Source organism: Nonomuraea sp. NPDC049714 (assembly GCF_044465295.1).
GTDB lineage: Bacteria > Actinomycetota > Actinomycetes > Streptosporangiales > Streptosporangiaceae > Nonomuraea.
Genome location: NZ_JBITLM010000013.1, coordinates 56104 through 111880, shown reverse-complemented (window position 1 = coordinate 111880; position 55777 = coordinate 56104). Strand labels below are relative to the sequence as shown.

Here is a 55777-nt window from a genome sequence, read left to right as displayed (position 1 = left end):
CAGCCGTGGATGGCGTGCAGGGCCGCGACCAGATCACCGCGCAACGATCCGGTGTCCGGCATCTCGGCCAGCGGCACGCTGAATTCCGCCAGCACCGCCATCACCATGTCCTGCTTGGACGGCCAGCGGCGGTAGAGCGCGCTCTTGCCCACGCCCGCCCGCCTGGCCACCGCCTCCATCGACAGCCTGGCGTAGCCGTGCTCGGCCAGCTCGTCCAGCACGGCTTCGATGATCGCTGAGGTGATCTTCGGCTGGAGGATCGCGGCCCCGGTGGGGGTACGACGGGTGCGTTCGGTCATGACCGCGAGCATATCAAGTGGACGAGACGGTCCCGTCCTGTCCTATAGTCAAGGTGCCACCCCTTCCCCGATCAGGAGTCGCACCATGACCACACCACGTCGTACCGCACGCGAACTGTTCGCCGAATCGCTCCGGCTCCTGCTGGCCAAGGACATGGCCGGCTACGCCGGGCTCTGGGCCGTCGATGGAGCCTTCGAGTTCCCGTTCGCCCCGCCGAACTACCCGGCGCGGCTGGACGGCCGGGCCGCCGTCGAGGAGTACCTGCGCGGCTATCCGGACCTGCTGGACGTCCAGGCGATTGCCGAGCAGACCGTGCACGAGACGGCCGACCCGGACGTCGTCGTGGCCGAGTTCGAGGCAGCGGGCGTGGTGGTGAGCACCGGCCGGCCGTACCGTATGCGCTACGTCGCGGTCGTCACGGCACGCGACGGCGAGATCATGCACTACCGCGACTACTGGAACCCCCTGGCCGCCGCCGAGGCGATGGGCGGACCGGACGAGCTGACGGCCGCCTTCGCCGACGGGCGGACCGCATGAACGTGCTGGTCACCGGCGGCACCGGCACCACCGGCAGCCGGGTCGCCGCCATGCTGCGCGAGCAGGACGCCGCCGTACGGATCGCCACCAGGAAACCGGTCACCGGCGACCACGTCCGGTTCGACTGGGACGAGCCGGACACCTACCGCACGGCCGTGGCCGGCGTCGACCGGATCTACCTCATCGCCCCGGGCAGCGCCGTCGAGCCGGCGCCGCTGGTCGAAGCCTTCCTGGCCGGCGCAGTCCACGCCGGGGTGCGGCGGGTGGTCCTGCTGAGCTCGTCCGCGCTGCCCGAGGACGCGCCCGGCATCGGGATGCTGCCCCGGGTGGTGCGGTCGACGGTGCCGGAATGGGCGATCCTCAGGCCGTCGTGGTTCATGCAGAACTTCCTCGGTGAGCATCCCGTCGCGCACGGCATCCGTACCCGTGGTGAGATCGTCACCGCGACCGGGGCAGGGCGCGTGGGGTTCGTGGACGCGGCCGACATCGCCGCGGTGGCCGTACGAGCACTGCTCGACACGGTGCCGCACAACGCCGACCACCTGATCACCGGGCCCGAGGCGCTCAGCTACGCCGACACCGCCGCCGTCATCGCCTCGGTCACCGGCCGGTCCGTACGGCACCGGCCGGTGGACACCGCCACGATGGCCGAGGCGTTCGTCGCCATCGGCCTGCCGCCGGCGTACGCCGCCATGCTCGCCGGGCTTGACGAGGACATCCGGCGCGGGTCTGAGGACCGGGTGACCACCACGGTTCCGGACCTCACCGGCCGCCCGGCCCGGTCCTTCACCGACTTCGTCACCGCCAACCGGGACGGGTTCACCGCCTGATGTAACGATCGCCCGGCTCGAAGCGGGCACTGACTCACTCCACCCACCACCAGCCGTCGCCGAGATCATGGGCAGGGGCGCCGAGGTCGCCCGCCGCCGTTCTGAACAGCTGGTGAGGGTGCGCCAGGCCCGGTATGTAGGCGAAGCCGGCACCGGTTTCCGCGCGCCACTGATCGACGAAGACCGGGAAGTACAGTCCGTTCTCCTGGGCCTGTATCTCACCGCTGACGGTCAGGGACCTCATCCACGCGGGCACCACGAGGGGCCGGCCCCTCTCGTAGGCGGAGGCGACCTCGGCGAACGCCTCGCCGCGTAGCCAAAGCATGCTCTTCACGCTGGTGATGGGCCAGTCGGTGGTCCATAACACCGCCCCGACGGTCACCGCGAGCGTCAACGTCACCCAGGCCCGGACGTACGCCCTGATCGACACGTACGAGATCACGGCGGTGAACGTCCACACACCGGCCGACAGCCACCCGAGGCCGATCAGCAGCCAGGCGAACAGCCAGATGGTGTGAAAAATCGGGATGTAGAAGTAGTAGGCGGCGCCCAGGAACAGCCAGCCGAGGAACGCCATGAGCGCGGGCACCCTCCACCAGCGAGGGGCCCTCGCGTCGCCCAGTGCCATGCCCCGCAGTGTGACGCTCCACCGAGCGATGACACCACACCTTGATCCATAGTTTCACGGTATCTGCACCGTATCCGGACACTTCAGGCCATGGGGCGGCATTCCGCTTTCAGGCCGGCCAGCAGGACGCGCAGGCCGAATTCGAAGCGGGCGTCGAAGTCGAGGAATCCCTCGACGGAGCCGGTCGTGAGACCGGGGTAGCGTCCGACGCCCACGGCGGCGGTGAGCGTTTCGTACTCGTCGCCGGCCGCGCCCTGCTGTTCGAGCACCTCGCCCAGGACGTAGCAGAAGACCGTGGTGCCGCTCCACATCGCCGTCTTCTCGGCGAAGCCCGCCTTGGCCATCACCGTCATCCACATCTCGGCGAGCGTCAGCGTCGGCTGCTTCGCCGCGTAGTTGCCACCGACGATGCGGGCCCCGTCGCGCTGGGCCAGCAACTTCTCCCGTAGCACCCGCGCGAAGCCCGCGATGAGGTCGGCCCAGTCCGCGCCGCCGGGACGGACATGGTCGAGCACCTCGGTGAGGATCATCTCCGACATCTCATCCAGCAGCGCCTGCTTGCCGTCGAAGAGCCGGTAGATCGTCGGAAGCTGCACACCCAGGCTCGCGGCCAGCCGGCGCATGGTCAGCGAGTCCAGGCCCCCGGCGTCGACCAGCGCGAGCGCTGCGCGCGCCACCTCGTCCGGCCGTGGCGGACCTTTTCTGGCCTGTTTTCCTTCGGTCCCGGTTGACACGTTAACGATGTTAACACTACCGTGAGGCTCGCCTTTGATAACGCTGTTAACATTCGGGGGGATCATGCTCGCTGTCCAACAGGCGGAGCTCACGATGGTGGTTCGCCAGCTCCGCTGGGAGGCCGCCGGAGTGGTGTCCGTCGAGCTCACCGCCGCAGACGGGCAGGACCTGCCGCCCTGGCGGCCCGGCGCCCACGTCGAGCTCATCCTGCCCACCGGCATCGCGCGGCACTACTCCCTGTGCGGCTCGCCGGAGGACCGCTCCGCCTACCGCGTCACCGTCCTGCGCGAGCGGATCAGCCGCGGCGGCTCGGAGTACGTGCACACGTTCCTGCGCCCGGGGCAGCCGGTGCGGCTGCGCGGCCCACGGGACAACTTCGGGTTCACGCCTGCGGAGTCGTACCTGTTCATCGCGGGTGGGATCGGCATCACACCGATCCTGCCGATGGCGCGCGAGGCCGCCGACCGGGGTGCGGCCTGGCAGCTCGTGTACGGCGGCCGCCGCGCCTCGTCCATGGCCTTCCTCGACGAGCTCCGGCGCTACCCGGAGCAGGTCCACCTGTATCCGGAGGACGAGGTGGGCCGGATACCGCTGGGTGAGTGGCTGGACAGGCCGCGCGAGGCCACCGACATCTACGCGTGCGGCCCGGAAGCCCTGCTCACGGCCGTCGAGGCCGCCGGCGCGCACTGGCGGCCAGGTGCCCTGAACCTGGAGCGGTTCAGGCCGCGCCCCAAGCCGGCCCGGGAGGACAGCGCGGTGGAGGTGGTGTGCGCCCGATCCGATCGCACCGTCACCGTGCCGCCCGGCCGCAGCATCCTCGGCGCGCTCCAGGACGAGGGCCTGCCGGTGACCGGCTCGTGCCGGGAGGGCGTGTGCGGCACCTGCGAGACGCGCGTGCTCGACGGCCAGCCCGACCACCGGGACGACATCCTGTCCGACCAGGATCGCGCCACCGGCGACCGCATGTACATCTGCGTTTCCCGGGCCCTGAGCTCCCGGCTCGTGCTCGACCTGTAGGCCTCGGAGGAGATTCCATGAGCATCGAGACGGCGGCCGACCGCTATCGGCCCATCGACCTCGCGCGTGTACGTGAGGTCATCGGCCACCCCATGCCGTTCATCGCGGCCAAGAAGGAGCCCGCGATCGGCGAGTTCGCGATGAGGTTCATCGCGCACAGCACGTTCTTCTGCGTCTCCACCGCCGACGAGAACGGGCAACTGGACAACAGCCCCAGGGGCGACCCGCCCGGGTCGGTGCGGGTGCTGGACCCATGGACACTGGCCGTTCCCGACCGTCCGGGCAACAAGATCGCCGACTCCTTCACGAACATCACCCGCAACCCGGCCGTGGGCCTGGTCTTCTTCGTGCCGGGCGTACGCGAGGTCATACGGGTCAACGGGGACGCGTTCGTCACCGACGATCCGGAGTTGCTGGACATGCTCGGCGCCGAGGGCAAACCGGCCCTGCTCGCCACGGTCGTGCGCGTACGGGAGGTCTACTCGCAGTGTGGCAAGGCGGTCATCCGCGGCAAGCTGTGGGACGGCGACCAGCGTCATCTCGCCGAGGCCTGCGCGGCGGGCGGCGACATCGGCAACCTGATGGTGGCCGAGAGCGCCGGCAAGATGGCCGCCGCCCTCGGCTCCCACCTGACCCGACTCGGCTCCATGCTCGAGCACGACTACCAGCACGGCCTGTATTAGGCCGCCGAAGGAGCCTGACGATGTTCAAGGTGCGCCGGCCGGGCACACGGCGGATGATCAACTTGGAGGTTCTCGACAACACCCGCGTCAGCCCCGGCTTCACCCGCCTCACCTTCGGCGGACCCGAGCTGAAGCATCTGGAGAACTCGGGCCACGACCAGGTGGTCCGCCTGTTCTTCGCCCGTGAAGGGCAGCCGGAGCTGCGGATGCCGACCGTGTCGAACGACGTGTGGCTCGCGCAGCTGCTGCTCCTGCCGAAGACGCGCCGGCCATGGGTGCGCAGCTTCACCGTCCGCCGGTTCCGGCCCGAGGAGTGCGAGCTGGAGATCGAGGTCGCGATGCACGGCGACACCGGTCCCGCCTCGGCCTGGGCGGCACGGGCCAAGCCCGGCGACCAGGCCGGCGTCTTCGACGAGGGCATCGCGTACCTGCCCCCGGAGCATGCCGCCTGGCAACTGCTGGTCGGCGACGAGAGCGCCCTGCCGGCGATCCTCTCCATCCTGGAGCACGCCCCCGCGTCGCTGGTGGCGGAGGTCTTCCTGGAAGTGCCCGAGAGCGCGGACATCCGGGAGGACGTCATCCGCCCGGAAGGGGTCCGGATCCACTGGATCGCCCGGGACGGCGCCCGGACGGTGCCGGGGATGCTCGCCCTTGAGGCGGTCAGGAACGCGACCCTGCCACCGGGGCCGTTCTACACCTGGGCCGCCGGCGAGGCCAAGCTGCCCACCGGCGTGCGGCGGCATCTGGTGACCGACCGCGGGGTGCCCAAGTCGGACATCGCGTTCATCGGCTACTGGCGTCACGGCCGCTCCAGCCCCGGCTGACCGCTATCCGACATGGTGCTGACCGTCTTCACAGAGTGACCGGTCCGTCGAACCGGCAGGGGTAACCGCCCGGCCAGCAGCGCCAGCGGGCCTTCCTGATCGTGGTCATGGCCGACGGGTCAGGACCTCGCTGACCCGGCTGTGCCGCTCCACCATCGCGGCCAACCCCGGGTCGATGAAGCGCAGGCACTCCAGGATCGCGTCGTGGTCGGCGGTCAGGTGACGATGGTGGATCGGCCCGTGGTGGGCGATCTTGTTACGGAAGATACGCAGGTAGTCCACCTTGCGGTGCAGGTTTTGGCGAGGACCTCGATAGCCCGGGAAGGCTCGGTACAGAGCGGGGCGCCACAGCCGTTGGTCGTAGCCGTCGCCGCGGCCGAGCAGGGACACGTAGAAGCCGAACGGCAGCTCTTCGCTGATGAGGCGCGGGGTGATAGGCAGACCGATGGTCCGTAGCTTTTGCTCGGCCACGCTGATGCGCTGGCGGCCACTGTAGACGAGCTGCGTCCCGGGAGCGTTCCACCAGTCGTCCTGGACGAAGTGGGCGACCAGCTCACGCGTCATGACACTGCGCATGGCCAGCTCCAAATATTGCAGCGGCCCGTAGAACGCCCCGCTGATCTCGGTGTTCCACCAGTGCAGCCGCAGCGCGGCGACCGGGTCGTCGGCGCAGCGCATTGCGTAGTCGGCCATGCGCAGAGGTGACATGAGGTCACTGAGCCGTCTGGCCTCGGCTTCCTGCATCAGGGCTGCCTTTCGGTTTCCTGCAGTTCCCTATCAGGACGAGGGGTGGTACGGTCGAGCCATAAGCCCCGGTTATGCCTCTGCTTCGCACGCAGCCGGGGCACAGCTCTGTCTAGGAGCAGAACGTTCAGCTCGCGCTGCGCTCGCGGCGCAGTTCTCGGGCGGCTTGGGCGCGTGCGCAGTTCGTCCAGCAGTATTTCACTCCCTGGCTACAGTGCTGCCCGTGCGGCAGCGAGAGACATCACCGAATAACAGCTCACCCGCGCCGCCGCCCTCGTACCCACCCCCGCCATGAAGAACGACCTGAACCCAGCTCGCTGTGCCCTCAGCCCGGAATCTGCGACCTGACCTCCCCCATGAGAGCTACCCGGATCGCCCACCTGCTGGTGATTCGCCGGTCCGGGGCGAGCTCATAGCGTTCTCGATGGGTCGCCGACCGCGGCGCCCGACGCCGATGGAGGTCACCGTGAGCACGACACCCACCCCACAGAACGCCCAGCCACGCGACGGCCGGATGCGCAGGATCGCCCGGTTACCGCTCGTCTGGATGCTGATCGGGGTGGTCGGCGTCGGCGTGGTGTCGGCCCTGACCGCGAGCGGTCCCCCGGTGGTCATCATCGTGGGCGCGGCCGCCGCGATCGCCGTCTACTGGGCGGTCATGCGCTTCGTCGCAGGACGGCCCACGCCGGAGATCGCCAGAGCCGGGGCCAGGCGGGAGGCGCTGTTCGGGGCCGGGATCGGGCTGGGGTTCGTGCTCGTGTCCGCGCTCCTGATCGCGATCCTCGGCGGTTACTCCTTCTCCTGGTCCGGGAACGGACTGTCGGTCGTGCTCACGGTGGCCGCGGTGTCCATCGGCGCGGCGGTCACCGAGGAGCTGATGTTCCGTGGCCTGGCGTTGCAGGCCCTGGAACAGCTGTGGGGCGGCCGGGTGGCCGTGGCCTGCACCGCATTGCTGTTCGGCGCTCTGCACCTGGGAAATCCGGGAGCCACGCTATGGACCTCCCTGGCCATCGCCGTCGAAGCGGGCGTCCTGCTCGGGGCGGCGTACCTCTGGCGGCGCAACATCTGGTTCGTGATGGGACTGCACTTCGCCTGGAACACCACCGAAGGGCTGCTCGGCATCCCCGTCTCCGGCCACGTCTCTCCGGGGCTGCTGACCACCGAGGTCACCGGCCCGGCGCTGCTGTCCGGCGGCGGGTTCGGGCTTGAGGCGTCGATCGTGCCCGTCGTCATAAGCTTGCTGCTCGCCGTCCCGATGCTCGTCCTCGCCCAACGCCGCGGTGGCCCGGTGCCAGGCCGCCGCTAGGCTGGCCCGGTGATCTCGAACGCGGCCCGGCCAGGCTGGTGGCGAGACGGCGCCCTCGCGGCGGTGTTCACCCTGCTGGCGTTCGTACCGACGCTGTCGACCATCGGAGCGCAGGTCGGCGATCTACCGGTGCGCCCGCTGGACGCGCCGGCCGTGGCGCTGACCCTGGCGCAGACCGTCCCGCTGGTGATCGCCGGCCGCTGGCCCGCCGCCTGCCTCGCGATCATCGGCGCCGCCTTCATGGCTCATCAGGCGCTGAGCTATCCGCCAACGTTCGGCAGCATCGGGCTCTATCTGGCCCTGTACGCCGTCGGCGCCCATCAGGTCAGGTTCCGGCGCGGCCTCGCGGCGGTGTCGACCGGGGCCTATGTCGTCATGGCGGTCGTCCTGCACAACCTGGGGTCGCCGAACCGGGTCCAGGACTTCATCGCGTTCTATCTCATCTTGGGGGTGATCTGGATGGCCGGAGCCGGGATGCGCCGGTGGCGGGCCGAAGAGGCCGAGCGCCGGCGGCTGAGCGCGAGCGTCGCCGCGGCCGCCGAGCGGGCCCGGATCGCCCGTGAGCTGCACGACGTGGTCACGCATCATGTGACCGCGATGGTGATCCAGGCGGACGCGGCACAGTTCCTGGTCGGCAACGCGCCGGACCGGGCCGGCGACGGGCTCTCCGCCATCAGCGACACGGGCCGGCGGGCGCTGACAGAGCTACGGCACCTGCTCGACGTGCTGGAGGCGACCGGCGACTCCGCGGTGGCGGACCGTACCCCCGCCCTGGGCAAGATCGGCGACTTGGTCGAACAGGCCCGGTTGTCGGGCCAGCCCGTCGAGCTCGCCGAGCACGGCGAGCAGCGACAGCGGTCCGTCGACGTGGAGCTGGCCGCGTACCGGGTGGTCCAGGAGGCGCTCACCAACGCGATCAAACACGCGACGGGACAGCCCACCACGGTCATGGTCCGCCACCACGACGATCGCCTCGACATCGAGGTGACCACCGACGGCCACGCCCCGGCCGGTCTGCCGTCGAGCGGACGCGGCCTGAACGGGCTGCGCGCACGGCTGCGCATGCTCGGCGGCGACCTCCAGGCCGCGCCCCGGCCCGAAGGCGGCTTCAGCGTCCGCGCCACCATCCCGTCCAGGAGCGACTCATGACAGACGCGCCCATCCGCGTGCTCATCTGCGAGGACCAGGAGCTGGTACGCGCCGGATATATCACCATTTTCTCCTCCCAGCCCGACATGGACGTCGTCGGAGAGGCCGCGGACGGCCGCGCGGCGGTCGAAATCGCCCGGCGCCTGCGCCCGGACGTCATCGTGATGGACATCCGGATGCCCATCGTCGACGGCATCGAAGCCACCCGGCAGCTGGCCGGCCCCGGCACCGCCACCCCGGCGAAGATCCTGGTCGTCACCACCTTCAACGTCGACGCGTACGTCTACGAAGCGCTCAAGGCCGGAGCCAGCGGCTTCCTGCTCAAGGACGCGCCCCCGGCCGAGCTGATCAAGGGCGTCCGGACCATCGCCCGCGGCGAGTCCCTCCTCGCCCCCGCCGTCACCCGCACCCTCATCGGCCACCACGCCGAACGCCTCCGCCCCGCCACCCTGCAGGCCAGGGAGGAGGTCGTACGCGCGCTGACCCCGCGTGAGCTGGAGGTGCTCGAACAGATCGCCGCCGGCCTGTCGAACGCGGAGATCGCCGCGGCGTTGTTCATCACCACCGAGACCGTGAAGACCTACGTGTCCCGGATCCTGACGAAACTCGAACTACGCGACCGCGTACAGGCGGTCATCCTGGCCTACCGGGTGGGCCTGGCGTCCAGCATGGACTGACCCGGCTCCCGTACCGCCGGACGACCGGCTCCAGATAGTCGACCCGGTCTCCGCCCAGGCCCGCCAGCTCGGCCGGGGAGCGGATGAAGGCGATGCGCTCCGGCTCCGGGTCACGACCCAGCGCCGTCTCCGCCGCCACCAGCGCCGCGAACCGCTCGCGCAGCAGCGACGCGGGCCGGCGGTTCGACACACCCGCCGGGCGACTGCCAGCGTCCTGGGGACGCCGTTGACGACGACATCCGCTATCAGCAGTCGCCCGTCGTCGGTCGGCTGCAGGACGGTGACGTACAGGGATGGCAGCCACGAGGTGGCGCTCGGGATCTTACGCAGGACGTACTGCCGGTAGGTCGTCCGCGCCCAGGAGATGGCGCATGTGCGGGCCCGCTCGCCCATGCCGGCCACTACCGCAGGGCGGCTTCAGTCGTCGCGCCCGGCACCACGACCGGGTGCGCTCATGTCCCCCGTCCCGGGCGTGCCATCGGCGAGCCCGTAGCGCAGGTACACGGTGCCCTTCGGACCGGCTACCGGCGGTTCCAGGAGGGTGACGTTCGTGGGCACCGCGCCACCGTCGAACACCTTCTTCCCGACGCCGAGCATGATCGGGTGCACCCAGAGGTCGAGACGGTCGAAGAGCTTCTCGCGCAGAAGGGTCTGCACCAGGTTCAGGCTGCCGACGACCTTCACGTGCTCGTGCCGGTCACGGATCTCGCGTACTGCCCCGGCCAGATCCGGGCCCAGCCGCGTGGACCCGGCCCACGAGAGGTCGGGCCTGCCGCGGGAGGCCACGTACTTGGGGACGCTGTTGAAGAGCGTGGCGATCTCGCTGTCCTCGCCGCCCTCCTGGTACGGCCAGTAAGCGGCGAAGATGTCATACGTCCGCCGGCCGAGCAGGAGGGCGTCCGTGCCCTCGTACGCGGCACCGACCTGCGCCCCGGCGACCTCGTCCATCAGGGGCGCCTGCCAGCCGCCGAACGGGAACCCCACCGGGTCCTCGTCGGGGCCGCCGGGCGCCTGCCCGACGAGGTCGAGGGTGGCGAACAGCTCGATGTGAATGAGGCCCATGCCTTACTCCTGATGAGTCGGTTGCCGTCGAGAGGTAGACCTGCGGGCACCGCCGGACTCATCGCCGCGACAGCACCCGGCTTGCCTCCCCCGGCGCATCGGTCACCACCCCGTCCCCCGGTCAGCGTCGTCGGAGCCGGGGCAGTAGACGGGCAGGGTCAGGACCTCGGGTACGGTCCTTGGGTGCCGACGGCCTCTGATGCGCTCTCCATCGCGGCGATCTGTTTCCTTGTGGTCTACGGGCTATGGATGTTGATCGCGAACCTGCCTCGCCGAGGCTTTGCCCGATCGTTCCAGGAGGCCGATCACGGAGGTGTGGTCCTCTACTGGCGGCCCGGCTGCCGCTTCTGCATGCGACTCCGTTTCCGGCTGCGCTTCACCGATGTGCGTTACCACGAGGTGAACATCTGGAAGGACCGGGAAGCGGCGCAGTTCGTGCGCTCTGTCGCCGACGGGAACGAAACGGTCCCTACGGTGACCGTGGGCGGAAAGGCCCTGGTGAACCCCTCGCTCCAGCAGTTGATCGACACCGTCGGATCCCCCGGCGAGGGCGGCGGGAAGCCGTGACGACCGCGACCGAGATCCCACCTTGTTGGGCGCGCCCTCGATGGACGACCCCGGCACCTTTCCGGAGTCAGTGGCCGAGGTTGACCTGGGCCCTGTGGTGTTCGCCTTTCTCGATCAGGTCGACGAACCCGAGGGCGTAGTCCGCGGCGGAGATCCCGCCGCCGTCCTCGGGCTGAACCGCGACGTCGTCGCCGAGCCGATAACGGCCGAGTCGTTCGCGGGGCATCCGTGCGCCGAACCTGAGCGCCGGGCTCACAAAGACCCAGTCGAGTGTCGCGGGCGTGGCCGGGAGGTCCTCGATGATGAGCGCCGCCCCGGCGCGGATCTCGTCGTGGAACTCTGCGGGGATGTGGCTGAGGTCGGTGACGAAGCGATCCGCCCCGGGCGCAGGACGCAGGGAGGAGTAACCGCCGACGACGAACAGGGGTACGCCTGCGGCATCGGCCAGACGCGCGATGGTGCCGTAGACGTCGCGGAAGGTGCCGGCCAGCGGGCCGCGTGGGGCGAGCGCGCCCACCACGACGTCCGCGCCCTCGATGGGTGCCGAAAGCGTTGCTTCGTCGGCGGCGTCGCCTTGGACATAGGTCACGTTCGGGATCGGCGCGTCGGGAAACGAGCGGCTCAGCGCGGTGACCTGGTGACCGCGAGCAGCGGCCTCCGCGACGATGGCCGAACCGGCGTAACCGGTGCCGCCGATGACGGTGATGCGAGACACGAGGTGCCCTTCTACGGGATGGGTGGCGTCGGGCGACGCCTGCGATTACCGTATGAGTGCAGCTCTCTAATAGGAAGTAGGCACTTTGTGGTAACCACTCAGGCTGAGTCGGTGCTCCGCGGCAGCCCCTACCGCGCGGACTGCCCGACTCGCCGCATCCTGGATCGCATCGGCGACCGTTGGACGGTGCTCATCGTGGGCGCCCTCTGGGACGGCAGCGCCCGCTTCTCGGAGTTGCGCCGACGCATCGAGGGCATCTCGCAGAAGATGCTCACCCAGACTCTCCGCGGGCTCGAACGCGACGGGCTCGTGCGCCGGACCGCCTACCCCGAAGTCCCGGTCCGCGTGGAGTACACGCTCACCGAGGCGGGCCGCACCCTGCGCGAGCCGCTGCGCGCGCTGGAAGAATGGTCGATCGCGCACCTCGGCGACGTGTCAGCGTCGCAGGAAGCCTACGACCGCGCGGATCGAGTGCCTCCTGACACCACGGATCGCGACAAGTAACGCTGCGATATCGGCGCTGCTTGCCGCTGACAGTCGCATCTCCGTCGTCTCCCCGTCACGGGATGGGCGTGGGTGGCCCACCCCGTGACGGGTGAGGGGCCCGGTCCGGCAAGGGTGCCGGGCCGGGCGCCGGATGGTCAGGGGCCGGCGGGTGGCCTGAAGACCTCCCAGATGTACCAGAGCCAGGTCCTCCCGCCCTTCCCGCTACGCGGAGTGTCGGACCGGTACCGCGTGTAGCCGGGGCTGTTCCCGGTGCCCTGGTGCGGCACGTAGTCCTTCGCGGGGCGCTGGGTCTGGCTGTACGACCTCAGCTCGCTGGAGTCGTACCGGCGCACTCCCATCTGTTCGTCGATCGAGCGTTTCTGCGAGTCGGACAGCCCTCTCCGTGGCTGGACCTGGTTGTTCGTCGAGGGATTTCGCTGGGCCTTGGGCGGGGTCGAGCGCTGTTGGGCGCGGCGGGTGGTGGGCCGGTGGTTCGGTCTGGCTCGGGCGGGTTTGGCGCGCCGGGTGACCGCGCGTTTGATCTTCTGCGCCGCTTTGGCGCGGGCTCGGGCCGCTGCCGCGCGGGCCCGCGAGGCGATGGCTCTGGCTCGGGCCCGGGCCGCCGCGGCTCGGGCGCGGGCCGCTGCCGCCTTGCGGCGGACGGCGGCCTCGGCGGCCTTCTTGGCCTTCTCCATGGCCTTCTTCTTGGCCTCCGCGGCGGCCTTCTTCCTGGCCAGCTCCGCGGCCCGTTTCTTGGCCGCTTCGATGGCCTTGCGCCGGGCGATCTCGGCGGCCCGTCGTCGTGCGGCTGCCAGGGCCGCGCGCCGGGCGGCGGCCTCGGCGGCTCGTCGGGCGGCGGCTTGGGCGGCGCGCCGGGCGGCGGCCCGCAGGGCGATCCGCAGCGCGATGCCGGCCGCGAACCAGAAGAGCTGCCCGTCGGGGTCGGTCATGGAGACCGGGCTGTTGTTGGCGTAGGCGTACCCGTTCATCTGCTGCGGGTCGGCCTCGTCGATGACCGGGTCCACGGACAGGAACCGGCCGATCGCCGGGTCGTACTCGCGGGCGCCCAGGTGCACGAGTTTGGTGGTCGGGTCGACGGTTCCGCCGACGAAGCCCCGCTCGCCGGGCCACCAGGGCGGTGGCGCGCCCCGGTCGGCGCCGAACGGGGTCTGCCTGCGGATGGCGAGTTCGCCGGTCTGGGCGTCGATGGCGGCGTGGGCGGTGCCGTGGTGGTCGCCGGCGAAGAAGTAGACCTTGCCCGCGGAGGTGCGGACCGCGACGGCCTCACCGTTGACCGTGTAGTAGCGGGTGCCGTCCACGACCTTCTTGGCGTGGTCCAGCCGCAGCTCCATGTCGTCCACGTACAGGGTGGTGTCCGTGGGGGTCTTGCGGAGCAGCCGGTCGCCGTCGGCGTCGTAGACGAACGAGGTGGTCGTGCCGCCTTCGGTCACCGACTCCAGGTTGCCTTCGGCGTCCCAGGCGAGCCGCTGTTCGGCGGTCCCGGTCCTGCGGGTGATCGTGTTGCCCGCCGCGTCGTACTCGTAGGCGGACGGCTGGCCGGGCCCGGTGGGGGTGACCGAAGTGAGCGCGTGCGGGCGGGGCTGGCCGGGGCTCGGGTAGACGTAGTCGCGGACGGTCTCCGCCCGGCCGCCGAACGCGTGGTGGGTCTCCTTCGTACGGTTTCCGGTGGAGTCGTAGGCATAGCTGGTGGCGTACGGCGCGGCGCCGCCGATCAGGTCCGAGCGGGGCGCGCCGGAGGCGCAGGCGTCGGTGGCGGTCCACGCGGCGGTGAGGCGGCGCAGCGGATCGTAGGTGAAGCACTGGGTGTCCACGTCACGGTCGGCGATGCGGGTGATGTTGCCGATGGCGTCGTAGGTGTAGCGCAGGTCCAGGTCGGAGGAGGTGCCGACGTCCCGGTCGAGTTGCGACCTGATCAGCCTCCTGGTGCCCTCCTCATGGGTGCGGGTCAGCCAGCTCTTGGGCCCGCCCGTGCTGAGCTCGTACTGCAGCGTCTCGCCGAGCTTGCTGTAGCGGGCGTCGGTGACGTACGTGGACAGCCCCTCGACCTTCGTGGGCTGGCGGAGCTCGTCGTAGCCGTAGGTCACGGTCTCGTCCGGGAGGCCGCCGGCCGCGGGGAACGTGATGGACTGCACCTGGTCGTCGGCCGTGTACCGGGTGTTGAAGACGTACGTGCCGGCGAGCTGGCCCTCACGCTCGGGGACCGTGACGCTCTGCCGGAGCGTGCGGTACTCCCGGTCGATCGCCTCGATCTTCGCCGCGTACGCCTGCCCGCCCACGTACCGGATGGACTCGTTCAGGTGGCCCTTGGCCAGCGCGTCGTAGCGCCATTCGGCCAGCGTGGTCGTGCCCTCGCGGGTCGAGGTCATCCGCCCGAGCGCGTCGTAGGTGTGCGTCAGGGTGCGTCCGCGCGCGTCGGTGCTGGAGACCTCCTCGTCCAGGTCGTTGAACATGCGGGTGGTGACGCCCTTGTCCGGGTCCTCCGTCTTGACCTCGCGGTCGCGCAGGTCGTAGTGGTGCCGCCAGGTGTTGCCCGCGGAGTCGGTCACCGAGGCGAGCCGGCCCGCCTTGTCGTAGGTGTACTTGGTGGTCGCGTACTCTCCTGCCGGGGTCGTGCCCTTGTACAGGCGCTGCTCCACCATCCGGCCCTCGGCGTCGGACAGGACGGTGGCGGCGCTCCCGCCGGGCGGCGGGGTCACGTGCGACCTGTCGGCCGCGCGCCGGACGGACGTCTTCCACTGCTCCTGGCCCTTGACGCGGTAGCTCTGGGTGACCAGCTCGCCGGTCCCGTCGAAGCTGGACACGACCTGGCCGGCGACGTCGTCGTCCGCCACGCCCAGCAGCTGCGTGCTGGCGTCGCCGGTGGCGTAGTAGCCCTCGTTGGACTTGGCCACCTCGCCGATGGAGTTGTGGAAGGTGTCGGTGACGACCCGCCCGCCGCCGGGCGCGGGCTCCTGGGTCTGGCGCGGGCGCAGCAGGCCGTCGTAGAGCTCGTGGCTGACGATGTACTCGCCGGTGGTGGCGAGTGTCCTGCTGGTGACGATGTTCGGGCCGTCGGTACGGATCTGGTAGGAGTACTCGGTGTTGGGCGACTGGCCCGCGGCCTTGTCGCGGTCGTGCTGCCACACCTTGACCAGCCGCCCGAGGGCGTCGTGCTCCAGGTCGGTGCGACGGCCGTTCTCGTCCTCCTCGGCGACCGGCTCGCCCCAGGCCGGGTCGACGTAGGTGACGTCGGCGTGGCCCAGCGGGTTGGTGGAGCGCACCTCGGTCGCCTGTGCGCCCGAGGCCGGCACGTACGCGGTGGTGGTCGAGCCGCCCGCCGCGTCGGTCTCCGACGTGACGCGGCCGTAGGCGTCGTAACCGTGTGCCACGTCCAGGACGTACCTCGGGGTGGTCCCGTCGTAGGAGGCCAGCTCCTCTTCGCGGGTCACGTCGCCGCGCACCGGCGGCTGCCCGAACGCCCGGCCGTCGAAGTGGAACCGTTCGTCCGACAGCACGTCGGCGGGCCGTTGCGGCTCGGCCGAACACGCTCTGCCCACCGTCTCGACCCGGCTGACGAAGTCGAGCATCCACGTGCCCGTGTCACGGGTGTAGGTGTTGCGGGTGCAGATGTCGTCGGCCGGATCGGCCACGTCGCCGAGGTCGCCCACCTGGGTGATCATGCCGTGCTCGTCGTAGGCGCGCTCCTCGGCGGTGCGCCGCCAGGTGCCGTCCTCCTTCAGGTCCCGGGTGGTCATCTTCGCGGACTGCACCAGGTGTGCGGTCTTCGTCACGCCCTCGAACGTGAACTCGGCCGTCTTGCGCCACCAGGGCTCCTCGACGGTGGCCGACAGCATCTTGCCGCCGTCCCCGTCGTACACGATCGTCTCCAGGTCCGCCCCGGCGAGCTGGTCGTGGTCGTCGCGCGCCTTGCCCTCGCTGTCGGTGACCTTGACGTCCTTACGGCTTCCGCTGTCCAGCCGGTCGCCGTGCATGCCCCGGTAGTAGCGGTGCTCGACCATCGTGCGCGGCCCGTCCTGGCCGTCGCCCTGCCGTACCCGGACTCGGGCGTAGCCGCGCCAGTCGGACCAGGTGCGCTCCTTGGGTTTGATCAGGATGTGCTCGGCGTACCGCCAGGCGGCCCCGTCGAGGTACTCGAAGTCGGTGACCATCCACGGGGAGCGGGCGGTCCTGTCGATCTCCACGGTCTGCGCGACGACGTACTTGTGGAACCAGTCCAGGACCTGCATCTCGTCCTGGGGCGCCCACCGCTGCGGGAAGCAGCGCTTGGTGTTGCTGTCGGCCGCGGGCGGGTTCCCCGGCGTGCACTCCTCGGGCGCGTAGTTGACCCGGATCTCCGCGCCGGCCTCGGTGTTGATCGACTGGACGCGCCACTTGTACAGCGGGGCGCGGCCCTCGTCGGTGTCCACCCGGTTCTTCAGCTGAACGCCGGCGAAGGTCACCTTCGGCAGCGTCACGGTGCCGCGGACGTGGCCGGTGTGCTGGACGGAGTTCAGCCACAACGCCGGGCTCAGGCCGTCGCCCGTGGCGGGGAAGGAGTGGGTCAGGGTCCAGGAGTCCACGTCCTGGTACCCCGTGCCGGAGCGGACCTCGGTGGTCACCTTCGCCAGCCGCTTACGGGTCCAGAACGTCGGGGACAGCCGGTCCTTGCACGTCTCGCCCGCGTCGCACTTGCGGTCGAAGGGGACATCCGGCCAGTGGTTGGCCGTGTCCTTGGTGAGCTGGCCCGGCTCGCAGGTGATGCTGCCGCTCGGCACGCACCGCTCGGCCACGGTGAACGCGACCCGCGCCGCCGGCGCGCCGGTGAACAGCTCGGCCGAGCGGTAGCCGTAGTCGATGCGGGTCAGGTAGCCGCCTCTGACGTAGGCGGTCCCCAGCTCGGGCTTCTCGTTGCGGCCGTAGTGGTTGGTCTCGGTGGCGTACCAGTGGGTGGTGGCGTTGCCGTGCCGGTCCACGCTGTAGTCCAGGTTCCACCGCCAGGCCTGCTGGCACCACGCGTTCGCGGGTGTGGAGTCGTGGCACGGCTCGCCGGCCTCGTTGCCGAACACCGGCACCGTCCAGGCGGACTTCGTCTCCGGCTTGCCGGAGGCCCAGCCGGGCAGCCGGTTCAGGCCGAAGTGGTACTGGGTGCCGTCGGTCGTGGTGAGCCGCCAGTATTCGCCGTTGTTGTCGCCGTTCGTGGCGCCGGTGAGCAGCTCGATCCGGGTGCCGTCGTCGCGCTTGGGCCGCCAGGCCTTCGTCGTGGCGTCCTTGACCAGCTCCACGGCCGAGCCGTTCAGCATCAGCGTGGCGTTGTCGTGGTCCCAGCACAGGTCACCGGTCTTGCGGCCGTCGGCCATGCAGGACTTGTAGCGGCGCTCGACGTAGCCGCCCGGGGTCAGGTCGAAGCCCTCGCCCGCCCAGGACACCTGGTTGTTGGTGGCCGAGGTGCGGCCGTCCACGCTCTGCGAGGAGTAGTTCAGGCTGATCACGGGCTCCTCGCCGCCGATCGACGGCGGCGCCCGCATCGGGTGGTTCCAGCTGAAGTCGCCCGACTGGGGTCCGACGCTCCACTTCGACGACGGCGCCAGTGAGGTGGCGGAGTAGTCGCCCGAGGCGCCCGAGGCGGCGGCGGTCAGCGCGTACAGCCGGGAGCCGGAGGCGGCGACCTCCACGTCGGCGGTGAGGGTGCCGGCCTTGACGTCGTTCTCGGCCGGCACCGGCTTCGGCTCGGGGCAGGACGCCCCCGTGTCCGTGAGCGCGCAGTCGGGCAGTTCGACGAGTTCCAGCCGCGCGGCGTAGTCACCGCCGAACGCCTGCCGGAAGCCCGAGTAGTCCAGCTCGACCTGGGCCCGGCCGCCTCTGCCGGCGTCCTGCCCCTGGGACAGGCGCAGCGCGACACCGTCGACGGCGGGCGTCTTGGCCCGGTCGAGGATCTCCACCTTGACCCGTTCCGGCGGCGGCTGGGCCCGTCTGGCCTCCGCGTTCTCGGGAGCGGCCAGACTGACCGGCAGCGAGCCGGCCTTGGCGCCGCCCGGCGTCACCTCGGCCGTGCCCGGTTTCGGCCAGGCCACGGCCGGGGCCGCCTTGAGCGCCCGCTCGGCCGCGGCGTCTTTCGCCTTGGGCAGCACGGGGACCGGCTTGCCGGGAACCGGCTCCTCCTTCTGCACCTCCGGCCGTTCCCTTGGGGCGGCCTGGGCCGGCATGGCGTACACGAGCGGTACCACGATCAGCACCGCGATGGCCGCGCAGGCCCGGACGAACCAGCGGAACTTACGCGGGTACCACTCGAAGATCAGGAAGGTCGAACGATCGGGCTCCGGGAGGTCCTCAGGGTCGTACATCCTCACCGTCCAGGGTTCGGGCATGCGGGTGCGGCCGGTCCGGCGGAGCCAGGGCACGGCTCCGCCGGTGGGAGGGTCATTCGGCGGCGAGCCGGGCGACGTTCTCGTCGCTCAACGCGCCCTGATAGGTGCGTACGTCATCGACGATCCCGGGCCATTGCCCGGTGACCGCCCCGTCGTGCAGGGCCCGGCCGAGTTGCAGCGGCCCGGTGGAGTTCCAGTTGCTCAGGTGGTCCACTTCGGTGGTGGCGACGAGCTGCCCGCCCACATAGACGCGCAGCTTCTTGGCGAGCGCGTCGTACACGCCCGCGACGTGCGCCCATTCCATGGCGAACGGGACGGTGTCGGAGTGGGTGCGGGTCACCGGAGCGCCGTCCGCGTCGGTGTCCGCCATGCCGAAGGACCAGCGCGGCCCCTGCGCGGCGTAGCCGAGCGTGAAGCCGCTGGCCCGGTTCCCGTTCTGGGCCACCGCGGCCGCGTCGGCCGCCGGCAGCGAGTCGAGCTGCACCCACGCCGTGACGGTGAAGCTGTCGTCCGTGCGCATCGCCGGCCCCGGCGCCTGCGCGTGGCCGGTGGTTCCGTCGAGCGCGAGCGCCCCGTCGAGCCAGCCGTCCGTCCACGAGGCTCCGGGGCCGAGGGTGAGCGGGCCGGTGCGGTTCGCCGCGTCGGCGGCGGCCGTGCCGGTCTCCTCGTCCAGCCGCCAGTGGCCGGTGAGCGTGGCCGCGTGGTTGACCAGCATGACCACCTCCTCATCGGCCAGCGCCCGGTCGTGCACCCGGACCTCGTCCACCTCGCCCGGCCACGGGTCGGTCTGCCTGCCCTGGTAGAGGGCCTGCCCGAACTGCACCGCCGTCGCCGGTCCCGCCCCTCCGTGGTACGCCACCGGCCCGCCGGCGAGCCGGCCGTTCACGTACAGGAACATCGACCGGGTGGCGGAGTCGTACACGCCCGCCAGGTGTGTCCACTCGCCCGCGACGGGGACGATCGCGGGGTTGTCCACCCAGACGGTCCGGGAGGTGCCGCCGGGGTTGTTCATCATGAACGTCCACGACTTGACGCTGCCGTGATATCCGAGCCAGAAGCCGCTGTTGTCCTGCCCGGCCTGGCTCACCGCGGCGGCGTTGCCCGCCGGCAGCGACGACAGCCGCACCCACGCCGAGACCGCGACGTTCTGCTCGGTCGGCGCGACGCCCGCGGAGGTCGTGGCGTGCTGGCCCGCGCCGGCGAAGCGCAGCGCCTTGCCGGCCCGGCCCTCGCTCCAGGTGGCGCCGCCGAGCGCCGCCGGGTGGGAGCCCGCCTCGTCGCCCGCGGTCACGCCGGAGCCCTCGTCGAGCCGCCAGTAGCCCACCGGGCCGGTGCCGGGGCGCACGTTGAACACGTAGCTGCGGATCGGGCCCTGCTTGCCGGCGGCGTCCTTGCTGCGCACCGACAGCACGTTCGGGCCCTCCTCCAGCGGGGTGAGCCGGATCGTCGCCGAGCCACCGGCCGTGTCGGCGCGCACCTCGGTGGCCGGGTTGGTGTTGAGCCCATAGAGGAACGAGGTCACGTCGGGCACGCCGTTCGCGCCGAAGGTGAACTCCCCGGCACGGCCCAGCCCCTCACCCCACAGGTTCTCCGGGTACTGCTGCGAGGTCACGGTGGCCTCGCTGCCCGGAGCGGTCATGTCCACCCCGATCTCGCAGTACGGGCTCCACGCGCTGTTCGCCTTCCCGTCCTCGCCGCGCACCCGCCACTTGATCACCGAGCCGTCGGCGAACGCCCCGGCGGGGACACTGGCGGTGAACGCGTTGCCCGAAGCCGCGGCGGCGGTGACGAACTCGCCCACCTTGGTGGTGTCCGCGTACCACTCGAAGCGACCCTTGACCGTGTTGTCGCCGTCGCGCAGTTTGGCCCACAGCTTCGGCGTCGCCGTCCCGGCCAGCGGCCGGCCGTCGCCCGAGACGCACGGGCCGCCCGGGTCGGACCAGACATCGGCGGTCAGGGGGGCGGTGGGGATGGTGTTGTACTCGACGACGAGCGTGGGGTTGTTGCGGAACTTCTTCCACGCGAACGTGTCGGTCTCGCTCGTGGCCCGCAGGCCCATCGTGATGTTGGACCACTTCTTGTCCGACGCCTGGACCGCCGCCGGCGTCGCGTCGAACTCCACGCCGCCCGCCGGGCAGGACGTGCTCCAGCCCTTGGCGACGTTCTCGGTGTCCAGCTTCGTGGCCCAGGACGGCTGGTTGCTCCAGGTGGTGGATTTGCTGATGGCACCGGTCAGCCACAGCTCCACCGGCTTCTTGGTGCACGACCACGCCCACGTCTCGTACATGCGCAGGGTCGCCTTGATGATCTGCTTGCCGTGGATGGCGCTGCCGGTGTTCATCTGGAAGAACGACCGGTTCGTCCCTCCGGTGTCGTTCTCGTGCCCGACCCGGGCCACGTCGCTGGAGTTGAGGTAGTTGGTGGACGGGTACTTCTTCCAGACCGAGGTCCAGGCGCCGCGCGCCGCCGACACCGAGGGGTCGAGGTAGACCGGGTACTTCGTGGCCGGGTCGGCCAGCATGGCCTTGTCAGGGGTGAGCGTCAGGTCCTCGCCGGAGATCTTCAGGCCCATCGCCTCGTGCCGGGAGCCCGGGTTCGGCCCCTCACCCGGACGGTTGGCCAGGGCGATCCGGCTGCCCTTCGCGTCGGCGGGCGAGCCCCACATCAGCGGCGTGGGCGCGGCGAACACCTGCGCGCCCGACCGGTCCACGGCCTGCATGCCGCCGCCCTGCTCCTGCTTGATGGAAACGTTTTCTGTAGTGAGCGCAAAACGAAGCCGGTCGAGGCGGCCGTTCAACGCGGCTTGCCTGTTCTTCACGACGAGCACGTGCGAGAAGCCGTCCACATCGGCCGTCACCTGCAGGTCCACGTCGGGGAGCACGTCGGCGTAGGTGGCGGTGGCGCCGTCGAGGACGGGCTCCGGCAGCCCGCCCGGCCAGCTCAGCGCCAGCGACTTGCCGCCCCGCGCGACCTTCGCCATCGGGGCGTCGCCGCCGCCGGAGAAGCTCAGGTCCACGGCGGTGGCGGCGGGCGCGACCGAGCCGTCGGGCAGGCGGTGCAGCGTGGTGTCGACCGGGGTCCATCGGCCCTGCTTGCGCACCCGGATCGGGCGGGCGTTCTGCTCCAGTACGAGGTTGCCCTCCGAGGTGGCGTAGACGGTGCGGGTCTCGGTGCGCAGTGAGCCCACCTCGACGCGATCGCCCTGCTGCGCGGCCGCAGCCAGGGCGCCCTGCTCGGTGGCGGTGTCCGGTGGGGCCTGCTGGGCGGACGGCTCGTCGGCGAGCGCCGGGGGCGTCACCAGGCTGGACAAGAGAAAAGCAGCCGCGGCGGCGACTGCTGTAAGGGCTCTTGGGGGAAGGGGGGATAAGCCTGCGAAGCGGCGGCGTGGCGGCGTGGCCATGCGCTTGACTTGAGCCATCATGCCTCCGAGGACGCTGTGTAAACCGGAGATTCTTGCGCAAGTGTGCATGTGGCCGTCGCGGTGATCAAGGGCTAGATCACGATATGTAGAGATCTTCCAGAAAGACCCGATTTCTCGGTAAATATCGCCATAGGCCGCCCTATGGGCTGATTGCGGGGGTTGTCCGGTCTTGCCGGGCAGGATGATCAGGGGGTCCAGGCCGGATCCCGGCCGACGATGCCGAGGAGGCGGTCGAGCTCAGGGGCGTCGTCCGGCACCGCCACCGGCGGCCCGAAAGCGCCGCGCTGCCTGCCCATCTCCGCCATCTGACCGGTGAACTCCAGCGCCCGCGAGACCGCCTCAGGCTCCGGCTCGTACGGCTGGCCCGTGGCCCTGGCCAGCTCCCAGCCGTGCACGACCAGGTCGACGAGGTACATGTGACCCAGTGTGGCCATCGGCAGGCCCATGCCGGGGCTGGTCCCCTCCCACGCCTCGGGCCGTGACCAGGTGGCGAGGGTGCGCTCCGCCCGTTCGGGGAAGTCGCCGGCGTACGGCCCCTGCTCGACGCGCGGCCCCATCCGGCCCAGCGACTCGAACAGATCCGCCACCCATTCCAGGTGGTGGATCAGCTCCTTGACGTCGAACTTCGCGCACGGCGTCGGCGTCCCGAACTGCTCCTCACGCACCCCGCGCACCACGTGAGAGGTGCGTTCGGTGGCGCGCGCCATCAGCGGCATCATGTCATCCATGGCAGCCATGGTGTCCCGCCTGCCCGAAGGGCGGCTTGTAGAAACGCGACAGCGCGGCTGGGTCGACCCGTACGCCGGACTGGCGGCCTTCGACTACGCCCGCCACACACCCTCACCCGAGATCTCCGCATTCGTGAACCACTTCTGGGTCGTCACCTGGACCGATCTCGCCGAGCCGTACGAACAGCGCATCGTCTCCCACCCCACGGTCAACATGACCATCACTTCCGACTTCCACCGGATCGCGGGCGTGATCAGAGGCGGTTTCTCCTACACGATGCGGGGCAGCGGCCGCGCGCTCGGCACCCGCTTCCGCCCCGGCGGCTTCCGCCCGTTCCTGCGCCGCCCCGTCTCCGAGCTGACCGGCGGCTTCGTGGAGATCAGCGACATGTACGGCGCAGCGGGCGCGGCCATGGTCGACCAGGTCCTGGCCGAGTCCGATCCCCGTGCCGCCGTCGCGCGCGTCGAGATGTTCCTGCGGAGCCTGGAGCCGCGGCCGGATCCGCTGGTCGAGGAGGCCGAGGCGCTGGTCGCGCTGGTGGAGAGCGACGTGTCCATGACCAGGGTCGACCAGCTGGCCGCCCGATCGGGACGGTCGGTGCGCTCGTTGCAGCGACTGTTCCGGGATTATGTCGGCATCGGCCCCAAGTGGGTGATCCGCCGCTTCCGGCTGTACGAGGCCGCGGAGCGGGTCTACGAGGGCCTCGACCTCGCCACGCTGGCCACCGAGCTCGGCTACACCGACCAGGCCCACCTGACCCGCGACTTCACCGCCGCCGTCGGCACGACCCCTGCGGCGTACGCCCGGCTCCGCACCCGCGCCTGACGACGCTTCGGGGTCCACGAGAAGTACCTCGACGGTCAGTACCGCTGGCTGCAGTTCTACCTGGACCAGGGCCTGGACGCGCTGATCCCATGGGGCGTCATCAGGTGGCACGGATCAATCACAAGGCTCAGTCGGGTACGACATGCGGTCGCTGGCGCCTTACGCACCGCTGCCGGTCGGCTGGTCTCCTGGGCGATTCGAGCGGGTGATCGGCATCCAGCTCGCAGCAGGACAGACGTTGACGTAGCCTGCTCTATCCTTGGATTATTCGTTATCTTGCACCATTCACGTTTATGTAGGCAGGTGTGGCCCTATGACCGCATCCAGTACGCCGACCACCGCTGAGGAGCTGCGTGGTGCGGGCCTGCGGGTGACCGCCGCCCGTGTCGCGCTGCTCGAGACCGTCCGGAAGGGCGACCACCTCGACGTCGAGGCGCTCGCCGCCGGGGTGCGCGATCGGGTGGGCCATGTCTCCCTTCAGGCCGTCTACGAGGCCCTTCACGCACTCACCGCGGCGGGACTCGTACGGCGCATCGAGCCGGCCGGCAGCCCGGCCCGGTTCGAGGGCCGGGTCGGGGACAACCACCACCACGTCGTGTGCCGTTCGTGCGGTGTCGTCGCGGACGTCGACTGCGCGGTCGGCGAGATCCCCTGCCTGACCGCGTCCAATGACCACGGCTTCTCGATCGACGAGGCCGAGGTCATCTACTGGGGCCTGTGCCCCGCCTGTTCCACCGCCCGCAGTGCCTGAGCACCGTAAATCCCGGAAGGATTCCATGTCCGAGAACCATGATGCAATCGTCACCGACGCGAAGCAGGAGGGCGGAGGCGGCTGCCCGGTCCGCGCGCCGCACCCGACGCAGGGTGGCGGGAACCGCCAGTGGTGGCCGGAGCGGCTCAACCTGAAGGTCCTCGCCAAGAACCCGGCCGTGGCCAACCCCCTCGGTGCGGATTTCGACTACGCCGAGGCGTTCAACAGCCTGGACCTCCCCGCCGTGAAGCGGGACATCGCGGAGGTGCTGACCACCTCGCAGGACTGGTGGCCGGCCGACTACGGCCACTATGGCCCGCTCATCGTCCGGATGGCCTGGCACAGCGCGGGGACGTACCGGATCAGCGACGGCCGCGGCGGCGCAAGCGCCGGCCAGCAGCGCTTCGCCCCCCTCAACAGCTGGCCGGACAACGCGAACCTGGACAAGGCGCGCCGCCTGCTGTGGCCGGTCAAGAAGAAGTACGGCAAGAAGCTGTCCTGGGCGGACCTGCTGATCCTTTCCGGCAACGTCGCCCTGGAGACGATGGGCTTCAAGCCCTTCGGCTTCGCCGGCGGTCGTGAGGACGTCTGGGAGCCCGACGAGGACGTCTACTGGGGCCCGGAGTCCACCTGGCTCGGCGACGAGCGCTACTCCGGTGACCGGGAGCTGGAGAACCCGCTGGCCGCGGTTCAGATGGGTCTCATCTACGTGAACCCGGAGGGCCCGAACGGCAACCCGGACCCGCTCGCCTCGGCCCGCGACATCCGTGAGACGTTCCGTCGGATGGCGATGAACGACGAGGAGACGGTCGCCCTGATCGCGGGCGGTCACACGTTCGGCAAGACCCACGGCGCGGGCCCGTCGGACCACGTCGGCGACGACCCCGAGGCCGCCTCGATCGAGGAGCAGGGGCTCGGCTGGCGGAGCACGTTCGGCACCGGCAAGGGCGGCGACGCGATCACCAGCGGTCTTGAGGGTGCGTGGACGAACACCCCGGTGACCTGGGACAACAGCTTCTTCGAGATCCTGTACGGCTACGAGTGGGAGCTGTCCAAGAGCCCCGCCGGCGCACACCAGTGGAAGCCGAAGGACGGCGCGGGGGCGGGCACCGTTCCCGACGCGCACGATGCCTCGAAGAGCCACGCGCCGACGATGCTGACGACGGACCTCGCGCTCCGCGTGGACCCGATCTACGACCAGATCTCGCGGCGTTTCCTGGCGAACCCGGACGAGTTCGCGGACGCCTTCGCCCGTGCCTGGTTCAAGCTGACCCACCGCGACATGGGCCCGGCCGTACGGTACCTCGGGCCGGAGGTGCCGGCCGAGACGCTGCTGTGGCAGGACCCGCTCCCCGAGGTGACGTACGAGCTCATCGACGCGGCGGACATCGCCTCGCTCAAGGCACAGCTCCTCGCCTCGGGCCTGTCGGTCTCCCAGCTGGTGTCGACCGCGTGGGCGTCGGCGTACTCCTTCCGTGGCGGTGACAAGCGCGGCGGCGCCAACGGCGCGCGCATCCGCCTGGAGCCGCAGAACGGCTGGGAGGTCAACGACCCCGACCGGCTGGCGCTGACGCTGGGCACCCTGGAGGGCGTCCAGAAGGCCTTCAACGCCGCCCAGACCGGCGGCAAGCGCGTCTCGCTGGCCGACGTAATCGTGCTCGGTGGCTGCGCGGCCGTCGAGAAGGCCGCCAAGGACGCGGGCTTCGACCTTGAGGTGCCCTTCACGCCGGGCCGCGTGGACGCCTCGCAGGAGCAGACGGACGTGGAGTCGTTCGTCGCGCTGGAGCCGGCCTCCGACGGGTTCCGCAACTACCTCGGTAAGGGCAACCGGCTGCCGGCCGAGTTCCTGCTCATCGACCGGGCGAACCTGCTGACCCTGAGCGCTCCCGAGATGACGGTGCTCGTCGGCGGCCTCCGCGTCCTGGGCGCCACCTACCAGCAGTCGCCGCTCGGCGTCTTCACTTCGACCCCCGGGTCGCTGACCAACGACTTCTTCGTCAACCTGCTCGACCTGGGCACGACGTGGCAGGCGACGGCGGAGGACACGTTCGAGGGCCGCGACTCCGCCACCGGCGAGGTCAAGTGGACCGGCAGCCGGGTCGACCTCATCTTCGGGTCGAACTCCGAGCTGCGCGCGCTCGCGGAGGTCTACGCGAGCGACGACGCGAAGGAGAAGTTCGCCAAGGACTTCGTCGCCGCGTGGGACAAGGTGATGAACCTGGACCGGTTCGACCTCGTCTGATCATCCACTGACGTCCAGGCCGGCCGGAGCCGGTCGGCCTGGACGCTCAATAGCTTTCGCTCCACCGGTACCAGTGCCCCTGGATGTGCTCGAAGCTCGACGCCGTCGCGTCGCCGGGATCGTCGGCCGGCGGGGTCTTCGGGCTCCACACGTAGCCGTAGGGATCCACGTTGGAGTGATCGCCCAGTTTGAAGTAGACCCGGTCCCCGTCTCGATAGACGTCGTCGAAGGCGAAGCCGCCGATCTCCTGCGGATTCTCCGTCGGTCCGCCCCCCGGCCCGGCGATCCGCGCCGCCTGCTCCATGCTCTCCACGGAGCGCGCGAATCGCTCCTCATCGGCGATCCCGCAGGACGGCGACGACGCGAGGGCGGTGCCTATCAGCAACATCATCGCCCATCGCCTGCTCGGCTTCCGCGCCATGATCAGTTGTCAGGCACTCCCCCTAGCCCTCGTCGATGATGGAGACCTTCACGCGGACGGCGCCGTCGTTGTCGCCGAGGCAACCGTCGCCGTCGTTGATGCGCAGCTGCAGGAAGCCTTCCTCGCGTACCCGGAAGGTGGTCGCGCCGCCGACCTTGAAGACGTGCCCGTTGATCCTGCCGATCAGCGTGCCGTACGTGTGGCGGTTGAGGATCTTGCATCCCTGGAAGATCTCGCGGTCGATGTGCCAGGGGTACCCGCGCGAGGACACGTAGGGGAAACTGCGGTGGTCGACCGTCCACCTGCCGCCGACGTGGGCCACGCGCACGAGGTCGCCGGGCTCGACGAAGACGCCCGACCGCTGCCAACCGCTCTCGGAGCTGATCCATTTACGCTTGCCGACCTGGGTGTCCGAGGCCGAGGCGGGTCCGGCGGCGGCGAAAATGCAACTGCCGGCGGCCATCGTCGCGAGGAACAGCGTGGCGAGCTTCGATCGCATCTGGGGGTGCCCTTTCTGGACCTGTTTCGGTGCCGTGCGTACATCTGGGTTAGATGCGACCCAAGGAAGGAAGGTTCGCGGCGCTCGAAAACGCCGCGAATCGGAGGCCGGGGGGTGAGACTGGAGCCAGCGCTCGGGACGGTGAGGGCTCCTGGCGATCATTGATGAGGAAAGGGACATGTGAGGATGGGCGATACGGTTCATGAGGTGATCGCGGCCGCCCGAGCCAGTGCGGCGACGTCGCTGGATCTGTCGGGACGCGAGCTCACCCATGTGGACGATTCCGTACGGGATCTCACCGGGCTGACCCGTCTTGACCTGTCGGACAACCAGCTCACCGAGTTACCGGCCTGGCTGGGTGAGCTCACCGCGCTCACCGAGCTTTCCCTGCACGTCAACAAGTTGTCCGTGCTGCCCGGCTGGATCGGAAACCTCACCGCGCTGACCAAGCTTCGCGTGGACTGGAACCAGCTGACCGGCCTGCCGGAGGCCATGGGGAGCCTCACCGCGCTCACCAGACTCGACCTGGACGGCAACCAGCTCACCGCCCTGCCCGCCTGGATCGGGAATCTCACCGCGCTCAGCGAGCTGGACCTGGACGGCAACCAGCTGACCGGCCTGCCGGAATCCATGCGGAACCTCACCGCCCTCACCGAACTCGACCTGCGCGACAACCAGCTGACCCGCCTCCCCGACTGGATCGGCGCCTTCACCGGCCTCACCGGGCTCTACCTGAGCGGCAACCAGCTCACCGCCCTGCCGGAGTCCATGGGGAACCTCACCGCACTCACCGTGCTCGACCTCATGGGCAACGAGCTGACCCGCCTCCCCGACTGGATCGGAAACCTGACCGATCTCACCAGGCTCTACCTGAGCGACAACCAGCTCACCGCCCTACCGCAATCCATGCGGAACCTCACCGCCCTCACCATGCTCTACCTGGGCGACAACCCGCTGACCCACCTGCCCGACTGGATCGGGGACCTCACCGCGCTCACCGGGCTCTACCTGAACGACATCCGGCTGGCCGGCCTGCCCACCTGGATGGCGAACCTCTCCGCGCTCACCGAGCTCTACCTGTGCGACAACGAGCTGACCCACCTGCCCGACTGGCTGGCGGACCTCACCACGCTCACCCGGCTCAACGTGAGCGGCAACCAGCTGACCACCCTGCCGGAGTCCATGCGGAACCTCACCGCCCTCACCGAACTCGACCTGCGCGACAACCAGCTGACCGAACTGCCCGACTGGATCGGAGACCTCCCCACGCTCACCGGGCTCTACCTGAGCGGCAACCAGCTCACCAGCCTGCCGGAATCCATGGGGAACCTCACCACGCTCATCAGGCTCTACCTGGACGGCAACCAGCTGACCAGCCTGCCGAAGTCGATGGCCGACCTCACCGACCTCGAGGTGTCCGGCGCGCCGTAGTCAGGTGCGGGTTCAGTCAGGGCGGCGGGCGAGGTGCCGCTTGGAGCCTGGGGTGGTCGGTCCGAGTACGACGCCAGGCGGCAGCGGTGTCGCGGGCTTCCGGACTCTGGGGATCACCCCGACCTGATACTCGTCCTCGTAGACGAGTGTCCCGGGGTCGCTCGCGCGTACGAGATCGCACCGCACGCCGTACACCGTGAGGAGGTCGCGCAGCGGCTCCAGACGGGCGAGCATCGCGTCGGCGGCGGCGCGCTTGAACCAGGTGACCGCGCCGATGCTGTTCCCGTCCGCGTAGAACGGCGGCTCCGGTAGGTGCTCGCGGAACCAGTCGTCGATGTCGAAGTAGAGCTCCTCTTCCTCCGGCGTGAGCAGGCTCTTGCGTCGCAGGTGGTCGACGGCGACGAAGATCCCGACCTCAACCCCGACTCGGCCGATGTAGTCGGCCTGGAGTCGCAGGTAAGGAGTCCGGGCGGTAGGGCCGGCGTTCAACGAGTCTCCCGTTACGGCTGTCGACGCGGAGCGGCGTGGGACCAGTATCGGTCCCACGCCCCGCGTTGCGCACGGCTGCCGGTCAGCTCTGATGGGCGACCTCCGGGGTGGGGTCTTCGGCCGGACGGTAGCCGAGTCGGCCACGGGTCGCGACGAGCACCACGAACGCTGCTGTGGCGCCCGCGAGCAGGGTGACGTGGGACGCCTGCTCGGCGCTGGCGATCGACGGGAACATGTCCGAGTAGACGACCGACATGAAGTTGTTGACGCTGACGTGCAGCAGCATGATCAGCGGCAGGCTCTGGCCGGTCCGGTTGAACACCCACGTGACGACCACGCTGAAGGCGACGCAGAAGGCGACGAACTCGCCGACCCTCATCCAGGTGACGTCCGGCCAGCCGCCCCACTCGCTCAGGAACAGCGGCATGTGCCACAGGCCCCACAGCGGGCCGAGGATGAGGGTGCCGCCCAGCGGGCCGAACTTACGCTGCATGCGGGGCAGGGCGAAGTCACGCCAGCCGGGCTCTTCGGCCAGACCCGTGGTGACCATCTGGATCACCAGGCTCGGCAGGTAGGCCACCAGCACCATGGTGGACGGCATGTGGACGTCTCCGTCGGACACCGCGACACCGGTGACGATGATGGCGGCGGGCACGCCGAGCCCGGCCACGAGATACCAGACCCAGCTGACCCGCCACTTCGTCATCCGCCTGAGCCAGCGGCGGATGCCTTCCCTGCCGTCCGCGACCGCGGTCACGATGAACGCGGCGAGAATGGGGCCGAGATAGGCGCCGGGGAGAACGCCGAGCAATTGCGTGCCGCCGAGCAGCTGAGGAAAGGTGAAATCTAATACCCCCAGGCCGGTCGCCGAAAGAATATAAGGCACCCAGGCGGCCCAGCTCATCACATTGGCCAGGACGAAGAAACTGATGAGCGGACGGCGGCGGATGAACCCCCGAATCCCGGTCTGACGTGAATCCTGCTCGGCGCCCGGTGGGCTGTTGACTGTCATTTCGATTTCCCTCGGAAGGAGCGTTTGACTGACAGTGATCAGCACACCACTCGCGCCCCTCCCAGTCGCTCCCGCGTGCACTCCAATCGAGGTATAGCCAGGGGTACCGGCGTCCTCGTTCCCTCCGTCTCGGACCGGTCGGGGCGAGATTTCTGCCGCGGAGGTGTCGAATGGCGTCGAGCGCGTTCGTAGCCAAGGTGAGAGGCCGCGACGGGCCGGTCACCACTCACGATGTCCGTCACTTGCTCAAGGAGTTAGCCATGAAGAAGTACCTGCTCGCCGTCCAGTTCGACGAGAGCGCGCCGTCGCCGTCCGATGAGGAGATGCGGGAGCAGCAGGACCGGACGGCCAAGGTCACCGCCGACATGCAGTCCGCCGGTTCGTGGGTGTTCGTCGGCGGCCTGCTGCCCTCGCACGCCACCACGGTCGTCCGCCCCGGCGACGGCACGACCGCGATGACCGACGGCCCGTTCGCCGAGACGAAGGAGCAGCTCGGCGGGTTCTGGGTGATCCGGTGCGACGACCTGGACCAGGCGTTGTCCTGGGCCGAGAAGTGCGCGCTGGCCTGCGGGGCGCCGATCGAGGTACGCCCGTTCGAAGACGCGCAGTGGGGATGAGCACCAATGGGACAGCTGGACCTGGACGGCGTCTACCGGGCGGAGTACGGCCGGTGCGTGGCCACGCTGACGCGGCTCCTCGGTGACATCGGGCTCGCCGAGGAGGCCGTACAGGACGCGTTCGCGGTGGCCGTGCAGAAGTGGGACGAAACACCGCCCAATCCCGGCGCGTGGATCGTCACCACCGCCCGCAACCGGGCGATCGACCGCCTGCGCCGGGAATCCACCCGCGAGGCCCGCCACGCGCAGGCGCTGCTGCTGCACCAGCCCGACGAGCCAGAGGAGGTGGGAGCGGTGCGCGACGACCAGCTTCGCATGATCTTCACCTGCTGCCACCCGGCGCTGTCGCCGCTCGCGCGGACCGCGCTCACCCTGCGTCTGCTCGGCGGGCTGGAGGTGGCGGAGATCGCGCGCGCCTACCTGGTGCCGGAGGCGACCGTCTCCCAGCGGATCGTCCGCGCGAAGAAGAAGATCCGCGACGCCGGCATCCCCTACCGAGTGCCCGACGCCGCCGAGCTCCCCGATCGGCTGACCTCGGTGCTCACCGTGCTCTACCTGGTCTTCAACGAGGGATACGCCTCGACTTCCGGGGAGCTGCTGCGTACGGACCTGTGCCTGGAGGCGGTTCGCCTGGCGAGGGAGCTCGCCGGGCTGATGCCCGACGAGCCGGAGGTGATCGGGCTGCTGGCGCTGCTCCTGCTCACCGAAGCCCGGCGGCCCGCGCGGGTGGGGCCTTCGGGAGAGCTGGTGGTGCTCGCGGAGCAGGACCGGTCGCTGTGGAACCGAGAGCTGATCGCCGAGGGACATGAGCTGGTACGGCGGTGCCTGCGCCGTGATCAGCCGGGGCCGTACCAGTTGCAGGCCGCGATCAACGCCGTGCACACGGACGGGCCGGCGACCGACTGGGCGCAGGTGCTGGCGCTGTACGACCAGCTGCTGCGGCACACCCCGACCCCGATCGTCGCGCTCAACCGCGCGGTCGCCGTCGCCGAGGTGCACGGACCGGCGCCTGCGCTGGCCGCCGTCGACGAGCTGGACCTGCCGGGCTACCACCTGCTGCCCGCCACCCGCGCGGACCTGCTCACCCGCCTCGGCCGTACCACCGACGCCGTCGCCGCCTACGACGAGGCGATCGCACTGGCCGGCAACGACACCGAACGAGCCTTCCTGCGGTCACGACGGGCCCGCCTGGAGCGAGGAGCAGAGACAACATGACCAGAGACAACGTGAGCCGGGAGAACGTGAGCCGGGAGAACGTGAGCGCCACCCTGGCGATCGCCGTGCCCGCCGCGAAGGTGTTCGCGGTGCTGGCGGACCCGACCACCCATTCCGCGATCGACGGGACCGGCTGGGTCCAGGAATCTGTCAGCCGGACGCCGCTGACCGAGGCCGGGCAGATCTTCCGGATGGACATGCACCACGCCGGCCATCCGAACGGTGACTACCAGGTGGTCAACAAGGTCCAGGTGCTCGACCCGCCGCGCGCCATCGGCTGGCTGACGGGGTACGACAAGGGCGACGGTCACCTGGAGTTCGGCGGCTGGCTCTGGCGTTACGACCTGGCGTCGCTCGGTCCGTCCGAGACCGAGGTCACGCTCACCTACGACTGGTCGGCGGTGCCCCGGTCCATCCGGGAGTACCTCCAGTTCCCGCCGTTCGGCCCCGAGCATCTCATCAACTCGCTGCACCACCTGGCCGAGCTCGTCTCCGGCAGGTGACGTCGTCGCCGGCTTCCTCCCGCCCGCCGTGTTTCCCGTCTGATCGACCGCATTCAAGGAGAGCATCATGACCGTTACCTACACCTTCGACATCTTCACCAGCCTCGACGGCTTCGGCTCCAACAATGGCGACTGGGGCGGCTACTGGGGCAAGCAGGGCCCCGAGCTGCTCGACCACCGCCTCGCCCTGTACCGCGAGGAGCAGCGGATGGTCTTCGGGGCCACCACGTATCGGTCGTTCGCGGAGATGCTGGCCACGAGCACCGAGGAGTCCGAGGTGCGTGACCCATGGGTCACCCGGATGAGGAACCTGCCGGCGACGGTGGTGTCGTCCACACTGGAAGGCCCCCTCGACTGGCCGGACGCGACCGTCGTGAGCGGCGACGCGGTCGACGTCGTCGCCCGGCTCAAGGAGGAGTCGGCGGTGCCGCTGCGCTCACACGGAAGCCTGTCGATGAACCGGGCGCTGATGGCCGCCGGCCTGGTCGACCGGATCCAGGTGACGATCTTCCCGGTGATCACCGGTCGGACCGGACTGGACCCGATCTTCCAGGGCGCGGCCGACTTCGACCTCGAACTGATCGAGAGCCGGACACTCGACGGCCACACCCAGGAGCTCATCTACCGGCCCACCCTGCATGCCTGAGTGGTCAGGGAGCCGTTGATGCCCCGGCCGGCCTGGTTGCACGGCAACGGCGGACGCCCCGAGAAGTACTGCCGTCGCCTGATCATGGATGCCACCCGGTATGTGGCCGACAACAGATGCAAGTGGCGAAGGGCATGGGGTGGCGCCGACTTCGAGGCTGTCGACCTCGACGCCCGGCAGGTGCGACGCTGCTGCTGCACACCGACGGCCCGATGGAGTCCCGGCCGCGGGAGGGGCGTCCGGTTCGAGCCCCCTGCCGTCTTGAGGCGTCGGGAGCCTTCTCCTCTCTTGAGGCGTGGGCGCGGACCGTCGGTGCACGCTCGGCACGGGACACGTCCACCGCCTGCGCCGGAGCCGTCCCGCCTCAGCGCACGGTGATGACCAGCTTGCCCGTGGTGCGGCCCGTCTCCCCCAGAACGTGGGCCTGGGCGCCTTCGGCGAGGGGGAAGGTGGCGGAGACGTGGGCGCGGAGCCTGCCCCGGTCGACGAGGTCGGCGATGGCACGCATCCCGGCCTGGTCGTGCTCAACGATCAGGGTGACGGCGCGGACCTGTGCCTTCTCGGCCGCGGCTCTGGTGTCCTCGGCGCCCGGCACCAGGGAGATGAGGACGCCGCCGGGGCGGAGCACGCCCACGGAACGGGTGGCGGTCTCCCCGCCGAGGGCGTCGAGGACGACGTCGTAGCGCTCCTCGGTGTCGGTGAAGTCCTCGGAGCGGTGGTCGATGCAGGCATCCGCGCCGAGCTCGCGTAGGAAAGCATGCTTGGGGGCGCTCGCCGTCCCGGTGACATGAGCCCGGCGTTCCTTGGCGATCTGTACGGCGAGGTGACCGACACCGCCGGCCGCGGCGTGGATCAGCACCCGCTGCCCGGCCCGCAGGCCCGCGGTCTCGACGAGGGCCTGCCAGGCGGTGAGCGCGGCCAGCGGCAGAGCGGCCGCCTGGATGTGGTCGATCCCGGTGGGCTTGGCCACGAAGGCGCGAGTGGGACCGGTCACGTACTCGGCGTGGGAGCCGGCTCCATACGGGTAGGGCAGCATGCCGAACACCTCGTCACCGGGCTGGAAGAGGGTGACGCCCGGGCCGGTCTCCACCACGGTGCCGGAGACGTCCCAACCGAGGACCAGCGGCGGGGGTGGCAGGAAAATACTCAGGGCGCGGTGCTTGAAGTCCGTGGGGTTGAGTCCGGCCGCGTGCACGGCGACGAGGATCTCCCCGGGGCCGGGCGCGGGCCGCGGAAGCTCGGTCAACCGCAGAACCTCAGGGCCGCCGAGGGCCGTCTGGTGCAGGGCGAGCATCACAGGTGCGCTGTGCGGGGCAGCGGGGCCCGGGGAGCTGAGATTGTCAGGGGTGTCCGTCGGAGTCATGCCTCGATCCTGGCCCTACGGTCCAGCCCGGGGCGATGGCAAGAAAGTCATCCTCCGATACATTCTTGCCATGTCCATCGACCCTGCCGCCCACCGCGTTCCCCGCGCCCTCCCCGCGTCCGCCGCGTCCGCCCGGGCCCGTGACCTCGCTGATCGCGCGGCCGAACTGGACCCGGCCCCGCGGCCCGGCGCGCACAAGGTCGTCGTCCTTGCCCTCGACGGCGTCTACCCCTTCGAACTCGGCATCCCGCACCGGGTCCTGGGATCCGCCGATGGCCGCTACGAGGTGCTGTCCGCGAGCGTGGACGGGCAACCCGTACGTACCGACGCGGACCTGACCGTCACCCCCGGGCACGGTCCCGAGGTGCTGGCCGAGGCGGACACCGTGATCATCCCTCCGTACGGGATCGCGCCGGCCTCGGCCTCCGCGCCGGACCCGCAGGCCCTGGCCGCCCTGTCCCGTGTCCGCCCCGGCACCCGCCTGGTGTCCATCTGCACCGGCGCTTTCCTGCTGGCCGCCGCCGGTCTCCTGGACGGACGCCGAGCCACCACCCACTGGGAGCTCACCGACATCTTCCAGGAACTGTTCCCCCGGGTCGAGCTGGATGCCGGCGTGCTCTTCGTCGACCACGGTGACGTACTGACCTCCGCGGGGGCGGCGAGCGGTGTCGACATCTGCCTGCACCTGGTGCGCCAGGACCACGGCAGCGAGGTCGCCAACCAGGTCGCCCGCCGCTGCGTCGTGCCGCCGTACCGGGACGGCGGACAGGCGCAGTACATCGAGCGGCCGCTGCCGCCGGCGAGCGAGACCGGCACAGGACCGACCCGCGACTGGGCGCTCCAGCGGCTGGAACTGCCGCTGTCGCTGGAGGGTTTGGCCGCGCACGCGGCGATGAGCACCCGCACCTTCGCCCGACGCTTCCGGCAAGAGACCGGTCTGAGCCCCGGCCGCTGGCTGACCCAGCAGCGGCTGAGGCGGGCGCGGCATCTGTTGGAGTCCAGCGACCTGCCGGTGGAACGGGTCGCCCACGAGGTCGGCTTCGCCACCGCCACCTCGCTGCGGCGGCACCTGGCAGCGGAGACGGGGGTCGCCCCATCGGCGTACCGGCGCACCTTCCGCGTCTCGGATCCGGCCGCGAGCTGAGACTTGCATGGTGCGAGATGCGGCACTGTGACGGACTCAGGACCCTGACCGCGCCTGACAGCCCAGGCCTACCGGCCCACCGGGCGCGGTCAGGCATGTACTCGCCCGGGGGCGCGGCCTCGGTGTCAGCCATCGAATGGCGACGCGGTCCCCCTGCGGCGCCTGCACCGGCGAGTTCTTCGCGAGATAGGACGCCAGCGCTCCGGTCCTGCCTGATAGACCCACAGGGTTCCTTTCTGACGTCCGCGAAAAGGAATAACGCTATTCCTTGGAGAAACAGACGCTGGCCGGGCCGACCGACAATTCCGCGAGCCCTCTCAGGGAAGCCATTCCTGAAGACCAGCGAGATGTCCGAGTTCCGACTCGATGCGCTGTCTGTCGCTGGGACTGAGCTCCAGACCGCGCAAATCGGTGGCCCACGGGTCCCTGGGCTCGCCGAGGACCGTGGCCAGATCGATGAGGTGGCACAGGGCGATGGCCAGCTCGGCCACCGGGGCGTCCGCGCCGTGCCTGCGCACCCCGGACTTGAGCGCACGGAAGGCCTGCAGATCATCGTTCTTGAACTCGCGCAGAATCCGGGCGTTGTCGAGCACCTTGGCCAGGCCCGCCAGCTTCTTCGAGCCGCCGTACTCCAGCTCGACCGGCTCGTCGCGCTGGATGAAGATGATCGAGTTCCCCGACGGATCGATCAGCGTGAACCGGGACGCCCCCGGCCGGTAGCGGGTGATCCGCGGCAGACCGGAGCTCAGCACCTTCCCGTGCACCCGGCGCATCGCCGCGACGAACGCCGCATGGTACGGCGCGACGGCGTCGACCATGACCAGGCAGCCCCCGGACTCCTCCCGAGCCGGATCCAGCCCCTTGGGCGGCGGCCCGAAATGCAGGTGCACCCCGCTCCACTCCAGCGCCAGATAGACGTACGGCTTGCTCTGCTTGTACGTGGCCACGAAACCCAGCGCCTCATAGAACGCCAGCGTCTCCTCCACCGACGCGCACGGCATCAACGGCACCATCGTCTCGTTCGGCCGAACCCCGAGCTCACTCATGTCATCCCACCTCCCAGGTCGTCCGACGATGCTCGCAGCCTTCGGAGAAACTCGCCTATGGATCGTTCCAAGGCGATCGCCTCGCGGCAGGGCCCCGGCAGCGAGCCGGCCCCTCAGGGGGTACGTCTCCCCAAAGGGATGGGTGAATGTTCGAGGGATCACGGGGCCAGACACGCCAGCGCGAGATCCCAGGGAAAGGCGTCGATCTGCTCGGGGCCGGAGCTCGGCGGGTGCGGCTCGAACTCGCCGGGCCCGAGCAGTACCCGTATGCCTTCGGCTCGTAGCTGGTCAACGCTGTGCTGGAAGGGGACGCGTACGGCCAGGGCGGTGTTGACGAAGGGCAGGACGACGACCGGGATGCCGAGCCCGGGCGCCTCGGAGAGAAGGCCGAGGGCGTAGGTGTCGGCGACGCCCTGGGCGAACTTGTTGATCGTGTTGTAGGTGGCCGGGGCGACGATGATGGCGTCGGCGCGGGGGGACTTGGGCTCGTGCGGCTTGCGGTACCGGCTGCGGACGGGCCGGCCGGTCCGCTGCTCCAACTCCGGGACGTCGATGAAGTCGAGCGCGGACGGCGTGGCGACGACCTGAACGGTCCAGCCGTCGCCCTGGGCCTGCTCGACCAGCCGGCCGACGTCGGGGGCGGGGCCTGCGGCGCACACGATGACGTAGAGGACCTTGCCGGATCGGGTCACGCGCTGACTCCCAAGACCTGTTGAGGGCCCTCAATGGCCTGACGATCCGGACGGGCCCGGCGTAATCCGCCACCGACGTACGGAGACGCGACCGCCCCACCGCAACCCATGGAAGACAAGCCGGACCAACCCGAAGAGGAAGGCGACCTGGAACAGCGTCGAGCACGTGAGCAGTACTTCCTTGACCGATTGCCCACCGCCCCGAAACGGCCCTTCCAAAAGTACGGAAACAGCGATCATGCCGAGCACATACCCGAGCATCGTCAAGGCCTCGCTGTATCCAGTTCGCACCATTTGATCTTAGACCGGCCCTGCCCTTCACACCCGTCCATCAGCCGCCCACCTATTCGCCGCGGCCCACCCCTCGGACGGTCAACGGGTGGGAGGAAGCTGACGCCCAGAAAGGTACCGCTCTAGGTCACCAAGCCCCTGCGGTACGCGTACACCACTGCCTGCACCCGGTCACGCAGGTCCAGCTTGGTAAGGATGCGTGACACGTACGTCTTGACCGTTTCGTGGCTGATCACCAGCGTGGCGGCGATCTCGCTGTTGGACTGGCCGTCGGCGATGAGGCGCAGCACCTCCAGCTCACGCGGGGTCAGCGCCGCGTCTTCCGGGGTGCCCTCCGTGGGGCGGATGCGGGCCGCGTACCTGCCGACGAGCTGTCGCGTGACCTCGGGCGCCAGCAGCGCGGCGCCTGCCGCGACGGTGCGGATGCCGTGCAGCAGTTGCGCCGGCGGGGCGTCCTTGAGCAGGAACCCGCTCGCCCCCGCGCGCAGTGCCTCGTACACGTACTCGTCCAGGTTGAACGTCGTCACCACGAGCACCTTGATGGGGTGCTCCACCCCGGCGCCGGCCAGCAGGCGGGTGGCCTTGATGCCGTCGAGCACCGGCATCCGTACGTCCATCACCACCATGTCCGGGTTGAGCTTGCGGGCGAGGTCGACCCCGGCCTGACCGTCCCCGCACTCGCCGACCACCTCGAGGTCGGGCTGCGCGTCGATGATCGTCGCGAATCCGGTACGGATCAGCGCCTGGTCGTCGCAGATCAGGACCCGTACCGGCGCGGTCACGACGGGCTCCCCGCGGGGATGCTCGCCCGTACGACGAAGCCGCCGTCCGACCGGCGGCCCGCGCTGAACTCGCCGCCCAGGGCGTCGACCCGCTCGCGGAGCCCGGCGAGGCCCCGCCCGCTCCCGCCAGGAGAGCCGGCTCGCGAGCCGGAACCGTCAGTGCTGACCTCCACGGTGATCTCCTTTTCGCCATAGCGCACGCGGACCGCGGTGCGGGCGCCATGGGCGTATTTGAGGGCGTTCGTCAAGGACTCCTGCACGACCCTATAGGCCACGAACTCCGCGCTGCCCGCGGATTCCGCCTGCTCGCCCTCCTCGGTGAACTCCACCGGCTGCCCGGCCAGACCCGTCTGCTCCACGAGCGCCCGGAGCTCGCCGACGGACGGCGTCCTGACGTCGGTGTCGTGGTCGGGGTTGAGCAGGTCGAGCAGGTGCCGCAGGTCGGCGATGGCCCGCCGGCCGGTGTCCGTGACGGCGCTGAGGGTCGCGTCGAGGCGTTCGGGTGCGGCGGTCAGATAGCGCGCCGACTCAGCCTGTACGACCATCGCCGTCACATGGTGGGTCACGACGTCATGGAGTTCGCGGGCGATGCGGGTGCGCTCGGCGGCTCGGGTGGCCTCGGCGATGCGGCTGCGGCGTTCGGCCTCGGCGGCACGGGTGGAGCGCAGCCAGCCCCCGATGCCCCACACGAGGACCAGTGCCAGGTAGAACAGCGCGAATTCCGCCGGCTCCTCGGTCGAGCCGAGCCGGTGGAGGGCGACCGCGAACGGCAGGTACGCCAGCGAGACGAGGATTGCGGAGACGCGCCGGTGACGTTCCAGATGGGCGCCCGCGCTCAGGACCGCGATGGGCAGCGCGACGGTCGCCACCGAGTGGTATCCGCCGATCTGGTCGAGGGCGAAGCCGAGCGACACCAGGACGAGACAGACGGACGGCCACCGCCGGCGCACGGTGAGCGGAAGGGCCTGGAGGATGGTCAGCAGGACGGCCAGCGCGTCGAAGGGACGGGTCGGCATGCCCTCGAACTGCGTCCCGCTGCCGTGGGAGGCGGGCAGCAGTGACACGGCGGCCAACAGCAGCGCGAACGGGAGGTCCCGGACGGTGACGTCACACCGACGCCACAGGTCCTGGACCCGTCGGAGATCGATCACTCGGAGAGCGTAGCGGTCGAGTCGGCCTTCCCTGCCGCCTCTTCCGGCTCGGGGCGCTCTGACCGCTGGATCACCCAGGCGTCCGCGAACACCAGCAGAGCGGCGGTCGCGAGGCCGAGGATCAGGGTGAGAGACGCGTGCCCCTGTGCCGCGCCCACCCCCACGCTGCCGACGAAGGCGACCGCCGCGATGGCCACGAGTTGCTGCAACAGTCGCATGACGACTCCTCTGGGAGATCCTGCGGCCGGAGCATCGCGGCCACGTCGACAACGCTACGGAATCGACGACCGGTAATCGTCACCGTGCGGTGGACAGTCGCGAGTAGCTCGCACGGGGGACCGGGCGGGGATATGCGAACGCTATGCGGATGTTATGCGGGCCCTTGATTACCGTCTGCTCCGGAATCCTGTTCAGAGAGGTGAGCATGCCCGCAACCGCTTGGCCGAAGACTCTCATTCTTACCCTGTTGGTCCCTCTCGCGGCGGCGCTGACTCCCCAGCCCGCCTCAGCCCAGAGCACCGCCGTCCTGGCCGTGTCCCACAAGAGCCCGTTCAACTGCGGGAAGACCTTCAATGCCAACAACTGGTCCCCCGGCCACAACCCCTCGGGCTCCCTCGACTGGCAGAATTACGGAAGCGACGCCATCAACGGTGAGACCGTGCGTGCCACCGCTTCGGGCACCGCGTACTTCTCCGACACGGGCAGCACCAGCTACGGCAAGTGGGTCGAGGTCCGTCACAGCGACGGCAGCAGAACCCGCTATGCCCACCTCGCGACCATGGTGAGGTCGGCCGGCGGCTCCATGAGCGTCAGCCAGGGCACCGCGATCGGGACCGTCGGCTCGACGGGCGGCTCCACGGCTCCGCACCTCCACTACGAGCAGCGGACCTCCGGCGGCGGGATGGACACCAGCCCGACCGTGGACGGCGTGACCGTGTCCCTGGGGCAGAAGAAGGCCGTCAAGAGCACCAACGGCTGCGGCGGTGGCGGCAGCGACTACACCCCCGAGGAGATCTGCGGCAGTGGGTACGCGGTCATCGACTCGGCCGCACTCACCGGTGGCCGCGCCTACCTGCTCTACAACTCGGGCAGCGGCTCCAACTGCGTCACGACGGTGAAGACGAACGGCGGCACGGCGTCGGCGATGTCGGCCTTCCTCGAACCCCAAGGGGCGAGCCGGACGACAGATTCGGGCAGCTTCGCCTACTACGCGGGGCCCGTCAAGCGCACCGCACCCGGTCAGTGCGTCAAGTGGGGCGGCTCGATCGGCAGCAGCACGTACACCAGCCCCTTCGAACACTGCGATTAGGAGCGTCGGTCAGTCGCTGAAAGGTCAGTCGCTGAAAGGGCGTCCTTTCAGCGGCTGATCCCCTCAGAACCCGGTCGAGCCCCGGACGACCAGCGGGGTGGGCAGGATCCGCGGGCGAGGGGTGCCGCCTTCGTTGATCATCTTGATGACCGCCGCAGCCGCCGCCGTGCCGAACCCGGCCTTGTCCTGGGCCAGCGTCGTCAGCCCCGGCGGCACCAGCGCGGCCAGCTCGATGTCGTCGAATCCGACCAGCGCGATGTCCTCGGGCACCTTCAGCCCCGCCTCGGCCACGGCCCGCAGCGCGCCGATCGCCATCTCGTCGCCCGCGGCGAACACCGCGTCGGGCCGTTCGTCCACTTCCAGCAGGGCGCGCATCGCGGCGTAGCCGCTGGACAGGTAGAAGTCGCCCTCGACGACCAGCTCGGGCCGGTGCGGCAGGCCGAGCGCGGTCAGCTCCTCCAGGTAGCCGCGCAGCCGCTCCTCGCCCGGCCGGGTGCCGACCGGGCCGGTGATGGTGGCGATGACCCGGCGCCCGGTCGCGTGCAGGTGACGGACCGCCTCGCGCGCCCCGCCCACGTTGTCGGAGGTCACGTAGGTGGTGCACGGTCCCTGGATCGGCCGGTCGAGGGAGACGCACGGCACTTCCGACCTTGCCAGCGGCTCGAGCGAGGGGTCGGCCCTGCCGTTGTCGATGAAGACCACGCCGTCGAGGTTGTGCCTGCGCACGGCGCGGAGAAAGCTGTCGGGCGTGCCGTCCTCGCTGGTGGCGAGCATGAGCAGGTGGTAGCCGCGCTCGCTCAGCGCGGTCTTCAGCCCGATGAGGATCTCCTGGAAGAACGGGTGCCGCCAGCCGGGGCGGCGGTGGTCGGTGTCCCAGATCAGGCCGACCGTGTGGGACCTCTTGGTGGCCAGGGTGCGGGCCGACTCGTTGGGCAGGTATCCGATGCGTGCCGCGGTGCTGAGAATGAGCTCGCGGGTCTGTGAGTTCACCACCTCAGGGTTGTTGAACACGCGGGAGACAGTCGCCGGCGACACCCCGCAAAGGCGCGCCAGCTCTCGAATCGTTGCCACGGACGTACGTTATCGCATCTCGCTGAAACCGGTTTCATGTAACCGGTTTCATGAAAGTAATCTCAGCGCCCACGCCGTGTCAACCCGTCACCGTGGATTTCCGGCGCGTGACATTTCTGTGACTTGACAGAAGGTGGCAGCGGTATGTGAGATGGCCCACTGACAGGCTGATGCCGCACCGTTGCCGCGGGGCTCGGCCTTTCATCGCATCTCGCAGTCACCCTTTCTCTCCCTTCGAAGGAGTCCCAGGTGTCTGCTGGACGAATCCGTCTCGCCGCCGGAGTGCTGGCCGTCGGCATGCTCGCCGTCGGTTGCGGTGGCTCCCCCTCCACGAGCTCCACACCGACCGACAGCAAGATCACCCTGACCCTCAACCTGTTCGGCAACATGGGCTTCAAGGAGCTCTACGCCAAGTACGAGGCGGCCAACCCCAACATCAAGATCGTCGAGAGGACGTCGGCGTACAACGACCACCACCGCAACCTCGCCGCGCACCTGGCCACCAACAGCGGCACCGCCGACATCGAGGCGATCGACACCGGCTTCATCGCCCAGTTCAGGAACCAGCCCCAGCACTTCGCCGACCTGCGCCAGCACGGCGCCGACCAGCTCAAGGACCGCTGGCTGCCGTGGAAGTGGGAGGCGTCGCTGGCCAAGTCGGGGGCCCAGATCGGTTACGGCACCGACGTCGGCGGCCTGGCCATGTGCTACCGCCGCGACCTGTTCAAGAAGGCCGGGCTGCCCACCGACCGCGACGAGGTCGCCAAGCTCTGGCCCGACTGGAAGTCCTACTTCGAGGCCGGCAAGCGCTACACCGCCAAGAAGCCCGAAGGCGCGGCGTTCTTCGACGGCGGCCCCCAGGTGTTCAACGCGATGATCGGCCAGGCCGAGACCGGCTACTACGACACTCAGGACAACGTCGTAGTAGGCACCAACCCGGCCGTCCGCGCCGCCTACGACGAGGTGCTCCAGGCCGTGGCCGACGGCCAGTCGGCCAAGCTCGTCGGCAGCTCGCCCGCCTGGAACACCGGCTTCGCCAAGAGCCAGTTCGCCACCATCGCCTGCCCCGCGTGGATGCTCGCCAAGATCCAGGACCAGGGCAAGGCCTTCGCCGGGCAGTGGGACGTCACCGCCATCCCCGGCGGCGGCGGCAACTGGGGCGGCTCCTACCTGACCGTCCCCGCCCAGAGCAAGCACACGAAGGAGGCCGTGGCGCTGATCGCCTGGCTGACGGCACCCGAACAGCAGATCGAGGTGTTCACCAAGCACGGCATCCTGCCCTCGACCGTCGCCACCTACGACAAGCCCGAGGTGACCGGGCTCAAGCACGAGTTCTTCAACGACGCGCCGATCGGCGAGATCTTCACCACCGCCGCCCGCAACCTCAAGCCGCAGTACCAGGGCCCGCGGGCCGGTGACATCCAGACCGCCATCCGCGACGCGATCAACCGCGTGGAGGAGGGCAAGCAGGACGGCGCCGCAGCGTGGACGCAGATGCTCGGGGACGTCGAGCGCATCAGCAAGTGACGCGCGCCGATCAGTGAGCCAGGCGACGGCAGGCCGTCAGGGGGGCCTGCCGTCGCCATCCCATCCCCGAGGAGCCGACCATGACCTCCGTCAGATCAGGGCCACGGCGCCGCTGGGCCTACCAGCTCGACGTCAAGGGCTCGCCGTACCTCTACATCGCCCCGTTCTTCCTGCTGTTCGGCGCGGTGGGCATGTTCCCGCTGCTTTACACCGCCTACGTCTCCCTCACCGACTGGAACCTGCTCGACCCGGCCCGCGAATGGGTGGGGCTGGCCAACTACACCGAGCTGCTGGCCGACGACTACTTCTGGAACGCGCTGTTCAACACCGTCAGCATCTGGCTGCTGTCCACCGTGCCGCAGCTGCTGGCCGCGCTGTTCATCGCGCACATGCTCAACCGCAGGCTGCGCGCTCGTACGCTGTTCCGGATGGGCGTGCTGCTGCCCAACGTGACCTCGATCGTCGCGGTCACGATCATCTTCGCCCAGCTCTTCGGCCGCGACTTCGGCATGGTCAACTGGGGCCTCGAACTGGTGGGCCTGGATCCGATCGACTGGCAGGCCGGCACGCTCTCCTCGCACATCGCGATCTCGTTGATCGTCATCTGGCGGTGGACCGGCTACAACGCCCTCATCTACCTGGCCGCCATGCAGACCATCCCCGAGGACCTGTACGAGGCGGCCCGGCTGGACGGCGCGAGCCAGTTCACCCAGTTCCGGAAGATCACCGTGCCGATGCTCCGCCCCACGATCATCTTCACCGCCGTCGTGTCCACCATCGGCGGCTTCCAGATCATCGCCGAGCCGCTGCTGTTCCAGGCCGGCACCGGCAACCCGACCGGCGGCTCGGACCGCCAGTTCCAGACCGTCGGCCTCTACCTCTACGAGCAGGGCTTCAGCATGTACGAGTTCGGCTACGCCTCGGCGATCGCCTGGACCCTCTGCGTGATCATCGTGGTCATGGCGCTCGTCAACTTCGCCATCACGCGCAGGATCAGGAGCAGCTGACATGGCAACCGCCGCCTCCCTCCGACGCAGCCTGAACCCCCAAGGGGCCGGGTTCTGGACCTACGCCGCGCTCGTCGCCGTGCTGCTCGGCTCGCTGTTCCCCATCTACTGGTCGCTGGTCGTGGCCTCCCATGACAACGACGCCATCGCCAGCGTCCCGCCGGTCCTCACCCCCGGCGGCCACCTGTTCGAGAACATCGCCCGGGTCTTCGACACCACCGCGTTCGGCCAGGCGATGCTCAACTCCGTCATCGTGTCCAGCTCGGTCACCGTCTCGGTCGTGCTGTTCTCCACGCTGGCCGGCTTCGCCTTCGCCAAGCTGCGCTTCCGCGGCCGCAACGTACTGCTCGTCATGGCCATCGCCACCACCACCGTGCCGCAGCAGCTCGGCATCATCCCGCTGTACATCCTCATGGCGGAGCTCGGCTGGACCGGCAGGCTGGAGGCGGTGATCGTGCCCGGCCTGGTCACCGCGTTCGGCGTCTTCCTCATGACCCAGTACCTCTCCAGCGCGATTCCGGACGAGCTGCTGGAGGCCGGTCGCATCGACGGGTGCAGCACGCTGCGGCTGTTCTGGCACGTCGTGCTGCCCGCCGCCCGCCCGGCCGCCGCCGTGCTCGGCCTGTTCACCTTCATGCAGGCCTGGAACGACTTCTTCTGGCCGCTGGTCGTCCTCACGCCGGAGAACCCGACCGTCCAGGTCGCGCTCTCCAGCCTGGCCAGCGGCTACACCACCGACTACGCGCTCGTGCTCACCGGCACCGTGCTCGCGATCGTGCCGATCGTGGCCGTCTTCGCCGCGCTGGGCCGTCAGATCATTGGGGGAATCATGTCAGGGGCGATCAAGGGATGACCCGGGAACGTACGGCCTTCCCCGCCGGGTTCGTGTGGGGTACGGCGACCGCCGCGTACCAGATCGAGGGCGCCGTGAACACCGACGGACGCGGGCCGTCGATCTGGGACACGTTCTGCCGCGTCCCCGGCGCGGTGGCCAGGGGTGACAGCGGCGAGCACGCCTGCGACCACTACCACCGCTGGCAGCAGGACGTGGAGCTGATGGACCGGCTCGGCGCCGGCGCCTACCGCTTCTCGCTCGCCTGGCCCAGGATCATGCCCGACGGCGACGGCCGGGTGAACCAGCGCGGCCTCGACTTCTACCGCCGGCTCGCCGACGCCCTGCGCGAGCGCGGCATCGAGCCGTACGTCACCCTCTACCACTGGGACCTGCCCCAGGCGCTGGAGGACCGCGGCGGCTGGCGCGACCGCGACACCGCCGAGCGCTTCGCCGACTACGCCGAGATCGCGCACAAGGCGCTGGGCGACACGGTGTCCCAGTGGATCACGCTGAACGAGCCGTACTGCTCGTCCATCGTCGGCTACGCCGAGGGCCGGCACGCGCCCGGCGCGCGCGAAGGTCACGGCGCGCTCGCCGCCGCCCACCACCTGCTGCTGGGCCACGGCCTCGCGGCCGCCAGGCTACGGGCACAGGCGCGGCCGGGGCAGCGGGTCGGCATCACGCTCAACATGTCGCCCACGGTGCCCGCGACCGGCTCGGCGGCCGACGCCGACGCGGCGCGGAAGATGGACCTGCTGGTCAACCGGCAGTTCACCGACCCACTGCTGCGCGGCGCCTACGCGTCCGACATGGCGGAGACCTTCGGCGCGATCAGCGACTTCTCCTTCCGCCGCGAGGGCGACCTGGAGATCATCGGCACCCGGCTGGACTTCCTGGGAGTCAACTACTACTACCGCATCCACGCCGCCGCCGCGCCGTACGAGCAGGCTGACCCCGCGCTGCGCTCCGCCTTCGACCTCGGGGTGCGCAGCGTCACCCCCAACGGCGCGGCGACCAGCGGACTCGGCTGGCCGATGGAACCGCTGGGGCTCTACCAGACCCTGCTCAACCTGGCCCGGCGCTACCCCGCGCTGCCGCCGATCTTCATCACCGAGAACGGCTACGGCGACGACGGGACCCTCGACGACACCGGCCGCGTCGACTTCCTGCGCGACCACCTGGCCGCCATCCGCGCCGCGATGACCGACGGCGTGGACGTGCGCGGCTACTTCTGCTGGTCGCTGCTGGACAACTTCGAGTGGGCCCGGGGATACGCCGCCCGATTCGGGCTCGTGCACGTCGACTACGAGACCCAGGCCCGCACCGAGAAGACGAGCTTCCACTGGCTGCGCGAGTTCATCGGGAAACAGCGGTGAGGCCCTGACTCCTCACCGGTTCGACCTGCCGCTGAATATTCGGTCGACAGGCGGGCCCACGGTGCACTGTGATGGTCGGGCCGCCCGCCGTACGGAGTGGGCCGATCGCAGGAGCTGCTCTTGGCGACCTCGGAGACCGCGGACACCCGCCCCACGATCAATGCCCCACTGGTCCGAAGGCTGGTCGATACGCAGTTTCCGCAGTGGGCCGCGTTGCCCCTGAAGCTCCTCGATCCGGCAGGCTCGGACCATGTGATCTACCGGCTGGGCGAGGAGCTGTCCGTCCGGCTGCCCCGCCACGCCGGCGCCATCGGCCAGGCCGAGAAGGAACGTGAGTGGCTGCCCCGGCTCGCCCCGCGACTGCCCCTGGCCATCCCGGTGCCGGTAGGAGTGGGTGAGCCCGACTTCGGCTATCCATGGCGCTGGGCGGTGTCCGGCTGGCTGGAGGGCGAGGTGGCGACCGTCGAGGCGCTGGCCGACTCGTCCTCGGCCGCCGTCGAGCTGGCGGCGTTCCTGACCGCCCTTCAGCGGTTCACGTCCGCGGACGTACCAGCCGTGGAGGCCCTCACCGGCCCGCCGCTGGCGGACCGGGACCGCGCGACGCGAGCCGCCATCGCGGAGGTCGGCGGCGTGTTCGACGCCACCGCCATGACCGAACTGTGGAACGCGGCCGTCAGCGCCCCTGGCTGGGATCGCCCGCCGGTCTGGTTCCACGGCGACTTCCACACCGGCAACCTGCTGACCGTCGACGGCCGGCTCAGCGCGGTCATCGACTTCGGCGGGCTCGGCATCGGCGATCCGGCCTGTGACCTGACCATCGCCTTCACCCTGATGTCGGCCGGCAGCCGGACCGCCTTCCGCGCCGCCCTCGGTGTGGACGACGCCACCTGGACCCGGGGTCGCGGCTGGGCCCTCGCCACCGGTCTGAACGCCTACACCTCCTATGCCGCCGTCAACCCGAGGATCGCCGCGCAGACCACCCGTCAGATCACCGAGGCCCTCGTCGGCTAGCTCAGAGTTCGGTAGGAGGCGGAACCGTACCGGCAGGTTCTCATCTCCCGCCCCGCCTCAGGGGTTATTGAAGGCTACTTCGGGGTTGGCCGGGGACGGGCCGTCCAGCAGCGGGCGGCGTTCGCCACGTAGGTGCTGGTCGAAGAAGGCGCCTGCGTACGCCGTGGTGATCTCGCCCGACCGCTTGCCCGACAGCGGCGCGGCCGGGTCGGTCATCCCGGCCTGCCCGCCCAGGATGGGCAGGTCGATGAAGGTGAAGTGGCCGGAGTCGGCCACGGTCAGCCAGCGCTTCCAGCCGTCCAGCCGTCGCCAGTCGCGCGGCCACGTCGTGTCGGTGGAGTCGGGCGAGTGGCCGGCCTTGGTGCCGAGCATGAGGAACGGCCGTTCGCCGAGGCCGGCGGCCGGGACCGGGGCGAAGAACGTGCCGTCCATGTTCACCCCGGCACGGACGCGGCGGTCGGTGGCCATGACGCTCGCCGCGGCATTGCCGCCGAGCGAGTGGCCGGCGGCGCCGATCCGGCGGGGGTCGATCATCTTCCAGCGCTTCCAGGCGGGTGCGGACCCGGCAGATCGGGTCAACCGGTCGATCACGAAGGAGATGTCGGCCGCCCGACCGACGGCGGCCTTGGCCAGCAGCTTCCTCGCCGCCTCATCGGAGGGAGCCTTCTCCACCACCTCGCATGCGGCGCAGGTCAGGGTGCGGCCGCCAGGGAAGGTCGTGCCGAACGACTCGTAGGCGTGATCCACGAGTGCCACGACGTAGCCCTTCGAGGCGAGTTCCTCGGCGAGCGTGGTCAGGGTGGCACGGTTGAGGCTGAACCCAGGGGAGAGCGCCACCAGGGCGTGCCGGCCATCGACGGGGCGGGCGCCGACGCGCGCGTTCGTGCGGACGCCGGCGAGTTGTTCGGCCTTGAAGGCGGTGTCGAGCTTCTGTCCCTTGAGGAGGAGCCCGGCCTCGTCAGTCGTCATGTACGGCGCGGCGCGGCCACCGGCGCGGGCCGGGTAGTACATCGACACCATCAGCTCACGTGCGCCGGCCTTGGGCACCCACGCATCACGGCGGCCGCCGTCGACGAGGTGCAGGGTGTCGCGCCCGACTTCGTACGGCCCGGTGGGGCGAGGGATCGCGAAGCGCACACCCGCGGCAGCGGGAAACGCCGTCGCAACCGACACGGGCAGGGGCAGGGTGAGGGCGAGAAGGACGGCCACGGCGGTGCGGCGGGTTCTGATCACAGGCAGAACGGTAGGAAGAACGCCACCATGCCCGACATGCCCGAAAGGCCAGCTCGCACCCCTACTTTCGTCAGTGTTCGCGGGTGAGCCTCTCCAGGCGCCACGCGTGCTGGTCGTGGCCTCGCAGGTCGCTGCGGCTCAGTACGGGGCAGCCGAGGATCTCGGTCAGCACCGTCCGCTGCCTGACGGTCAGCTGGTTGACGAACACAACGGCCACGGCCCGGGTCTCCGTACGGGCCTGCGCGATCTCGCGCACCTTGCCGGTGCTCATCAGCGTTCGCGATGAGTAGGGCTGGTCCATGTTCGCCTGCCCGCCTGGAGCCCGGCCCTTCTTGCCGCCCGAGACGCCACGGCGTTGCACGAACCGCCGGACGACTCGCCCACCCAACTCGGTGATCTCCGCGGCGAGATCGTCCATGAGGCCGGCATGATCCTTCCGCTGGGCGGAGAAAAGCCCGGCGATCAGCACGTCGGCGTCCGCCACCGACGTCGTCGCGTGAGATGCCGGCGCAACGCTGGATCGCCGACGCCTCCTTCTCTCCTGATGACGCCGCGGACCCATGCACGTCAGCCTAACGACGCTACAACCGCCGCCCGGCAACCGGTGAAACCGGCCGAGGGTGCCGTGAAACCGGCGCCGCCGAGAGTGGGGCCATGAGCATCACAGAACTCGGACGTCTCGGGGCCGGCCCGCCCCCCGACAGGGGTACCGACCTGGCCGTACATGCGGAAGGGCTGGTGAAGACGTTCGGCGGGCACCGTGCCGTCGACGGGATCGACCTGGACGTACACCCTGGTGAGATCTTCGGCGTCCTCGGCCCGAACGGCGCCGGAAAGACCACCACGCTGAAAATGCTGGCCACCCTGTTGAAGATCGACGGGGGCCGTGCCGAGATCTTCGGTGTCGACGTGGCCGGCAGCCCGCACATGATCCGCCAGCTGGTCGGCGTCACCGGGCAGTACGCGTCGGTCGACGAGAACCTGACCGCCCGCGAGAACCTCTGGCTCTTCGGGCGCCTGCAGGGCATCGCCGCGCCGCGCGCCCGGCGCGTCGCCGTCGAGCTGCTGGGCCAGTTCGGCCTGGAGGAGGCCGCCGACAGACCGATCGCGCAGTTCTCCGGTGGCATGCGCCGGCGCCTCGACCTGGCGGCCAGCCTGATCACCCGGCCACCGTTGATCTTCCTCGACGAGCCGACCACCGGCCTCGATCCGCGCACGCGCGGCCAGATGTGGGACACCATCCGTGATCTGGTCGCCGATGGCTGCACCGTGCTGCTGACCACGCAGTATCTGGACGAGGCCGATCAGCTCGCCGATCGCGTCGCCGTCATCGACCACGGCCGAAAGGTCGCCGAGGGCACCCCCGACGAGTTGAAGACCGCGGTGGGCAACTCCACCCTCCAGCTGCTGCTCGCCGAGCCGGACGAGGTGCCCACCGCCGTGGAGGTCGTGCGGCGCGTCCTCGGCTCCGACCCGGTCCTCAGCCCGGAGCAGGGCCGCCTCAACGTCGCCCTCGACCAGGCCGACCTGGCCGCGGACGTACTGATCGCGCTGCGCACCGCCGGGGTGTCGATCTCTTCGGTCAGCGTGGCCAAGCCCAGCCTGGACGAGGTTTTCCTCGCCCTCACCGGCCACGAGACGAACGCGAACGACGAGACCGGAACGGAGCAGAACCGATGAGCACCATGGTCGCACCCGCCCGCGAGGCGGTCCGGGCCGCCGATCGCGTGGCCGCCGCCCGGCCGCGCGTCTCCATGGGGGAGACGCTCGGCCAGACCCTGACGATGGCGTGGCGGGCGCTGAAGAAGATGCGCCGGAACCCGGAGCAGTTCTTCGACGTGGCGCTGCAGCCCATCCTGTTCACCGCGATGTTCGCCTTCGTCTTCGGCGGCGCCATCGCGGGCGACGTACAGAGCTACCTTCCGCTGATGATCCCCGGCATCCTCGCCCAGACCGTGCTGACGACGTGCATGGCCACGGGCACGCAACTGCGCGAGGACCTGGAGAAAGGCGTCTTCGACCGGTTCAAGTCGCTGCCGATCGCCCGGATCGCGCCGCTCGCCGGCCCCATGGTGGCCGACCTGCTGCGCTACGCGACCGCGGCCACGCTGACCTTCGGCATGGGTCTGGTGATGGGCTACCGTCCGGGCGGCGGGGTGGGCGGCGTGCTCGCCGCTATCCTGCTGGCGATCATCACGGGCTGGTCGCTGGCCTGGGTCTTCACCTGGGTCGGCACGATCGCCAGGAGCGCCCAGGCCGTCCAGGGCATCTCCATGATGATCATGTTTCCGCTGACGTTCCTGTCGAACGCGTTCGTCCCGGTGGAGACCCTGCCCGGCTGGCTGGCCGCGTTCGTGCGGATCAACCCGGTCTCACACCTGGTCACCGCCGCCCGTGACCTCGCCAACAACGCCCTCGTCAGCGGAGAGGCGGCCTTGACGCTCCTGGCGTGCCTGATCGTCATCGCGATCTTCGCGCCGCTGTCGGTACGCAGCTACAAACGGCACATGTGACCCTCCGCCGTCACGGCCGGAGTCGCTCGACGAGACCGCGCGCCTCGTCGAGCAGGTCCGGGCCGCGTCGATCGCCGTACTCGGCCCGCACGGCGGCGATCATCCCGGGCGCGGCCCGCTCCGCGTACGGTTCGATCCGCTCGAAGGCCATGCAGGGCATGCTGCTGCTGTACGCGAACCGCTCGGCCAGCACCAGCAACCTGATCGCGTCGCGGGGGGCCATGGCTCCCCGCAGCAGCCCCCAGGCGCCGAGCGAGAAGATCATCGAGCCGCACACCGGGTAGTCGAGGACAGGGTTGTCCGGGGCCAGCAGGTCGTAGCCCCGGATGGTGGCGAACAGCTCCTCGCCGTACCGGACCTCTTCCGGTGGGGCGTGGTACGCGTACGCCGTCAGAGTGACCGACACCGTGATGATCGTCCACGGCGTGAGCTCCGTGCACGGCACCCTGGGCAGGCGCCGGTCGTAAGCCCGCTGGACGGCCAGGCGGTATTCCGCGAGCGCGGCGGCCGGCTCGCCACGGGCGAGGGCGAGCTCGCCCGCGCACAGCGAGACGATCGCCACCCCGCCGAGCACTGCCTCGCTGTCGTAGATCCGGGTGAGCTCGGTGAGCTCGGCCTCGGCGGTGTCGAGATCGCCATCGGCGAGCGCGGAGACCAGCAGCAGTGCGCGGAGCTGGGTCTCGTCGTCCGTGGCGCCGAGCCGGCTCAGCACCGGGAGGGCGAACCGGGCGTGTCCGACCGCCCGCCGGCGATCGCCGAGCTGCATGACCAGGTTGGCCAGCTCGGCGTGCATGATCGCGACGACCCACGGCCCCTCCTCCTCGCCGAACATGGTCAGGGCCCGCTCGGCCGCCTCGACCGCCGCGCTCAGGTCTCCCGCGTTCTCCAGGACGTGGACGTTCGCCTGCATCGCCGCCAGGGCCAGGTCACGGTCGGCGCTCCGGCACAGCTCCGCCAGCCGGCGGCGCGCGTCGCCGCCGTCGGCCACGTCGCACGCGATGAGCACCGTGGTCATCGCCGCCAGGCGGGGATCCGTCGTGTCGCCGGTGGGCAGCGTACGGAGGAGATCGCGCAGCGGATCGTCGCGGCGGTCAGTGACGATCATGAGGTTCATGAGCAGGATCAACAGGGCGGCCCTGGTCACCTCGACGAGGTGGGGCGGCGGCACCCAGCCGTCGATCACCTGGGTGATCGCGTCCCGGTGCACGAACACCCGGGTGTGGTCGCCCCGGATCGACCACAGCGCGCCGACGCCGGCCAGCAACTGGAACGTCGTGACGGGATCGGACTCGCCGAGAGCCTGCCGGAGCAGATCGGCGAGATTGCTCTCCTCGGCGCGCAGCGCGTCGGCCGCCGCGAACTGCGCCGGGGTGAACAGCCGGGAGGCGTGTTGGAGGGCGTACTCCGTCGCCCAGGCCCGCTGCGCCGCCCGGGCGGGCGCCTCCTCGCCGGCCTCCTTCAGCCGCATCCGCCCGAACTCCCTGACCGTCTCCAGCATCCGGTAGCGCAGGCCGTACGTCGTCTCGCGGACGCTGAGCATCGACTGCTCGGTCAGCGCGTCCACGACGTGCAGGGCGTCCGATCCGAGTACGTCCTCGGCCGCGGCCAGCGTGAAACCGTCGCCGAACAGCGACAGCCACCGCAACGCCTGCCGTTCCGGCTCGTCCAGCAGATTCCACGACCAGTCGATGACCGCGAGCAGCGTCCGGTGCCGGTCGGGAGCCGTACGGTTCCCACCGCGCAGCAGGGCGAACCGGTCCGCCAGGCGGCGCGCGATCTCCTCCACCGACATCACCCGCACCTTGGCCGCGGCCAGCTCGATCGCCAGCGGCAGCCCGTCGAGGCGGCCGACGACCTCCTCGACCGCTCCCTCGTCGATCCGCACCCCCGGGCGGGCGGCCGTGGCACGCTGACGGAACAGCTCCACCGCGTCGCCCGCGGGCAGCTCGCCGAGCTGGTAGACGCGTTCGGCGGGGATCGACAAGGGAGCGCGCGAGGTGATGAGCACCCGCAGGTCGCGAGTCGTCACGGTCAGGAACGCCACCAGGTCGGCGACGGCCTCGATCACATGCTCGCAGTTGTCCAATATCAGCAACGCCGGAGCCTGGTCGAGATGCGAGGCGATCCGGGCGCGAACGTCGGAGCGCTGTTCGGCGGTCAGGACGTGCCGCCCGCTGACCGAGTCCCGAACCCCGAGCGCCGAGCCCACCTCGCCCACCACACCCTCCGGCGAGGAGACGCCGACGAGCTCGACGAAGTACGCGATGGGCTGCGTGGCGTTCCTGCCGACGACATGGGCCAGCCGCGTCTTGCCCAGTCCGCCGGGGCCGATGATCGAGACGACCCGGTTGGTCCGCAACAGGGCGTGCACCGCACGGATGTCGCCGTCGCGGCCGAGCAGCGAGGAGCCGTCGAACAGAATGCCCTCACGGACCGGCCGATCGGCGACGAGGAGTTCGGCGTACACGCGGGCGAGCTCAGGCCCCGGTTCGGTGCCGAGCCGCGCGACCAGGCCCGCGCGATACCGCCCGTAGCGCTCCAGCGCGGCGGCGGCGCCTCGTACGGCGGCCTCGCTGCGCAGCAGGCAGGCGAGCAGTTCCTCGTCGTACGGCCGATCGGCCGCGACCTCCTCCAGCAGCGGCAACGCGCCCTCGTGAGCGCCGCTCCGGCCTTGCGCGATCGCCGCCACCCGTCGCGCCTCGGCCGCCCACCCCGCGGCGACGTCTCTCAGCTCAGCGAGCGGGCCGGTGGCGCCGTCCAGGCCGCCGGCCACGAGGCCCATGGCCTCTTCGGCGCGGCGGCGCGCGAGCACCATGTCGTCCTCGCCCAGCGCGGCCCGTGCCTGCTCCACCAGCGTGCCGACCAGCAGCGCGTCCACCTGGCCGGCGGGCAGTCCCAGCCGGTAACCACGCGGGATCCGCACCACGACGTCCGCGCAGGTCACCGCCCTGGTCCGCGAGACGACCACCTGCAGCGCCTTCGTCGGGTTGGCCGGCGCCTCCTCCGGCCACAACGCCTCGACCAGGCGCTCGTCACCGACCCCTGCGCGGCCGTGCAGGGCGAGCACGGCCAGCAGGGTATGCGCGCGATCGCCGACCACGCGCGCACCCTGCCAGCGAACGCCATCGAGCAGGACCAGGGCGGGGGACACACCTTCAGCTTATGGTCGGGGACGAGCTGCGCCTCGCCCGTCCCAGGATGGAAACGCCGCCCCCACCCGTTGACCGTCAGAGGGGTGATGTCCGGGCAGTAGCCAGTCGAGTGGTTGCTGATCTCGGCCCGCACGTCGGCCGGCCCCACGTATCCATGGCTCAGCCGCCGATCCTGCACGCGAGCCGACCTAGTGGCTCGGCTCAGATCCTTGGGCCGGTCGACCTGGTGTGCCGGCGATCTGGGTGACGAGGAAGTCGAGCCGCTCCGTTTGGCCGTTCGGGGGGATTCGGCCGCTGTCCGACAGGGCGGCCAGGCCGTGCAACGCACCCCAGGTGACTTCGGCGAACAGTTCGCGTCGCAGGTTGTCCGGGTGGAAGCAGCTCATGAACTCGGCGAAAGCGGCGCGCAGTGGAGGCGGCGTCTCGGCGTGCGCGAACTTCACATCGGTCGGCAGGACGAACATGGCCTGGTAGAGGGCGGGCTGCTCGGTCGCGAACTCCAGGTAGGCGCGGCAGACGGCGTGCAGTGACTCCGGCGGCTCGGGGGCGGCCAGCCGGGCGCTGCGCAGGCGGGCCGCGAGTTCGCCGAAGCCTTCGATGGCAACGGCACGCAGGATGGCGTCCTTCCCGTTGAAGTGGCTGTAGAGCACGGGCTGGCTGTACTCGACGCGCTCAGCCAGCCTTCGCGTTGTCACTGCCTCCCACCCCTCGGCCTCGGCCAGTTCACGGGCGGCCGTGATGATCAGCTGATGACGTTGGGCGCGTTCACGTTCGCGGCGTTCGGTGATGGCGGACATGACCGCAGCATAGCAACGCTAGACAAGATGTCTTCGCTAGTAATATCGTCG

52 protein-coding genes (1 of these 52 cut by a window edge) are annotated in these 55777 nt (G+C 70.1%); 27 read left to right on the top strand and 25 right to left on the bottom strand.

Annotated elements, in window-relative coordinates; all coding sequences use genetic code 11:
* Positions 1–299, bottom strand: the 5' end (the start) of a protein-coding gene (locus ACIBQX_RS39090; protein WP_397013659.1) for a TetR/AcrR family transcriptional regulator. 304 nt of this gene lie to the left of the window's left edge; the window shows 299 of its 603 coding nt (coding positions 1–299); the start codon lies at positions 297–299; its stop codon lies off the left edge, out of view.
* 85 nt (positions 300–384) lie between these two features.
* Between ACIBQX_RS39090 and ACIBQX_RS39085 the strand changes: the two genes are divergently transcribed.
* Together ACIBQX_RS39085 and ACIBQX_RS39080 are read left to right on the top strand one after the other, a co-directional pair.
* Positions 385–837: a nuclear transport factor 2 family protein gene (locus ACIBQX_RS39085; RefSeq protein ID WP_397013657.1), complete on the top strand. Its 453-nt coding sequence runs from the start codon at positions 385–387 to the stop codon at positions 835–837.
* Entirely contained in the window at positions 834–1667 is an 834-nt protein-coding gene (locus tag ACIBQX_RS39080; RefSeq protein WP_397013655.1) for an NAD(P)H-binding protein, read from the top strand. Before ACIBQX_RS39085 ends, ACIBQX_RS39080 begins: the two co-directional genes overlap by 4 nt.
* 34 nt (positions 1668–1701) lie before the next feature.
* Here ACIBQX_RS39080 and ACIBQX_RS39075 read toward each other — a convergent pair whose 3' ends face one another.
* Complete coding sequence (locus ACIBQX_RS39075; protein ID WP_397013653.1) at positions 1702–2295, bottom strand: hypothetical protein; 594 nt, start codon at positions 2293–2295, stop codon at positions 1702–1704.
* 83 nt (positions 2296–2378) lie between these two features.
* Positions 2379–3029, bottom strand: a complete 651-nt coding sequence (locus ACIBQX_RS39070; protein ID WP_397013651.1) for a TetR/AcrR family transcriptional regulator C-terminal domain-containing protein — start codon at positions 3027–3029, stop codon at positions 2379–2381.
* A 64-nt stretch (positions 3030–3093) separates the two neighbouring features.
* Here ACIBQX_RS39070 and ACIBQX_RS39065 point away from each other — a divergent pair, with 64 nt between their 5' ends.
* From ACIBQX_RS39065 to ACIBQX_RS39055, 3 genes are read left to right on the top strand one after another with little or no spacing between them, the layout of a single operon-like run.
* Complete coding sequence (locus ACIBQX_RS39065; protein ID WP_397013649.1) at positions 3094–4047, top strand: PDR/VanB family oxidoreductase; 954 nt, start codon at positions 3094–3096, stop codon at positions 4045–4047.
* A gap of 17 nt (positions 4048–4064) precedes the next feature.
* Positions 4065–4730 carry an MSMEG_1061 family FMN-dependent PPOX-type flavoprotein gene (locus ACIBQX_RS39060; RefSeq protein WP_397013647.1) on the top strand — a complete coding sequence of 222 codons (666 nt, stop codon included), beginning with the start codon at positions 4065–4067 and terminating at the stop codon, positions 4728–4730.
* Positions 4731–4750: 20 nt separating this feature from the next.
* Positions 4751–5554, top strand: coding sequence for a siderophore-interacting protein (locus ACIBQX_RS39055; RefSeq protein ID WP_397013645.1), 804 nt, complete (start codon positions 4751–4753; stop codon positions 5552–5554).
* Between the two features lie 105 nt (positions 5555–5659).
* Here the strand turns inward: ACIBQX_RS39055 and ACIBQX_RS39050 are convergent, their stop codons facing one another.
* Entirely contained in the window at positions 5660–6247 is a 588-nt protein-coding gene (locus tag ACIBQX_RS39050) for a hypothetical protein (RefSeq protein ID WP_397013644.1), read from the bottom strand.
* A 517-nt stretch (positions 6248–6764) separates the two neighbouring features.
* Between ACIBQX_RS39050 and ACIBQX_RS39045 the strand changes: the two genes are divergently transcribed.
* From ACIBQX_RS39045 to ACIBQX_RS39035, 3 genes are read left to right on the top strand one after another with little or no spacing between them, the layout of a single operon-like run.
* On the top strand, positions 6765–7604 hold the full coding sequence (locus ACIBQX_RS39045; protein ID WP_397013642.1) for a lysostaphin resistance A-like protein: 840 nt from the start codon (positions 6765–6767) through the stop codon (positions 7602–7604).
* Between the two features lie 9 nt (positions 7605–7613).
* On the top strand, positions 7614–8753 hold the full coding sequence (locus tag ACIBQX_RS39040) for a sensor histidine kinase (RefSeq protein WP_397013640.1): 1140 nt from the start codon (positions 7614–7616) through the stop codon (positions 8751–8753).
* The gene (locus ACIBQX_RS39035; protein WP_397013638.1) at positions 8750–9430 is read left to right on the top strand and encodes a response regulator; all 681 of its coding nucleotides are present in this window, start codon (positions 8750–8752) and stop codon (positions 9428–9430) included. Before ACIBQX_RS39040 ends, ACIBQX_RS39035 begins: the two co-directional genes overlap by 4 nt.
* Here ACIBQX_RS39035 and ACIBQX_RS39030 read toward each other — a convergent pair.
* Positions 9387–9620: a hypothetical protein gene (locus ACIBQX_RS39030; RefSeq protein WP_397013636.1), complete on the bottom strand. Its 234-nt coding sequence runs from the start codon at positions 9618–9620 to the stop codon at positions 9387–9389. The two genes, ACIBQX_RS39035 and ACIBQX_RS39030, sit on opposite strands and share 44 nt — an antisense overlap.
* Before the next feature lie 227 nt (positions 9621–9847).
* Complete coding sequence (locus tag ACIBQX_RS39025) at positions 9848–10492, bottom strand: dihydrofolate reductase family protein (protein WP_397013634.1); 645 nt, start codon at positions 10490–10492, stop codon at positions 9848–9850.
* Positions 10493–10675: 183 nt separating this feature from the next.
* Here ACIBQX_RS39025 and ACIBQX_RS39020 point away from each other — a divergent pair, with 183 nt between their 5' ends.
* Complete coding sequence (locus ACIBQX_RS39020) at positions 10676–11059, top strand: glutaredoxin domain-containing protein (RefSeq protein WP_397013632.1); 384 nt, start codon at positions 10676–10678, stop codon at positions 11057–11059.
* Between the two features lie 67 nt (positions 11060–11126).
* On the opposite strand, the gene ACIBQX_RS39015 is transcribed toward ACIBQX_RS39020, so the two are convergent.
* Positions 11127–11774 (bottom strand): NAD(P)-dependent oxidoreductase, encoded by a 648-nt coding sequence (locus ACIBQX_RS39015; RefSeq protein ID WP_397013631.1) that lies wholly within the window; start codon positions 11772–11774, stop codon positions 11127–11129.
* A 111-nt stretch (positions 11775–11885) separates the two neighbouring features.
* Here ACIBQX_RS39015 and ACIBQX_RS39010 point away from each other — a divergent pair, with 111 nt between their 5' ends.
* Complete coding sequence (locus tag ACIBQX_RS39010; RefSeq protein WP_397013630.1) at positions 11886–12278, top strand: winged helix-turn-helix transcriptional regulator; 393 nt, start codon at positions 11886–11888, stop codon at positions 12276–12278.
* Positions 12279–12415: 137 nt separating this feature from the next.
* On the opposite strand, the gene ACIBQX_RS39005 is transcribed toward ACIBQX_RS39010, so the two are convergent.
* The 3 genes from ACIBQX_RS39005 to ACIBQX_RS38995 form a co-directional block, all read right to left on the bottom strand.
* Positions 12416–18601, bottom strand: a complete 6186-nt coding sequence (locus tag ACIBQX_RS39005; protein WP_397013629.1) for an RHS repeat-associated core domain-containing protein — start codon at positions 18599–18601, stop codon at positions 12416–12418.
* Positions 18602–18677: 76 nt separating this feature from the next.
* Positions 18678–21935, bottom strand: coding sequence for a LamG-like jellyroll fold domain-containing protein (locus tag ACIBQX_RS39000; protein WP_397013628.1), 3258 nt, complete (start codon positions 21933–21935; stop codon positions 18678–18680).
* A 296-nt stretch (positions 21936–22231) separates the two neighbouring features.
* Positions 22232–22774, bottom strand: a complete 543-nt coding sequence (locus ACIBQX_RS38995; protein ID WP_397013627.1) for a TIGR03086 family metal-binding protein — start codon at positions 22772–22774, stop codon at positions 22232–22234.
* Between ACIBQX_RS38995 and ACIBQX_RS38990 the strand changes: the two genes are divergently transcribed.
* The 3 genes from ACIBQX_RS38990 to katG all read left to right on the top strand — a co-directional run bounded on the left by ACIBQX_RS38990 (position 22773) and on the right by katG (position 26593).
* The gene (locus ACIBQX_RS38990; RefSeq protein WP_397013626.1) at positions 22773–23600 is read left to right on the top strand and encodes a DUF6597 domain-containing transcriptional factor; all 828 of its coding nucleotides are present in this window, start codon (positions 22773–22775) and stop codon (positions 23598–23600) included. The two genes, ACIBQX_RS38995 and ACIBQX_RS38990, sit on opposite strands and share 2 nt — an antisense overlap.
* Positions 23601–23913: 313 nt before the next feature.
* Positions 23914–24351 carry a Fur family transcriptional regulator gene (locus ACIBQX_RS38985; RefSeq protein WP_397013625.1) on the top strand — a complete coding sequence of 146 codons (438 nt, stop codon included), beginning with the start codon at positions 23914–23916 and terminating at the stop codon, positions 24349–24351.
* Positions 24269–26593 carry a catalase/peroxidase HPI gene (katG, locus tag ACIBQX_RS38980; RefSeq protein ID WP_397013624.1) on the top strand — a complete coding sequence of 775 codons (2325 nt, stop codon included), beginning with the start codon at positions 24269–24271 and terminating at the stop codon, positions 26591–26593. Before ACIBQX_RS38985 ends, katG begins: the two co-directional genes overlap by 83 nt.
* A 46-nt stretch (positions 26594–26639) precedes the next feature.
* Here the strand turns inward: katG and ACIBQX_RS38975 are convergent, their stop codons facing one another.
* Together ACIBQX_RS38975 and ACIBQX_RS38970 are read right to left on the bottom strand one after the other, a co-directional pair.
* Positions 26640–26984 (bottom strand): hypothetical protein, encoded by a 345-nt coding sequence (locus ACIBQX_RS38975; RefSeq protein ID WP_397013623.1) that lies wholly within the window; start codon positions 26982–26984, stop codon positions 26640–26642.
* A gap of 52 nt (positions 26985–27036) precedes the next feature.
* Positions 27037–27513, bottom strand: a complete 477-nt coding sequence (locus ACIBQX_RS38970) for a hypothetical protein (RefSeq protein ID WP_397013622.1) — start codon at positions 27511–27513, stop codon at positions 27037–27039.
* 207 nt (positions 27514–27720) lie between these two features.
* Here ACIBQX_RS38970 and ACIBQX_RS38965 point away from each other — a divergent pair, with 207 nt between their 5' ends.
* On the top strand, positions 27721–28944 hold the full coding sequence (locus ACIBQX_RS38965) for a leucine-rich repeat domain-containing protein (RefSeq protein WP_397013621.1): 1224 nt from the start codon (positions 27721–27723) through the stop codon (positions 28942–28944).
* A 12-nt stretch (positions 28945–28956) separates the two neighbouring features.
* On the opposite strand, the gene ACIBQX_RS38960 is transcribed toward ACIBQX_RS38965, so the two are convergent.
* Together ACIBQX_RS38960 and ACIBQX_RS38955 are read right to left on the bottom strand one after the other, a co-directional pair.
* A complete protein-coding gene (locus ACIBQX_RS38960; RefSeq protein WP_397013620.1) occupies positions 28957–29433 on the bottom strand; it encodes a hypothetical protein in 477 nt (158 codons plus the stop codon).
* An 82-nt stretch (positions 29434–29515) separates the two neighbouring features.
* Positions 29516–30445 carry a type II CAAX prenyl endopeptidase Rce1 family protein gene (locus ACIBQX_RS38955; protein WP_397013618.1) on the bottom strand — a complete coding sequence of 310 codons (930 nt, stop codon included), beginning with the start codon at positions 30443–30445 and terminating at the stop codon, positions 29516–29518.
* A gap of 260 nt (positions 30446–30705) precedes the next feature.
* On the opposite strand from ACIBQX_RS38955, the gene ACIBQX_RS38950 reads away from it, so the two are divergent.
* From ACIBQX_RS38950 to ACIBQX_RS38935, 4 genes are all read left to right on the top strand, one after another.
* Positions 30706–31062, top strand: coding sequence for a YciI family protein (locus ACIBQX_RS38950; RefSeq protein ID WP_397013617.1), 357 nt, complete (start codon positions 30706–30708; stop codon positions 31060–31062).
* Between the two features lie 6 nt (positions 31063–31068).
* Entirely contained in the window at positions 31069–32277 is a 1209-nt protein-coding gene (locus tag ACIBQX_RS38945) for an RNA polymerase sigma factor (protein ID WP_397013616.1), read from the top strand.
* Entirely contained in the window at positions 32274–32780 is a 507-nt protein-coding gene (locus tag ACIBQX_RS38940) for a hypothetical protein (RefSeq protein WP_397013614.1), read from the top strand. The genes ACIBQX_RS38945 and ACIBQX_RS38940 overlap by 4 nt, the downstream gene beginning before the upstream one ends.
* A gap of 67 nt (positions 32781–32847) precedes the next feature.
* Positions 32848–33426: a dihydrofolate reductase family protein gene (locus ACIBQX_RS38935; protein ID WP_397013613.1), complete on the top strand. Its 579-nt coding sequence runs from the start codon at positions 32848–32850 to the stop codon at positions 33424–33426.
* Positions 33427–33790: 364 nt separating this feature from the next.
* Here ACIBQX_RS38935 and ACIBQX_RS38930 read toward each other — a convergent pair whose 3' ends face one another.
* Positions 33791–34720 carry an NADP-dependent oxidoreductase gene (locus ACIBQX_RS38930; RefSeq protein ID WP_397014088.1) on the bottom strand — a complete coding sequence of 310 codons (930 nt, stop codon included), beginning with the start codon at positions 34718–34720 and terminating at the stop codon, positions 33791–33793.
* A 139-nt stretch (positions 34721–34859) separates the two neighbouring features.
* On the opposite strand from ACIBQX_RS38930, the gene ACIBQX_RS38925 reads away from it, so the two are divergent.
* Positions 34860–35933, top strand: coding sequence for a GlxA family transcriptional regulator (locus tag ACIBQX_RS38925; protein ID WP_397013612.1), 1074 nt, complete (start codon positions 34860–34862; stop codon positions 35931–35933).
* Between the two features lie 317 nt (positions 35934–36250).
* On the opposite strand, the gene ACIBQX_RS38920 is transcribed toward ACIBQX_RS38925, so the two are convergent.
* From ACIBQX_RS38920 to ACIBQX_RS38900, 5 genes are all read right to left on the bottom strand, one after another.
* Positions 36251–36979 (bottom strand): glyoxalase, encoded by a 729-nt coding sequence (locus ACIBQX_RS38920; RefSeq protein ID WP_397013610.1) that lies wholly within the window; start codon positions 36977–36979, stop codon positions 36251–36253.
* 158 nt (positions 36980–37137) lie between these two features.
* Positions 37138–37671 carry a flavoprotein gene (locus ACIBQX_RS38915; protein WP_397013609.1) on the bottom strand — a complete coding sequence of 178 codons (534 nt, stop codon included), beginning with the start codon at positions 37669–37671 and terminating at the stop codon, positions 37138–37140.
* 413 nt (positions 37672–38084) lie between these two features.
* Positions 38085–38744 carry a response regulator gene (locus ACIBQX_RS38910; RefSeq protein WP_397013608.1) on the bottom strand — a complete coding sequence of 220 codons (660 nt, stop codon included), beginning with the start codon at positions 38742–38744 and terminating at the stop codon, positions 38085–38087.
* Positions 38741–39895 (bottom strand): sensor histidine kinase, encoded by a 1155-nt coding sequence (locus ACIBQX_RS38905; RefSeq protein ID WP_397013606.1) that lies wholly within the window; start codon positions 39893–39895, stop codon positions 38741–38743. Before ACIBQX_RS38905 ends, ACIBQX_RS38910 begins: the two co-directional genes overlap by 4 nt.
* Positions 39892–40113, bottom strand: a complete 222-nt coding sequence (locus ACIBQX_RS38900) for a hypothetical protein (RefSeq protein WP_397013605.1) — start codon at positions 40111–40113, stop codon at positions 39892–39894. Before ACIBQX_RS38900 ends, ACIBQX_RS38905 begins: the two co-directional genes overlap by 4 nt.
* Before the next feature lie 248 nt (positions 40114–40361).
* Here ACIBQX_RS38900 and ACIBQX_RS38895 point away from each other — a divergent pair, with 248 nt between their 5' ends.
* Positions 40362–41204: a M23 family metallopeptidase gene (locus ACIBQX_RS38895; RefSeq protein WP_397013604.1), complete on the top strand. Its 843-nt coding sequence runs from the start codon at positions 40362–40364 to the stop codon at positions 41202–41204.
* Positions 41205–41267: 63 nt separating this feature from the next.
* Here the strand turns inward: ACIBQX_RS38895 and ACIBQX_RS38890 are convergent, their stop codons facing one another.
* Positions 41268–42275, bottom strand: coding sequence for a LacI family DNA-binding transcriptional regulator (locus ACIBQX_RS38890; protein WP_397013602.1), 1008 nt, complete (start codon positions 42273–42275; stop codon positions 41268–41270).
* A gap of 249 nt (positions 42276–42524) precedes the next feature.
* On the opposite strand from ACIBQX_RS38890, the gene ACIBQX_RS38885 reads away from it, so the two are divergent.
* The 5 genes from ACIBQX_RS38885 (at position 42525) to ACIBQX_RS38865 (ending at position 48031) form a co-directional block, all read left to right on the top strand.
* Positions 42525–43802, top strand: a complete 1278-nt coding sequence (locus tag ACIBQX_RS38885; RefSeq protein ID WP_397013601.1) for an ABC transporter substrate-binding protein — start codon at positions 42525–42527, stop codon at positions 43800–43802.
* A gap of 80 nt (positions 43803–43882) precedes the next feature.
* Entirely contained in the window at positions 43883–44809 is a 927-nt protein-coding gene (locus ACIBQX_RS38880) for a carbohydrate ABC transporter permease (protein ID WP_397013599.1), read from the top strand.
* A 1-nt stretch (position 44810) separates the two neighbouring features.
* On the top strand, positions 44811–45662 hold the full coding sequence (locus ACIBQX_RS38875) for a carbohydrate ABC transporter permease (protein WP_397013597.1): 852 nt from the start codon (positions 44811–44813) through the stop codon (positions 45660–45662).
* Positions 45659–47020 (top strand): GH1 family beta-glucosidase, encoded by a 1362-nt coding sequence (locus ACIBQX_RS38870; protein ID WP_397013595.1) that lies wholly within the window; start codon positions 45659–45661, stop codon positions 47018–47020. The genes ACIBQX_RS38875 and ACIBQX_RS38870 overlap by 4 nt, the downstream gene beginning before the upstream one ends.
* 120 nt (positions 47021–47140) lie before the next feature.
* A complete protein-coding gene (locus tag ACIBQX_RS38865; RefSeq protein ID WP_397013593.1) occupies positions 47141–48031 on the top strand; it encodes an aminoglycoside phosphotransferase family protein in 891 nt (296 codons plus the stop codon).
* Between the two features lie 57 nt (positions 48032–48088).
* On the opposite strand, the gene ACIBQX_RS38860 is transcribed toward ACIBQX_RS38865, so the two are convergent.
* Together ACIBQX_RS38860 and ACIBQX_RS38855 are read right to left on the bottom strand one after the other, a co-directional pair.
* On the bottom strand, positions 48089–49264 hold the full coding sequence (locus ACIBQX_RS38860) for an alpha/beta hydrolase family protein (RefSeq protein WP_397013591.1): 1176 nt from the start codon (positions 49262–49264) through the stop codon (positions 48089–48091).
* 70 nt (positions 49265–49334) lie between these two features.
* Entirely contained in the window at positions 49335–49748 is a 414-nt protein-coding gene (locus tag ACIBQX_RS38855) for a hypothetical protein (protein ID WP_397013589.1), read from the bottom strand.
* Between the two features lie 170 nt (positions 49749–49918).
* On the opposite strand from ACIBQX_RS38855, the gene ACIBQX_RS38850 reads away from it, so the two are divergent.
* Both ACIBQX_RS38850 and ACIBQX_RS38845 read left to right on the top strand, forming a co-directional pair.
* Positions 49919–50944, top strand: coding sequence for an ATP-binding cassette domain-containing protein (locus ACIBQX_RS38850; protein ID WP_397013587.1), 1026 nt, complete (start codon positions 49919–49921; stop codon positions 50942–50944).
* Entirely contained in the window at positions 50941–51777 is an 837-nt protein-coding gene (locus ACIBQX_RS38845; RefSeq protein WP_397013585.1) for an ABC transporter permease, read from the top strand. Before ACIBQX_RS38850 ends, ACIBQX_RS38845 begins: the two co-directional genes overlap by 4 nt.
* A gap of 10 nt (positions 51778–51787) precedes the next feature.
* Here ACIBQX_RS38845 and ACIBQX_RS38840 read toward each other — a convergent pair whose 3' ends face one another.
* Together ACIBQX_RS38840 and ACIBQX_RS38835 are read right to left on the bottom strand one after the other, a co-directional pair.
* Positions 51788–54928, bottom strand: a complete 3141-nt coding sequence (locus ACIBQX_RS38840; protein WP_397013583.1) for a BTAD domain-containing putative transcriptional regulator — start codon at positions 54926–54928, stop codon at positions 51788–51790.
* Positions 54929–55117: 189 nt separating this feature from the next.
* A complete protein-coding gene (locus ACIBQX_RS38835) occupies positions 55118–55726 on the bottom strand; it encodes a TetR/AcrR family transcriptional regulator (protein ID WP_397013581.1) in 609 nt (202 codons plus the stop codon).
* Between the last annotated feature and the right edge of the window lie 51 nt (positions 55727–55777).

What these genes read in the sequence shown, in the direction of transcription:
- ACIBQX_RS39085 (WP_397013657.1), top strand. Translation starts at nt 385, where the DNA reads ATGACCACACCACGTCGTACCGCACGCGAACTGTTCGCCGAATCGCTC.
- ACIBQX_RS39080 (WP_397013655.1), top strand. Translation starts at nt 834, where the DNA reads ATGAACGTGCTGGTCACCGGCGGCACCGGCACCACCGGCAGCCGGGTC.
- ACIBQX_RS39075 (WP_397013653.1), bottom strand. Translation starts at nt 2,295, where the DNA reads ATGGCACTGGGCGACGCGAGGGCCCCTCGCTGGTGGAGGGTGCCCGCG.
- ACIBQX_RS39065 (WP_397013649.1), top strand. Translation starts at nt 3,094, where the DNA reads ATGCTCGCTGTCCAACAGGCGGAGCTCACGATGGTGGTTCGCCAGCTC.
- ACIBQX_RS39060 (WP_397013647.1), top strand. Translation starts at nt 4,065, where the DNA reads ATGAGCATCGAGACGGCGGCCGACCGCTATCGGCCCATCGACCTCGCG.
- ACIBQX_RS39055 (WP_397013645.1), top strand. Translation starts at nt 4,751, where the DNA reads ATGTTCAAGGTGCGCCGGCCGGGCACACGGCGGATGATCAACTTGGAG.
- ACIBQX_RS39050 (WP_397013644.1), bottom strand. Translation starts at nt 6,247, where the DNA reads ATGGCCGACTACGCAATGCGCTGCGCCGACGACCCGGTCGCCGCGCTG.
- ACIBQX_RS39035 (WP_397013638.1), top strand. Translation starts at nt 8,750, where the DNA reads ATGACAGACGCGCCCATCCGCGTGCTCATCTGCGAGGACCAGGAGCTG.
- ACIBQX_RS39025 (WP_397013634.1), bottom strand. Translation starts at nt 10,492, where the DNA reads ATGGGCCTCATTCACATCGAGCTGTTCGCCACCCTCGACCTCGTCGGG.
- ACIBQX_RS39005 (WP_397013629.1), bottom strand. Translation starts at nt 18,601, where the DNA reads ATGTACGACCCTGAGGACCTCCCGGAGCCCGATCGTTCGACCTTCCTG.
- ACIBQX_RS38990 (WP_397013626.1), top strand. Translation starts at nt 22,773, where the DNA reads ATGGCAGCCATGGTGTCCCGCCTGCCCGAAGGGCGGCTTGTAGAAACG.
- ACIBQX_RS38995 (WP_397013627.1), bottom strand. Translation starts at nt 22,774, where the DNA reads ATGGATGACATGATGCCGCTGATGGCGCGCGCCACCGAACGCACCTCT.
- ACIBQX_RS38985 (WP_397013625.1), top strand. Translation starts at nt 23,914, where the DNA reads ATGACCGCATCCAGTACGCCGACCACCGCTGAGGAGCTGCGTGGTGCG.
- katG (WP_397013624.1), top strand. Translation starts at nt 24,269, where the DNA reads ATGACCACGGCTTCTCGATCGACGAGGCCGAGGTCATCTACTGGGGCC.
- ACIBQX_RS38975 (WP_397013623.1), bottom strand. Translation starts at nt 26,984, where the DNA reads ATGATGTTGCTGATAGGCACCGCCCTCGCGTCGTCGCCGTCCTGCGGG.
- ACIBQX_RS38970 (WP_397013622.1), bottom strand. Translation starts at nt 27,513, where the DNA reads ATGCGATCGAAGCTCGCCACGCTGTTCCTCGCGACGATGGCCGCCGGC.
- ACIBQX_RS38955 (WP_397013618.1), bottom strand. Translation starts at nt 30,445, where the DNA reads ATGACAGTCAACAGCCCACCGGGCGCCGAGCAGGATTCACGTCAGACC.
- ACIBQX_RS38950 (WP_397013617.1), top strand. Translation starts at nt 30,706, where the DNA reads ATGAAGAAGTACCTGCTCGCCGTCCAGTTCGACGAGAGCGCGCCGTCG.
- ACIBQX_RS38945 (WP_397013616.1), top strand. Translation starts at nt 31,069, where the DNA reads ATGGGACAGCTGGACCTGGACGGCGTCTACCGGGCGGAGTACGGCCGG.
- ACIBQX_RS38940 (WP_397013614.1), top strand. Translation starts at nt 32,274, where the DNA reads ATGACCAGAGACAACGTGAGCCGGGAGAACGTGAGCCGGGAGAACGTG.
- ACIBQX_RS38935 (WP_397013613.1), top strand. Translation starts at nt 32,848, where the DNA reads ATGACCGTTACCTACACCTTCGACATCTTCACCAGCCTCGACGGCTTC.
- ACIBQX_RS38930 (WP_397014088.1), bottom strand. Translation starts at nt 34,720, where the DNA reads ATGCTCGCCCTGCACCAGACGGCCCTCGGCGGCCCTGAGGTTCTGCGG.
- ACIBQX_RS38925 (WP_397013612.1), top strand. Translation starts at nt 34,860, where the DNA reads ATGTCCATCGACCCTGCCGCCCACCGCGTTCCCCGCGCCCTCCCCGCG.
- ACIBQX_RS38920 (WP_397013610.1), bottom strand. Translation starts at nt 36,979, where the DNA reads ATGAGTGAGCTCGGGGTTCGGCCGAACGAGACGATGGTGCCGTTGATG.
- ACIBQX_RS38900 (WP_397013605.1), bottom strand. Translation starts at nt 40,113, where the DNA reads ATGCGACTGTTGCAGCAACTCGTGGCCATCGCGGCGGTCGCCTTCGTC.
- ACIBQX_RS38880 (WP_397013599.1), top strand. Translation starts at nt 43,883, where the DNA reads ATGACCTCCGTCAGATCAGGGCCACGGCGCCGCTGGGCCTACCAGCTC.
- ACIBQX_RS38875 (WP_397013597.1), top strand. Translation starts at nt 44,811, where the DNA reads ATGGCAACCGCCGCCTCCCTCCGACGCAGCCTGAACCCCCAAGGGGCC.
- ACIBQX_RS38870 (WP_397013595.1), top strand. Translation starts at nt 45,659, where the DNA reads ATGACCCGGGAACGTACGGCCTTCCCCGCCGGGTTCGTGTGGGGTACG.
- ACIBQX_RS38850 (WP_397013587.1), top strand. Translation starts at nt 49,919, where the DNA reads ATGAGCATCACAGAACTCGGACGTCTCGGGGCCGGCCCGCCCCCCGAC.
- ACIBQX_RS38845 (WP_397013585.1), top strand. Translation starts at nt 50,941, where the DNA reads ATGAGCACCATGGTCGCACCCGCCCGCGAGGCGGTCCGGGCCGCCGAT.
- ACIBQX_RS38835 (WP_397013581.1), bottom strand. Translation starts at nt 55,726, where the DNA reads ATGTCCGCCATCACCGAACGCCGCGAACGTGAACGCGCCCAACGTCAT.